51 protein-coding genes and 2 pseudogenes (2 of these 53 only partly in view) are annotated in these 57671 nt (G+C 69.3%); 26 read left to right on the top strand and 27 right to left on the bottom strand.

Features of this window, described 5'->3' with window-relative positions:
• The 4 genes from pdhA to OSC27_RS11780 all read left to right on the top strand — a co-directional run.
• A protein-coding gene (gene pdhA, locus OSC27_RS11795) for a pyruvate dehydrogenase (acetyl-transferring) E1 component subunit alpha (protein ID WP_267181639.1) crosses the window boundary here: on the top strand, positions 1–781 show its 3' portion. Its footprint begins 359 nt before the window's first position; the window shows 781 of its 1140 coding nt (coding positions 360–1140); its start codon lies off the left edge, out of view; it ends in the stop codon at positions 779–781.
• Entirely contained in the window at positions 778–1776 is a 999-nt protein-coding gene (locus tag OSC27_RS11790) for an alpha-ketoacid dehydrogenase subunit beta (RefSeq protein WP_267181638.1), read from the top strand. The genes pdhA and OSC27_RS11790 overlap by 4 nt, the downstream gene beginning before the upstream one ends.
• Positions 1777–1797: 21 nt before the next feature.
• Positions 1798–3261, top strand: a complete 1464-nt coding sequence (locus OSC27_RS11785; RefSeq protein ID WP_267181637.1) for a dihydrolipoamide acetyltransferase family protein — start codon at positions 1798–1800, stop codon at positions 3259–3261.
• Positions 3262–3341: 80 nt separating this feature from the next.
• Positions 3342–4337, top strand: a complete 996-nt coding sequence (locus OSC27_RS11780; protein ID WP_267181636.1) for a hypothetical protein — start codon at positions 3342–3344, stop codon at positions 4335–4337.
• A 104-nt stretch (positions 4338–4441) separates the two neighbouring features.
• Here the strand turns inward: OSC27_RS11780 and OSC27_RS11775 are convergent, their stop codons facing one another.
• On the bottom strand, positions 4442–5623 hold the full coding sequence (locus OSC27_RS11775) for a mechanosensitive ion channel family protein (RefSeq protein WP_267181635.1): 1182 nt from the start codon (positions 5621–5623) through the stop codon (positions 4442–4444).
• Between the two features lie 140 nt (positions 5624–5763).
• Here OSC27_RS11775 and OSC27_RS11770 point away from each other — a divergent pair, with 140 nt between their 5' ends.
• Complete coding sequence (locus OSC27_RS11770) at positions 5764–6270, top strand: DUF3817 domain-containing protein (protein WP_323374086.1); 507 nt, start codon at positions 5764–5766, stop codon at positions 6268–6270.
• Here OSC27_RS11770 and OSC27_RS11765 read toward each other — a convergent pair.
• The gene (locus tag OSC27_RS11765; protein WP_267181634.1) at positions 6239–7444 is read right to left on the bottom strand and encodes a mechanosensitive ion channel family protein; all 1206 of its coding nucleotides are present in this window, start codon (positions 7442–7444) and stop codon (positions 6239–6241) included. The genes OSC27_RS11770 and OSC27_RS11765 overlap by 32 nt on opposite strands.
• Positions 7445–7574: 130 nt before the next feature.
• On the opposite strand from OSC27_RS11765, the gene purL reads away from it, so the two are divergent.
• Complete coding sequence (purL, locus tag OSC27_RS11760) at positions 7575–9914, top strand: phosphoribosylformylglycinamidine synthase subunit PurL (protein ID WP_416348850.1); 2340 nt, start codon at positions 7575–7577, stop codon at positions 9912–9914.
• Positions 9915–9921: 7 nt separating this feature from the next.
• On the opposite strand, the gene OSC27_RS11755 is transcribed toward purL, so the two are convergent.
• From OSC27_RS11755 to OSC27_RS11735, 5 genes and pseudogenes are all read right to left on the bottom strand, one after another.
• A complete protein-coding gene (locus OSC27_RS11755) occupies positions 9922–10863 on the bottom strand; it encodes an SDR family NAD(P)-dependent oxidoreductase (RefSeq protein ID WP_267181633.1) in 942 nt (313 codons plus the stop codon).
• A 161-nt stretch (positions 10864–11024) separates the two neighbouring features.
• A pseudogene (locus OSC27_RS11750) lies at positions 11025–11318 on the bottom strand (chorismate mutase); the annotation flags it as partial.
• 296 nt (positions 11319–11614) lie between these two features.
• Positions 11615–12301: a hypothetical protein gene (locus OSC27_RS11745; protein WP_267181632.1), complete on the bottom strand. Its 687-nt coding sequence runs from the start codon at positions 12299–12301 to the stop codon at positions 11615–11617.
• Positions 12302–12699: 398 nt separating this feature from the next.
• Positions 12700–13986 carry an adenylosuccinate synthase gene (locus tag OSC27_RS11740; RefSeq protein ID WP_267181631.1) on the bottom strand — a complete coding sequence of 429 codons (1287 nt, stop codon included), beginning with the start codon at positions 13984–13986 and terminating at the stop codon, positions 12700–12702.
• A 136-nt stretch (positions 13987–14122) separates the two neighbouring features.
• A complete protein-coding gene (locus tag OSC27_RS11735) occupies positions 14123–14617 on the bottom strand; it encodes a DUF3151 domain-containing protein (protein WP_267181630.1) in 495 nt (164 codons plus the stop codon).
• 68 nt (positions 14618–14685) lie between these two features.
• Here OSC27_RS11735 and OSC27_RS11730 point away from each other — a divergent pair, with 68 nt between their 5' ends.
• The 4 genes from OSC27_RS11730 (at position 14686) to OSC27_RS11715 (ending at position 19206) form a co-directional block, all read left to right on the top strand.
• The gene (locus OSC27_RS11730; RefSeq protein ID WP_267181629.1) at positions 14686–15402 is read left to right on the top strand and encodes a TetR/AcrR family transcriptional regulator; all 717 of its coding nucleotides are present in this window, start codon (positions 14686–14688) and stop codon (positions 15400–15402) included.
• A complete protein-coding gene (locus OSC27_RS11725; RefSeq protein WP_267181628.1) occupies positions 15399–16022 on the top strand; it encodes a hypothetical protein in 624 nt (207 codons plus the stop codon). The genes OSC27_RS11730 and OSC27_RS11725 overlap by 4 nt, the downstream gene beginning before the upstream one ends.
• Positions 16019–17926 (top strand): YhgE/Pip domain-containing protein, encoded by a 1908-nt coding sequence (locus OSC27_RS11720; RefSeq protein WP_267181627.1) that lies wholly within the window; start codon positions 16019–16021, stop codon positions 17924–17926. The genes OSC27_RS11725 and OSC27_RS11720 overlap by 4 nt, the downstream gene beginning before the upstream one ends.
• A gap of 365 nt (positions 17927–18291) precedes the next feature.
• Complete coding sequence (locus OSC27_RS11715; protein WP_267181626.1) at positions 18292–19206, top strand: metallophosphoesterase; 915 nt, start codon at positions 18292–18294, stop codon at positions 19204–19206.
• A 23-nt stretch (positions 19207–19229) separates the two neighbouring features.
• Here OSC27_RS11715 and OSC27_RS11710 read toward each other — a convergent pair whose 3' ends face one another.
• Positions 19230–19970 (bottom strand): SDR family oxidoreductase, encoded by a 741-nt coding sequence (locus OSC27_RS11710; RefSeq protein ID WP_267181625.1) that lies wholly within the window; start codon positions 19968–19970, stop codon positions 19230–19232.
• Between the two features lie 135 nt (positions 19971–20105).
• On the opposite strand from OSC27_RS11710, the gene OSC27_RS11705 reads away from it, so the two are divergent.
• The gene (locus OSC27_RS11705) at positions 20106–20942 is read left to right on the top strand and encodes a helix-turn-helix domain-containing protein (protein ID WP_267181624.1); all 837 of its coding nucleotides are present in this window, start codon (positions 20106–20108) and stop codon (positions 20940–20942) included.
• Between the two features lie 47 nt (positions 20943–20989).
• Here OSC27_RS11705 and OSC27_RS11700 read toward each other — a convergent pair whose 3' ends face one another.
• Positions 20990–21628 (bottom strand): TrmH family RNA methyltransferase, encoded by a 639-nt coding sequence (locus tag OSC27_RS11700; protein WP_267181623.1) that lies wholly within the window; start codon positions 21626–21628, stop codon positions 20990–20992.
• A 71-nt stretch (positions 21629–21699) separates the two neighbouring features.
• On the opposite strand from OSC27_RS11700, the gene OSC27_RS11695 reads away from it, so the two are divergent.
• On the top strand, positions 21700–22500 hold the full coding sequence (locus OSC27_RS11695; protein WP_267181622.1) for an HAD-IIA family hydrolase: 801 nt from the start codon (positions 21700–21702) through the stop codon (positions 22498–22500).
• A gap of 127 nt (positions 22501–22627) precedes the next feature.
• Here the strand turns inward: OSC27_RS11695 and OSC27_RS11690 are convergent, their stop codons facing one another.
• Positions 22628–23350, bottom strand: coding sequence for a hypothetical protein (locus OSC27_RS11690; RefSeq protein WP_267181621.1), 723 nt, complete (start codon positions 23348–23350; stop codon positions 22628–22630).
• A 204-nt stretch (positions 23351–23554) separates the two neighbouring features.
• Here OSC27_RS11690 and OSC27_RS11685 point away from each other — a divergent pair, with 204 nt between their 5' ends.
• Together OSC27_RS11685 and OSC27_RS11680 are read left to right on the top strand one after the other, a co-directional pair.
• A complete protein-coding gene (locus OSC27_RS11685; protein ID WP_267181620.1) occupies positions 23555–24745 on the top strand; it encodes a sensor histidine kinase in 1191 nt (396 codons plus the stop codon).
• A gap of 11 nt (positions 24746–24756) precedes the next feature.
• Complete coding sequence (locus OSC27_RS11680; protein ID WP_323374085.1) at positions 24757–25464, top strand: response regulator transcription factor; 708 nt, start codon at positions 24757–24759, stop codon at positions 25462–25464.
• On the opposite strand, the gene OSC27_RS11675 is transcribed toward OSC27_RS11680, so the two are convergent.
• On the bottom strand, positions 25392–26531 hold the full coding sequence (locus OSC27_RS11675) for a septum formation family protein (RefSeq protein ID WP_267181618.1): 1140 nt from the start codon (positions 26529–26531) through the stop codon (positions 25392–25394). The two genes, OSC27_RS11680 and OSC27_RS11675, sit on opposite strands and share 73 nt — an antisense overlap.
• Entirely contained in the window at positions 26531–27085 is a 555-nt protein-coding gene (pyrE, locus tag OSC27_RS11670) for an orotate phosphoribosyltransferase (protein WP_267181617.1), read from the bottom strand. The genes OSC27_RS11675 and pyrE overlap by 1 nt, the downstream gene beginning before the upstream one ends.
• Before the next feature lie 177 nt (positions 27086–27262).
• On the opposite strand from pyrE, the gene OSC27_RS11665 reads away from it, so the two are divergent.
• Positions 27263–28099 carry an exodeoxyribonuclease III gene (locus OSC27_RS11665; protein WP_267181616.1) on the top strand — a complete coding sequence of 279 codons (837 nt, stop codon included), beginning with the start codon at positions 27263–27265 and terminating at the stop codon, positions 28097–28099.
• 48 nt (positions 28100–28147) lie between these two features.
• Here OSC27_RS11665 and OSC27_RS11660 read toward each other — a convergent pair whose 3' ends face one another.
• Positions 28148–29068: an AEC family transporter gene (locus OSC27_RS11660; protein ID WP_267181615.1), complete on the bottom strand. Its 921-nt coding sequence runs from the start codon at positions 29066–29068 to the stop codon at positions 28148–28150.
• A 65-nt stretch (positions 29069–29133) separates the two neighbouring features.
• On the opposite strand from OSC27_RS11660, the gene OSC27_RS11655 reads away from it, so the two are divergent.
• The 3 genes from OSC27_RS11655 (at position 29134) to OSC27_RS11645 (ending at position 32401) form a co-directional block, all read left to right on the top strand.
• Complete coding sequence (locus OSC27_RS11655) at positions 29134–29949, top strand: alpha/beta fold hydrolase (RefSeq protein ID WP_267181614.1); 816 nt, start codon at positions 29134–29136, stop codon at positions 29947–29949.
• A 92-nt stretch (positions 29950–30041) separates the two neighbouring features.
• Positions 30042–30758 carry a TetR/AcrR family transcriptional regulator gene (locus tag OSC27_RS11650; protein WP_267181613.1) on the top strand — a complete coding sequence of 239 codons (717 nt, stop codon included), beginning with the start codon at positions 30042–30044 and terminating at the stop codon, positions 30756–30758.
• Positions 30755–32401, top strand: a complete 1647-nt coding sequence (locus OSC27_RS11645) for an MDR family MFS transporter (RefSeq protein WP_267181612.1) — start codon at positions 30755–30757, stop codon at positions 32399–32401. Before OSC27_RS11650 ends, OSC27_RS11645 begins: the two co-directional genes overlap by 4 nt.
• Here the strand turns inward: OSC27_RS11645 and OSC27_RS11640 are convergent.
• Together OSC27_RS11640 and OSC27_RS11635 are read right to left on the bottom strand one after the other, a co-directional pair.
• A complete protein-coding gene (locus OSC27_RS11640) occupies positions 32364–33161 on the bottom strand; it encodes a GNAT family N-acetyltransferase (RefSeq protein WP_267181611.1) in 798 nt (265 codons plus the stop codon). The genes OSC27_RS11645 and OSC27_RS11640 overlap by 38 nt on opposite strands.
• 14 nt (positions 33162–33175) lie before the next feature.
• Positions 33176–34060, bottom strand: coding sequence for an SDR family NAD(P)-dependent oxidoreductase (locus tag OSC27_RS11635; protein WP_267181610.1), 885 nt, complete (start codon positions 34058–34060; stop codon positions 33176–33178).
• A 177-nt stretch (positions 34061–34237) separates the two neighbouring features.
• On the opposite strand from OSC27_RS11635, the gene acs reads away from it, so the two are divergent.
• The 6 genes from acs to OSC27_RS11605 all read left to right on the top strand — a co-directional run bounded on the left by acs (position 34238) and on the right by OSC27_RS11605 (position 42205).
• The gene (acs, locus tag OSC27_RS11630; RefSeq protein WP_267181609.1) at positions 34238–36298 is read left to right on the top strand and encodes an acetate--CoA ligase; all 2061 of its coding nucleotides are present in this window, start codon (positions 34238–34240) and stop codon (positions 36296–36298) included.
• A 149-nt stretch (positions 36299–36447) separates the two neighbouring features.
• Positions 36448–37743, top strand: coding sequence for a sensor histidine kinase (locus tag OSC27_RS11625; protein WP_267181608.1), 1296 nt, complete (start codon positions 36448–36450; stop codon positions 37741–37743).
• Positions 37740–38498, top strand: a complete 759-nt coding sequence (locus OSC27_RS11620) for a response regulator (RefSeq protein WP_267181607.1) — start codon at positions 37740–37742, stop codon at positions 38496–38498. Before OSC27_RS11625 ends, OSC27_RS11620 begins: the two co-directional genes overlap by 4 nt.
• Before the next feature lie 136 nt (positions 38499–38634).
• On the top strand, positions 38635–39516 hold the full coding sequence (locus tag OSC27_RS11615) for an ABC transporter ATP-binding protein (RefSeq protein WP_267181606.1): 882 nt from the start codon (positions 38635–38637) through the stop codon (positions 39514–39516).
• Complete coding sequence (locus tag OSC27_RS11610) at positions 39513–40646, top strand: ABC transporter permease (protein WP_267181605.1); 1134 nt, start codon at positions 39513–39515, stop codon at positions 40644–40646. Before OSC27_RS11615 ends, OSC27_RS11610 begins: the two co-directional genes overlap by 4 nt.
• A 395-nt stretch (positions 40647–41041) precedes the next feature.
• A complete protein-coding gene (locus OSC27_RS11605) occupies positions 41042–42205 on the top strand; it encodes a permease (protein WP_267181604.1) in 1164 nt (387 codons plus the stop codon).
• A 5-nt stretch (positions 42206–42210) separates the two neighbouring features.
• Here the strand turns inward: OSC27_RS11605 and OSC27_RS11600 are convergent.
• The 4 genes and pseudogenes from OSC27_RS11600 to OSC27_RS11585 all read right to left on the bottom strand — a co-directional run.
• Positions 42211–42405 (bottom strand): annotated as a pseudogene (locus OSC27_RS11600) (cobalt transporter); the annotation flags it as partial.
• A gap of 42 nt (positions 42406–42447) precedes the next feature.
• Positions 42448–42777 (bottom strand): ArsR/SmtB family transcription factor, encoded by a 330-nt coding sequence (locus OSC27_RS11595; protein WP_267181603.1) that lies wholly within the window; start codon positions 42775–42777, stop codon positions 42448–42450.
• A gap of 26 nt (positions 42778–42803) precedes the next feature.
• Entirely contained in the window at positions 42804–43547 is a 744-nt protein-coding gene (locus OSC27_RS11590; protein WP_267181602.1) for a polyprenol monophosphomannose synthase, read from the bottom strand.
• 88 nt (positions 43548–43635) lie between these two features.
• Positions 43636–44769: a hypothetical protein gene (locus tag OSC27_RS11585; protein WP_267181601.1), complete on the bottom strand. Its 1134-nt coding sequence runs from the start codon at positions 44767–44769 to the stop codon at positions 43636–43638.
• 43 nt (positions 44770–44812) lie between these two features.
• Here OSC27_RS11585 and OSC27_RS11580 point away from each other — a divergent pair, with 43 nt between their 5' ends.
• Together OSC27_RS11580 and OSC27_RS11575 are read left to right on the top strand one after the other, a co-directional pair.
• Complete coding sequence (locus OSC27_RS11580; RefSeq protein ID WP_267181600.1) at positions 44813–45880, top strand: threonine aldolase family protein; 1068 nt, start codon at positions 44813–44815, stop codon at positions 45878–45880.
• Between the two features lie 48 nt (positions 45881–45928).
• Entirely contained in the window at positions 45929–46516 is a 588-nt protein-coding gene (locus tag OSC27_RS11575; protein ID WP_267181599.1) for a signal peptidase I, read from the top strand.
• Here the strand turns inward: OSC27_RS11575 and OSC27_RS11570 are convergent.
• The 8 genes from OSC27_RS11570 to OSC27_RS11535 all read right to left on the bottom strand — a co-directional run.
• A complete protein-coding gene (locus OSC27_RS11570; RefSeq protein ID WP_267181598.1) occupies positions 46473–47555 on the bottom strand; it encodes an FUSC family protein in 1083 nt (360 codons plus the stop codon). The genes OSC27_RS11575 and OSC27_RS11570 overlap by 44 nt on opposite strands.
• Positions 47556–47571: 16 nt before the next feature.
• Positions 47572–49725, bottom strand: coding sequence for an ATP-dependent Clp protease ATP-binding subunit (locus tag OSC27_RS11565; protein ID WP_323374080.1), 2154 nt, complete (start codon positions 49723–49725; stop codon positions 47572–47574).
• Positions 49726–49834: 109 nt separating this feature from the next.
• On the bottom strand, positions 49835–50596 hold the full coding sequence (locus OSC27_RS11560) for a phosphatase PAP2 family protein (RefSeq protein ID WP_267181597.1): 762 nt from the start codon (positions 50594–50596) through the stop codon (positions 49835–49837).
• Positions 50597–50611: 15 nt separating this feature from the next.
• On the bottom strand, positions 50612–53077 hold the full coding sequence (locus tag OSC27_RS11555; protein WP_267181596.1) for a bifunctional lysylphosphatidylglycerol flippase/synthetase MprF: 2466 nt from the start codon (positions 53075–53077) through the stop codon (positions 50612–50614).
• 10 nt (positions 53078–53087) lie between these two features.
• A complete protein-coding gene (locus OSC27_RS11550) occupies positions 53088–54380 on the bottom strand; it encodes an alpha/beta hydrolase (RefSeq protein ID WP_267181595.1) in 1293 nt (430 codons plus the stop codon).
• 82 nt (positions 54381–54462) lie between these two features.
• Positions 54463–55518 (bottom strand): sensor histidine kinase, encoded by a 1056-nt coding sequence (locus tag OSC27_RS11545; protein ID WP_267181594.1) that lies wholly within the window; start codon positions 55516–55518, stop codon positions 54463–54465.
• Entirely contained in the window at positions 55515–56177 is a 663-nt protein-coding gene (locus OSC27_RS11540; RefSeq protein ID WP_267181593.1) for a response regulator transcription factor, read from the bottom strand. The genes OSC27_RS11545 and OSC27_RS11540 overlap by 4 nt, the downstream gene beginning before the upstream one ends.
• 71 nt (positions 56178–56248) lie before the next feature.
• Positions 56249–57671 carry the 3' portion of a glycoside hydrolase family 3 C-terminal domain-containing protein gene (locus OSC27_RS11535; protein ID WP_267181592.1) on the bottom strand. 914 nt of this gene lie beyond the right edge of the window, so only the last 1423 of its 2337 coding nucleotides appear in the window; its start codon lies beyond the right edge, outside the window; it ends in the stop codon at positions 56249–56251.

The following is a 57671-nucleotide window of genomic DNA, read 5'->3' as shown; positions in this document are numbered from 1 at the left end:
GCGCGTCGACGGCGTCTCGAAGGGCTGGGGCGGGTCGATGCACATGTTCGACATGACCAGCCGGCTGCTCGGCGGCTACGGCATCGTCGGCGGCCAGCTGCCGCTCGCGACCGGCGCGGCCCTCGCCATCGACTACCGCGGCAGCGACGAGGTCGTCATGTGCACCATGGGCGACGGCACCACGAACATCGGGGCGTTCCACGAGTCGCTGAACATCGCGGCGCTGTGGAACCTGCCCATCGTCTACGTCGTCATCAACAACAAGCTCGGCATGGGCACGACGGTCGACAAGTCGTCCGCCGAGCCCGAACTCTACAAGCGGGCCTCGTCGTACCGCATGGCCTCCGAGCGCGTCGACGGCCTCGACCCCGTGGCGGTGTACGAGGCGACGAAGCGCGCGACGGCGTCGGCCCGCGACGGTAAGCCGTTCCTGCTCGAGGTAATGACGGAGCGCCTCAAGGGGCACTCGGTGGTCGACCCGGCCAAATACCGCTCGGCTGACGAGATCGCCGAGCTCAAGCTCAACGACCCGGTCGTGAACTTCGGCAAGAAGCTCGTCGACGACGGCGTTCTCACCGAAGACGACCTGGCGAAGATCGACGAGGAGTCGACGAAGCTGGCGGCCGACGCGGCCGAGTTCGCTGCCAACAGCCCGCATCCTGATGTCGAGACGCTGTTCGACTACACCTACGCAACCCCGGTTCCCAACGACTCGCGCCGCCTGCCCGGCCAGCCGCTGTTCGAACCGGCACCGATTCCCCAGGCAGGAGCCGCCAAATGAGCATCATGACGTACCGGCAGGCGCTGCACGACACGCTGCGCGCCGAGATGCTGCGCGACGAGAACGTCTTCGCCATCGGCGAGGAGATCGGCATCTTCGAGGGCTCGTACAAGATCACGGCCGGGCTGCTGAAGGAGTTCGGCGAGAAGCGGGTGCGCGACACGCCCATTGCCGAGGAGGGCTTCACGGGCGCCGCGATCGGCGCCGCCATGCTGGGGCTTCGCCCGGTGGTCGAGATCATGACCATCAACTTCTCGCTCATCGCCATCGACCAGATCATCAACCACGCGGCGAAGATCTACGGCATGTTCGGCGGCCAGGCCAAGGTGCCCATGGTCATCCGCACGCCCGGCGGCGGCGGTCAGCAGCTTGGCGCGACGCACTCGCAGAACATCGAGCTGTTCTACGCGTTCGTGCCCGGCATGAAGGTGGTCGCGCCGTCGACGCCGGCCGACGCGAAGGCGCTGCTGCTCGCGGCGATCCGCGACGACGACCCGGTGCTGTTCCTCGAGAACCTCGCGCTCTACAACACCAAGGGCGAGGTACCTGACGACGACACCCCGGCCGAGATCGGCAAGGCCGCGGTCACCCGCGAGGGCAAGGACATCACCGTCATCGGCTACTCCCGCATGGCGCACGTGGCGCAGCAGGTCGCCGAGCAGCTCGCGGAATCAGACGGCCTCGACATCGAGGTCGTTGACCTGCGCAGCCTGCGCCCGCTCGACCGCGAGACGATCATCGAGTCGGTCAAGAAGACCCACTCAGCGGTCATCCTCGAAGACGACTGGCTCACCTACGGCATCGGCGCGGAGATCGCGGCCAGCATCTCGGATGGAGCGTTCGACTACCTCGACGCCCCGGTGCGCCGGGTCGCGATGGCCGAGGTGCCGCTGCCGTACTCCAAGCCTCTCGAGACGGCCGCGCTGCCGTCCGCGGACGACGCGATCGGCGCCATCCGCCAGACCCTCGATGCCGTCGGGCACCGCCGCAAGTAGACGAACAACGGGCGAACAATCATGATCGAAATCACCATGCCGCGCCTCTCCGACACCATGGAGGAGGGCGCAATCGCGACCTGGCACAAGAAGCCGGGCGACAAGGTCGAGGTCGGCGACGTGCTCGTCGAGATCGAGACCGACAAGGCCACCATGGAGTACGAGGCGTACGAGGCCGGCACCCTGTCGAAGATCCTCGTCGACGAGGGCGAGCTCGTCTCGATCGGCACGCCCATCGCCCAGATCGACGACGGCAAGGGTTCTGACACAAGCGAGCAGGCACCGGATGCCGCGGCGAACGCCACGCCGTCAGACGCGAGCGCGCCCGCCACCGAGGTCTCCGCCGGGTCGCAGGTCTCCGCGGAGAAGAGCGACGGCGCCGCCCCGGCACCTGACGAAGGCGCGGAGACCGTTGACGCCACCGAGCGCGAGGCTGCCACGTCGCAGGAGTCGGACGAGACTCCCGCAGAGCCCGCCGCCGCCCCCGGCGGCCGAGTGGCAGAAGACGGCGAGCGGATGTTCGCGTCGCCGCTCGTGCGCAAGCTCGCACGCGAGAACAACCTCGACCTGAGCAGCGTCAAGGGCACGGGCCCCGGCGGCCGCATCATCCGCAACGACATCGAGGCGCTGCTGGAGGGCGGCGCTGCGGCGGAGTCCGCCGCACCTCACGCGGGCGCGGCCCCGAAGGGTAGCGGCGCCACGGGCGGGGCGAACGCGAAGGGCGGCGCTGCTCCGGCATCCGCTGCTGAACCGAAGAACGCTGACGCGAAGCCCGACGAGAAGCGCGCCTCGGAGGCCGTGCCGATGAGCAGCGTGCGCCGCGTCATCGCCCGCCGCCTCGGCGAGAGCGCACGCAGCATTCCGCACTTCTACGTGACCGCGACGGCCGACGCCGAGGAGCTCGTGAAGCTGCGCGCCGACCTCAACACGCAGCTGGTGGCCGCCGGCCGGCCGAAGGTGAGCATCAACGATCTGCTGATCCGCGCGAACGCGCTCGCCCTGCGAGAGCACCCGCTCGTGAACGCGTCGTACATCGACGACCAGTCCACGTCCATGCTGGTGCACCACCGCGTGAACGTGGGCGTCGCCGTCGCCAGCGAGAACGGCCTCGTCGTGCCCGTGATCACGGATGCCGACACCAAGACCGTGACCCAGCTCGGCGCGGAGACGAAGAAGCTCGTGGGCCTCGCCAACGACAAGAAGCTCACGACCGATCAGATGTCGGGTGGCACGTTCACGATCTCGAACCTCGGCATGTTCGGGGTGGAGCAGTTCACGGCGATCATCAACCCGCCCGAGGGCGCCATTCTGGCGGTCGGCGGCACCAAGCGCGAGCCGGTCGTCGTGGGCGATGAGATCGTGGCGCACCACGTGATGCGGTACACGCTCTCGGCCGACCACCGCATCGTCGACGGGGCGCTCGCGGCGCAGTACCTGCAGACGCTGACGCGGCTGATCGAGAACCCCTGGACGATTATCGCGTAGGGTTTGCCGCGGCTCTTGCCGTGTTCGCGCGCCTGGTGTTGGATTCGAGGTGCCGTCCGCGCTGAGAAGAGGTCGCAATCGTGAAGGTGTTCTCCCTTATCCTGGCGGTGATCGTCGCTTCCGCCCTTGAGATCGGCGGACTGCTTCTCGTTGTCCTCTATGCTCCATCCGCAGCGTTCGGCGTAACGATTCTTGCCGTCCTCGCCGTAACGGCGCTGGTCTACGGGCCGCTGATGTTGGGCTCGATGACGGCCTACTGGAACATGACGAAAACCGTCAGCGACCGAGCGTACTTCAGGCGCTGGCTTTGGATCATCGTGGGAATCGAAGCGCTCGGAGCGATCGCAATGATCATCTTCGCCCTGCTCGCCCCGGCGCCGTGGTGGCTCCCTGTAACCTTCATCGCGGCCGGGCTAGTCCTGACCCCGCTTTCACTCGTCGTGGGAAGAGCCCTATACCGCCACGGAGAGGCTCACAGTAGACCGGCCTTGGTCTGGTCACCGGTCACGCGAAGCGAGATGCTTCGAAGGGTCGCCGTCGTCGCGATCACCTTCGTCACTGTGCTTGTGCTTGGCCTGGTCGTGTTCGGTCTGATTGAGTCGGGGTCCGGCCACGCTCTGACGCGCCCGGGGACGCTGATCTCGTTTGCGCTTCAGTTCGCGCTGCTTGCGGCCGCTTTCGCCTGCATTGTCATCACAGTGCCCCTTAATCGACGCCTGCGGGACGCAGTGGGCGGTGAACTGGGCACAATTCGCAAGGTTTCCAAGGTGGTGTTGCGGAAGAGGCCCGTGCACCTCGACGAGGACGAGCAAGCCGCTGCCGCACGATACGCAGCAATCATTCCCGCCACGCTCGCCTTCACCATCGGGTACGTCACTCTTCTCTACGTCGCCCTGGGAATACAGCAGATTCGGCTCATGACGCAAGGCTTCGACGCGACGTATTCGGTGGTTTACACGGGGGCACTGGTCGTTGTTCTCCTCGTGGCCGTGCCCTTCTTCACCCTTCGTGTGAGGCGCGCCCGACGATATGCGCGAGATCATATGGAATTCGCTGTTCCGAATGATGAGAGCTGAACCAGCCCGTTCAGCGGATGCGGGGCAGGGTTTCGAGACGCGGCCTCCGGCCGCTCCTCAACCCGCCTGGCGGCCTCGGCCGCTCCTCAACCTGCTTGACGGGCTCAGTGCGCGTCGCGGGAGCGGCGCTGGATCGGGATCGACTCCGTGAACTGGGTGGCGCGCTGCTCGGCGTCGGCGCTGCCCGTGAAGAGTCCCTCGGCGTCGGCGTCGCCGCGGCGCGGGCGGCTGCCCCACTCGGGGTTCTGCTCGGCCAGCTGCACGCGTGAGCGCGGGAACGATTCCTCGCTCGAGCGGTGCATCCACGCGATGAGGCCCTCGCGCACGTAGCAGCGGAGGTCGAAGAGGGTGGGCGCATCCTTCGCCGTCACCAAAACGCGCACGCGCACGAAGCCGCCAACGGCATCCGTGACCTGAAGAACGCCGACGCGGTGGTCCCACAGGTCGGTGTGACCGAGCAGGCGGGCGAGCTCCTTGCGCATCTCGGCGGGCGTGATGCGCCAGTCGAGGTCGAACTCGACCGAGCCGAGCAGCTCGCTGTGCTGGCGCGTCCAGTTCTCGAACGGGGTGGTCGTGAAGTAGCTCGACGGCAGCACGAGCCGGCGGTCGTCCCAGACGTGCACGACCACATACGTGAGCGTGATCTCCTCGATCTTGCCCCACTGCTGCTCGACCACCACCACATCGTCGATCCGGATCGCGCCGTTGAACGCGAGCTGCATGCCCGCGAAGACGTTCGCCAGCGTCGACTGCGCCGCCACGCCCGCGATCACGCTGATGATGCCGGCCGAGGCGAGCACGCTGGCCCCCGCCGCCCGCGCACCGGGGAACGTCAGCAGGATCGCCCCGAAGCCCACCACGACGGCGGCCACCACCGTGAGCCGCCTGATGATGAGAACCTGCGTGCGAATGCGCCTGGCCACGCGGTTGTCCGGCGTGTCGAGGCGGTAACGGCTGAGCCCGAGATCCTCGAAGAAGATGACGAGCGCGCACGCGAACCACGCGCCGGCGGCGATGGTGGCGATCAGGAGCAGATGGTGCAGGGAGCCCGCCCATCCGCTGTCGAAATGCGCGGGCATGCTGATGCTGAACGCTGCCCACAGGGCGATGACCATGAGCAGCACCCGGAACGGCGCCCTGGCGCGCGCCGAAAGCAGGCGGGCCCATGCCTCCCTGCGGGCGATCAGCCGCACGACGGCGCTCACGATGACCGTGGCGATCACGGCGGCGGCGATCGCAGCGAGGCACGCGACCAGCAGCCCGAGCCAGGATCTGAGTTCGAACACGATGCTCCCCTCGGTTGACGCACCCAGAGTAAGCGCGCGGGCTGAGGTACGCCGTTGCGTCGCGGCGACGGTTCCGTGCACACCGCATTCAAACTTTGGTTGGATGCGCGGCGCCCCGCCCCTCAGCGAGCATGGAGAGCGTGACCGAAACGATCTCCGCCCCCGCCCCCGCCTCCGCCTCCCGCGTGACCCCGCGCCTCTTCTACCGCGTGCTCGCGATCGCCGAGGCCGTCACGTGGACGCTGCTCATCGCCGGCATGCTGCTGAAGTACGTGGCAGGGCTCGGCTCGCTGCCGGTGCTGATCGGCGGCTCGATCCACGGGCTCGTGTTCATCACCTACGCACTCACGGCGGTGCTGGTGGGCGTCAACCAGCGCTGGCGTGTGCCGACGATCGTGCTCGCCGTCGCCTCGGCGATCGTGCCGTACGCGACGATCCCCTTCGACGTGGCCATGGACCGCCGCGGCGCCCTCGACGGCGAGTGGCACCGCGAGGCGAGCGACGACCCGCGCGATCAGACGTGGGTGCGGCGCCTGCTGCGCTGGTTCCTCACGCACCCGGCGACGCTGATCACCCTGTTCGTGGTGGCCGTCATCGCGATCATGACGGCGCTGCTCATCGTGGGTCCGCCGGGCGGGTGGAAGTAGCGGGCTCGGTTTCGGGCTCGGGTTCCGGCTCCCGCAGCTCGGGCGGGCGCGTCTCGTCGCCCTTCGACGGAAGCTGCCCGTCGTCGCCGGCCGCGAGATCAGCGTGCCCGCCACGGGTCGCCCGAGCGCGCGGGAACGACTCGCCGTCACGCTCGATGGCCTGGATGCGCATGCGCGGCAGCCCGGCCGGGTTCTGCTTCTGCAGCCACAACAGCATCTCCTCGCGCACGACGCGCGTGAGGTCGAACATGGCGAACGCGTCGGCGGCGCTGACCAGCGCACGCACCTGAACGAAGCCGCCGACGGTGTCGGTGACGCGCAGGGATGACGCCTCGCCGTCCCATAGGTCACTTTCGGCGAGAATGCGGTCGAGTTCGGCGCGCATCCGCTGGATGTCGACGCCCCAGTCGAGGTCGAAGAACACGGTGCCGAGCACGGCGGTGGAGTGCCGCGTCCAGTTCTCGTACGACTGCTGCGTGAAGTAGGTGGAGGGCAACACCAGCCGGCGCTCGTCCCAAATGCGCACGACCACATAGGTCAGCGTGATCTCCTCGATGTAGCCCCACTCGCCCTGCACCACCACCACGTCTTCGACGCGCACCGCACCGCTGAACGCCAGCTGCATGCCCGCGAACACGTTGCTCAGCGTGGACTGCGCGGCGAGGCCCGCGATGACCGAGACCAGGCCGGCAGAGGCAAGCACCGTGGCACCCACCGCCTGCACGCCGGGGAAGGTGAGCAGCGCCGCGCCCACCGCGATCACCACCGTCGCCACCACCGTGAGCCGCCGCAGAATGAGGAACTGCGTGCGGGCGCGCCGGGCCTGCCAGCCGTCGGAGCCGTCGGTCGCGTAGCGTGCGAGGCCGAGATCCATGAAGTAGATCGTGAGCGAGCCGAGGAACCAGGCCGCGGTCAGCACCACCAGCACGAGGAACACGTGGTGGATCACCTCCCGCAGCTCGCCAGACGGCCGCGGCACGAGCACGGCGGCCCACGCGAAGATCGCGGCGAGCAGCGCGACGAGCGGCAGCCGCAGCCGCCTGCGCAGCATGACGGCCCATTGCCGGTGATGCCCGAACGCGCGCACGATCAGCGAGAACGCGACCGCCGCCGCACTGACCACGATCGCGGCGACGAGAAGCGAGACGAGAAGGGTGATCCACTGGTCGACCATGGTGCCCCACCTTAGGTGCGCCCCGAGGCTCGGGGCGAATTGCAGAGCGGATGCGCGGCAGCAACCCTCGGTAGACTTGAGCCCGTTCGGCGTGCCCGATTCGCGCCCACGAGCCAAGGAGTCCTGCCGCGTGACTGAAGCTTCCACGCCCACCCAGCCCGCAGCATCCGCCCCCGTGCCCGACACCGTCGCGAACGCGATCGCGACGCCGGACCGCGAGCAGCCGTATGCCGCGCTCGGGTTGACGGCGGGCGAGTATGGGCGCATCCGCGAGATTCTGGGGCGCCGGCCGACGAGCGGCGAGCTGGCCATGTACTCGGTCATGTGGAGCGAGCACTGCTCGTACAAGTCGTCGAAGAAGTACCTGCGCCAGTTCGGGCAGAAGGTCACGCCGGCCATGACGAAGAACCTCATGGTGGGCATGGGCGAGAACGCGGGCGTCGTCGATGTGGGCGAGGGCTGGGCGGTCACGTTCAAGGTCGAGAGCCACAACCATCCGTCGTACATCGAGCCGTTCCAGGGTGCGGCGACCGGCGTGGGCGGCATCGTGCGCGACATCATCTCGATGGGCGCCAGGCCCGTGGCGGTCATGGACCAGCTGCGCTTCGGCAAGATCGACGACCCAGACACCGCACGCGTCGTGCACGGTGTCGTCTCGGGCATCTCGTTCTACGGCAACTGCCTGGGTCTGCCGAACATCGGCGGCGAGACCTACTTCGACCCGGTGTACCAGGGCAACCCGCTCGTCAACGCGCTCTCGGTGGGCGTGCTGCGGCACGAAGACCTGCACCTCGCGAACGCCCGCGGCGTCGGCAACAAGGTGGTGCTGTTCGGGGCACGCACCGGCGGCGACGGCATCGGCGGCGCCTCCATTCTGGCTTCGGACACGTTCTCTGCCGGAGGACCGACCAAGCGGCCCGCGGTGCAGGTGGGCGACCCGTTTGCCGAGAAGGTGCTGATCGAGTGCTGCCTCGAGCTGTTCGCGAGCGAACTCGTCGAGGGCATTCAAGACCTCGGCGCGGCCGGCATCTCGTGCGCGACCAGCGAGCTCGCCTCCAACGGCGACGGCGGCATGTTCATCGAGCTCGAGAACGTGCTGCTGCGTGACCCCTCGCTCACGGCTGAGGAGATCCTCATGTCCGAGAGCCAGGAGCGCATGATGGCGGTCGTCGAGCCGTCGAAGCTCGAGGGCTTCCTGGCCGTGACCGCCAAGTGGGACGTCGAGACGAGCGTGCTCGGCGAGGTCACCGACACCGGCAGGCTCGTCATCAACTGGCACGGCGAAGAGATCGTCAACGTCGAGCCGCGCACCGTCGCCGTCGACGGGCCGGTGTACGACCGGCCGCTCGCCCGGCCGGCGTGGCTCGACGCACTACAGGCGGATGCGGCATCCGCTCTGCCTCGCCCCACTGAGCCTGCCGTCTTGCGTGAGCAGTTCCTCGCGCTGCTCGGAAGCGCCAACCTGGCCGACAAGAGCTGGGTGACGAACCAGTACGACTACTTCGTCGGCGGCAACACGGCGCTGGCGTTCCCCGACGACGGCGGCATGATCCGCGTCGACGAGCAGAGCGGGCTCGGCTTCGCGATCGCGACCGACGCGAACGGCCGCTACTGCCAGCTCGACCCGCGGCAGGGCGCCAGGCTCGCGCTCGCCGAGGCGTACCGCAACGTGGCCGTGACGGGCGCTGTGCCGGCCGCCGTCACCGACTGCCTCAACTTCGGCAGCCCAGAGAACCCCGAGGTCATGTGGCAGTTCTCCGAGACGATCGAGGGGCTGTCAGACGGCTGCCTCGAGCTCGAGATCCCGGTGACGGGCGGCAACGTGTCGTTCTACAACCAGACGGGGTCGGCGCCGATCTTCCCGACCCCGGTCGTGGGCGTGCTCGGCGTGATCGATGACGTCGCGCGCCGGGTTCCGAGCGGCTGGCAGGATGCCGGCGACAACATCTATCTGCTCGGCATCACCCGCGAGGAGCTGGGCGGCTCGGCGTGGGCCGGCACGATCCACGGGCACCTCGGCGGCCTGCCCCCGGCGGTCGACCTGGCGCGCGAGAAGAGCCTCGGCGAGCTGCTGCACGCCGGCGCCATGGAGGGCCTCATCGCCTCGGCGCACGACCTCGCCGACGGCGGCCTCGCGCAGGCGCTGGCCGAGGCCGTGATGCGCTTCGGCGTCGGCGCGCGAGTCTGGCTCACCGAGATCATGGAGCGCGACGGCGTGGATGCTGCCACCGCACTGTTCTCCGAGTCGACGGGTCGCGTGCTGGTCTCGGTGCCGCGCGAGGACGACGTGAAATTCAAGGGCCTCTGCGAGGGCCGCGACTACCCGGTGCTGCGCATCGGCGTGACGGATGCGGAAATCGGCGTGCAACCGGTGCTCGAGGTGCAGGACGTCTTCACGGTCGGCCTCGAGGAGCTGCGCGCGACGCACACCGCGACGCTGCCAGAGCACTTCGGGGCGGTCGTCGGGTAGGTTCGCGTCAGAGCGCGAACGGCACCCCGGTGTACTGCTCGGCGAGCTGCCAGAGCCGCGCGCCCACGGCGGGGTCGACGCTCGTCGCTGTCGGCGTCGCCCTCGCGGGTGCACCCCGCGTGAGCAGGCGCGGCCCGACGTACTCGCCGCCGCCGAGGCCCACCTCGGTCGCCGCCCGCACGGGCGCCCACGCGCCGTGGTCCTTGCCCTGCGCGAACGCCGACTGCAGAACGCCGGCGAAGCGCCGCCCGCGCGTCGGCTCGTTCACGCCGGGAACCCGCGGCGTGAGCCCACTGATCGAGTACCCCGGATGCGCCACCACGATTCTCACCTCGCTGCCGCCCGCGCGCAGTCGCCGATCCAGCTCGAACCCGAACGCCTGCACTGCGATCTTCGACTGCGCGTACGCCTGCCACCCGCTGTAGGAGCGCTCGAGCTGCAGGTCATCCAGACGAAGCGAGGCGAGCCGGCTCGCGAGGCTGCCGAGCGTGACGACGCGCGCCTCGACCGCCTCGTGTGCCGTGCGCTCGAGCGCGGGCATCGTGAGCGCGACGAGCGCGAAGTGCCCGAGAAGGTTGGTCGCGAGCACGAGTTCGTTGCCGTCGACGCTCACCTGCCGATGGCGCGGCGGGTGCACGATGCCGGCGTTCGCGACAAGCACGTCCACCCGGTCAAGCGAGCGGATGCGCTCGGCGGCTTCGCGCACCGAGCCGAGATCGGCGGTATCGAGCGGTATGAGGTCGAGCCGCGCGCTGGGGGTACGCAGGCGGATGGCGTGGGCTGCGGCATCCGCTCTGCGTGCGTTTCTGCAGGCCAGCACGACGTGCGCGCCGGCGGCGGCGAGCTGGGCGCTCGTGAAGAAGCCGAGCCCGGCGTTCGCGCCCGTGACGACGACCGTGCGGCCGCTCTGGTCGGGCAGTCGGTTGGGGTCCCAGTGTGGGGCGGTCACCGGGATGCGCGGGCGGAGCTGTCGGCGGGTGCGGCCGAGTGGGGCGGTCACCGGGTTGCGCGGGCGGAGCTGTCGGCGGGTGCCGCCGACCCGAGCGCTCCTGAGTCGTTCGACGCCGACCGGCTGCTCGAAGCGCCCTGGCCCTGCTCGCCCGGCCCACCGCGCTGCCCGGCAGCCTCGATGTGGTGATGAATCACCTCGGCGACGACGAAATTGAACCACTTCTCGGCGAACTCGGGGTCGAGGTGGCTCTCCTCAGCGAGCGTGCGCAGCCGCTGAATCTGCTCGCGCTCGCGAGCTGGGTCGGCGGGCGGCAACCCGTGCTCGGCCTTGAGAGCGCCCACCTGCTGGGTGAACTTGAACCGCTCGGCCAGCAGGTGAACGAGCGCCGCGTCGATATTGTCGATACTCCGACGGATGCTGTGCAGCGTCGCAATCGCCTCGTCTTCTGTCATCGTGGCCCATCCTGCTTGCTCGGCGGCACCTGACGTGAGTCGGCACCCGGTCCGCGACGATTGTATCGAGTGCGGCCGTTCCGCCCCCGTTTCGGGCTGCCCGCCACTCGCCTCTGCCTCTGCCTCTGCCTGTGCCCTGCCCTGCCCTGCCCTGCCTGCCCTGCCCTGCCCCTGCCCCTGCCCCTGCCCCTGCCCCTGCCTCCACGCTCCACATTCACGCGAGAGGCCAAAAGCTGCCCTCATTTCGCATTTTGAGGGCGTCTTTTGGCCTCTCGAGGCGGGCCGAGACGCGCGACTCACGAACGCTGAGCTATTGCACGGCGCACTCTGCTGATGAAGTTCTCGCAATCCTGGTACAGATCCCGCGCCGTCACGCGGAACACCCGCCAGCACGCATCTTCAAAGCGTTCGTGGCGGGCGATGTCGCGGCGAAACTGCCTCGCATCCGTGCGGTGGCCGTCGCCCTCGTACTCAAAGGCGATCTTGAGTTCCGGGTATGAGAGGTCAGGTTTACCCAGGTACGTGCCGTCGTCCGCATACGCGCGGCGGTTGATTGCAGGTTCGGGCAGGTCTGCCCGTAGCAGGAGGAGGCGGAGGATCGTCTCCCTCCTCGAGTCGACCCCTGTGCGAATCTGTGTCAGGGCGCTCTCGACGCGCTTGACTCCCCGACGACCGGCTCGTCGCATCACAGCGCCATGAAGATCTGAGAGCGCAGCGAGAGCGGGTTCTCGGCCAGAAGACGTTGGTCGACCGGACACGATGTAGTCGCCAACAGCGATCAGGTCGTCCAACTCGAGAAGCTCCCCGAGCTGGCACCAGGTGGAGACCGGATCGACCACCGGCAGGCCCGCTCTCCTCGTGACGCGCACGTCGCTCGAGCGGACCCGATGGCCGATGACCCCGCGGGTGCGCGGGCGTTGGATGCCGTCGACGGCGGCAACGTGAAGCTGTGCGTCCGATTCGAATTCGAGCGGAAGCGGCATCCGATAAATCAGGGCGGCAGTGGTGTGAGAAAACACGTGGGACGGCGACATCCGCTCTCGATACGCAGCGCAGCGCGTCACAACCTCTGAGAGGTCAAGGCCGGCGGACCGGATTCCATGAAATGGCCGGTCGATGTCAGGCGCACGCAGCCGTTTCGGCGTTGAAGATTGCGCGTCGTGCGAGCGGATGTGGAATGCCTGCCCTGCGAGATCGGCGGGAAGCGGCTGGCGGGGTCGTGACACACGCACTAGCGTGCCGCAGACAGGTGAGCGGCGCGGAAGTTCTCCACAGTTCATTGGGCGGCCATCCGGCCTCCTCGATGAAAGGCCAAAAGATGCCCTCATTGTCGTGTTTGAGGGCACATTTTGGCCGCTCACCGCGCGGTGGCCCGGCGACCTCAGCCGACGAGGTCGTGGCGCACGACGATGGCGTCGCGGCCGGGGCCGACGCCGATCGCGGAGATGCGCGATCCGCTCATCTTCTCAAGCGCGAGCACGTAGTTCTGGGCGTTCTCGGGCAGGTCCGAGAACGAACGCACGCCGGTGATGTTCTCGCTCCAGCCGGGGAACTCCTGGTAGATGGGCACGGCGTGGTGGAAGTCCGTCTGCGACGACGGAACCTCGTCGTGGCGCACCCCGTCGACGTCGTACGCCACGCACACGGGAATGGTCTCGAGCCCGGTGAGCGTGTCGAGCTTGGTGAGCACGAAGTCGGTGACGCCGTTGATGCGGGCGGCGTAGCGGGCGATGGGCGCGTCGTACCAGCCGGTGCGGCGGGGGCGGCCCGTGACCGTGCCGAACTCGGCGCCCTGCTGGCGCAGCCACTCGCCCTGCTCGTCGAACAGCTCGGTCGGGAACGGCCCCGCGCCGACCCGCGTCGTGTACGCCTTGACGATGCCGATCACCCGGCTGATGCGCGCCGGCCCGATGCCCGCGCCGATCGCGGCTCCACCGGCGGTCGCGCTCGACGACGTGACGAACGGGTACGTGCCGTGGTCGACGTCGAGCATGGTGGCCTGGCCGGCCTCGAACAGCACGTTCTTGCCCGCGTCGAGCGCCTGGTTGATGAGCAGGCTCGTGTCAGCCACCATGGGCCGCAGCCGCTCGGCGTACGAGAGCAGGTCGTTCACGATCTCGTCAACCGTGAATGCGCGCCTGTTGTAGACCTTCACCAGCAAGTGGTTCTTCTGGTCGAGCGCCCCCTCGACCTTCTGCCGCAGGATGTTCTCGTCGAACAGGTCCTGAATGCGGATGCCGACCCGGTTAATCTTGTCGGCGTACGCCGGCCCGATTCCGCGCCCCGTCGTACCGATCTGCCGCTTGCCGAGGAACCGCTCGGTCACCTTGTCCATGGTGCGGTGGTACTGCGTGATGATGTGCGCGTTCGAGGAGACCCGCAGCCGAGAGACGTCGACCCCGCGCTCGATGAGCGCATCCAGCTCCTTGAAAAGAATTTCGATGTCGACGACGACGCCGTTCGCGATCACGGGGGTGACCCCGGGCGTCAGAATGCCGGACGGCAGCAGGTTCAGCGCGTACTTCTCGCTGCCGATCACGACCGTGTGGCCGGCGTTGTTGCCGCCGTTGAACTTGACGACGTAGTCGATGCGGCTGCCGAGCAGGTCGGTGGCCTTGCCCTTGCCTTCGTCGCCCCACTGCGCGCCGATGATCACCAATGCTGGCATGTCGTGCTCCTCACGGTCGGTCGGGTGCCTTCGTGCGGGCACGTGAGCGGCCCAGCGGGTCCACCCCATCGTATCGGCGGCCTGCGACACCACGCGAACGAGCGGATGCCGCCGCGCACGCGCGCCGGGTCGGCTCTTAGTCGGCCCCGCGGATCACGATCGCCTCGGTCGGCGGCGACACGATCGGGATCGCCTGCGTCGGCGCGCCCTCCGCCTCGAGCGCCTCGAGCGCATCCGGGTCGGCGTCGCGCAGGAACTCGGTCAGCCGCGTCACCTCATCGCTCTCGCCGATGGCGCCCGCTGCCCGGCGCAGCGCGAAGAGCGAACGCAGCACGCCCCGGTTCGGAACGTGCGACCACGGGACCGGCCCCCGCCCCTTCCAGCCGGCGCCGCGTAGCGCGTCGAGCCCGCGGTGGTAGCCGACCCGCGCGTACGCATACGACTCGAGCGGGTCGTCGGGTTTGAAGGTCGCGTCAGCGAGCCGTGACCAGCCCAGAGACGACGACGGATGCGCGGCGACCACCCGCCGCAACATGCTCACATCGCGGCCCGCCTCGTCGAGCGCGGCGCGCACCGGCGCGTCGTCGGCAAGCCTGGTCTCGGGAACATCGAGCAGATTCTCTCCGGCCATACTCGATGCTAACGCCGCAGACGGGGCGATAACTTGCACAGTAGTGTGCAGGTTCGTAGAATCGAGGGATGACTCAGGCCACTCTCGCCCGCACGCTCCGGCGCGACGCCGCCGAGAACCGGGAGGCGATCCTCGCCGCCGCGAAGGCGCTGCTGCGCCGCGACCCCGACGCGTCGCTCGAGGCCATCGCGCAGAGCGCCGGCCTCAGCCGCCGCGCCGTCTACGGCCACTTCGCAAACCGCGACGAGCTCGTGAGCGAGATCCTCACGGCCGGTGCCGAGCGCATCACCGCCGCCCTCGTCGCGACGGCGCACGACGACCCACGAATCTGGCTCGCCCTCATCGCCGCGCGCCTCTGGGACGAGGTCGAAGACGTACGGGTGATGGCACAGCTCGCGGTGAGGGGACCCTTCCGCGATCGGGTGGGTGCGGCGCTCGCCCCGCTCCGGAGCGCGCTTCGCGAGAACGTGGGCTGCGGCATCCGCGAGGGAATGCTTCGGCGCGACATGCCGGCCGACACGCTCGCCCGGCTGCTCGAAGACAGCGTCATCAGTGTTCTCGACGAGGCCACGCGACGCGAGCTCTCGAGCGCCGACGGCCACCGGCTCGTCATGCTCGCGGCGCTCAGCACCGCCGGCCTCTCGTGGCGGGAGTCCGCCGTGCTCATCGACGCGACCCCCGCGCTCGCACACGATGACGCTCACCAGCACCCTACGCACGCGGACTACCAGCAGCACCCCACGCACGGCGCCGCTCACCAGCACCCCACGCAGGCAGCGCGATGAAGATCGACGTCACCGGCGTGAGCAAGGGCCGCCGCGGCGAAGCGCTGCCCGCGACGACGCTGCACTTCGAGTCGGGCCGGGCCACGCTCGCCACCGCCGAGACGGCCCAGCGCCCCGCCGTGCTCGGCCTGATCGCCACGGGCCGGATGCGCCCGGACACCGGCGTGGTCACCATCGACGGGGCGGCCGACAGTGCCGCCATCCGCTCGCAGGTGGCGCTCGTCGATGCGCCCGACGTCAACGACCCGGCCCCCAACGTGACGGTCTACGGCGTCGTCGCCGAGGAGCTCATGTTCGCGGGGCGCCCCACCACGCCGAGCGGCATTCGGCGCGCGCTGGCCGACCTCGGGCTGGCGCAGTGGCGGTCGTGGTCCATCAGCACCGTTCCGCCAGCGGTGCGCATTCGGCTGCTGGCCGAGCTCGCGGTCATGCGGCAGGACGTGGAGGGCATCGTCATCACGGCCCCCGACCGGCACGGCGGCGACCCTGCCGAGTGGTGGGCGATCGCCCAGGATCTGGCCGGGCGGGGCTATGCGGTGCTCGTGGTCGCGGGAGCGGCATCCGCCACCGCCCTTGCCGCAGGCTCACTCGTCGACCGTCTCAACTCGGAGAGCGCATGAAGATTCCAGCCATGATCGTGGCCGAACTGCGCCGCCTCACCAGCAGCAGAATGGCGGTCATCGCGCTCATCGCGCTCATGACCGTACCGCTGCTCTACGGCGGCCTGTACCTGTGGGCCAACCAGGACCCGTACGCCAAGCTCGACCAGGTGCCCGTGGCTCTCGTCGTCGACGACGCCGGCACGACGACGAACGGGGAATACACGAACTTCGGCGACGAGGTGGCCGGCCAGCTGCAGCACGACGGCAGCTTTCAGTGGCACCGCGTCTCTGCCGCCAGCGCCGCGCACGGCATCGACAAGGCGACATACGACTTCAGCGTCACCCTGCCGGCCGACTTCTCGGCCGCGCTCACCTCGTCGAGCGGCGCGAACCCGCACCAGGCCCGCGTGCTGCTGACGACGAACGACGCCAACAGCTACCTCTCGACCACCATCGGCAAGCAGGCGATCGAGACCATTCGCAGCTCGATCGTGAAGAAGGTCAACGAGCAGGCGGCCGGGCAGTTCCTCGCATCGCTCGCGACCATTCGCACGAGTCTGACGGATGCGGCGAGCGGCGCCTCGCAGCTCGCCGACGGCGCAGCGACCGCGAGCGAGGGGGCGACCCGTCTGGCCGACGGCACCGCGCAACTCTCGTCGGGAGCGACGGACCTCAACGCCGGCCTCGCCACCCTGCAGGGTGCGACCGCGAGCCTGCCCGCGCAGACCCGGCAGCTCGCCGACGGCGCCAGGCAGGTCGCGAACGGCAACGCCACGGTCGCGTCGCTCGGGCAGCAGGTCGCGGGTGCGGCCGCAGATGCAGCCGCCGCGGTGCCTGCCGCGCGGGCGGATATCGCCGCGCAACTCGACGCGCTCGTCACCTCGGGCGGGCTCACGCGGGCACAAGCCGACGCGATCCTCGCCCGCCTCGACACCCTCGGCGGCGCGGTGGTCACGGGCAACCAGACGGCCCAGTCCGCGGCGGGGCAGCTCGACCGGCTCTCCTCTGGGAGCGCGCAGGTCGCCGCGGGCGCCGAAAAGCTGGCCGATGCGTCGCCGCAGCTGGCCTCGGGGATCGCGAGTGCCGCATCCGGCGCCCAGAGCCTCGCCTCGGGGGCCGCGACCGTGAACGATGGCGCACACACGCTCGCGGCCGGGCTGCCGGCGCTTCGCGACGGCGCCGACGAGCTGGCAAGCGGGCTGGCGTCGGGGGCCGATCGCATCCCGACGACCACGGCGGCGTCGCGGCACATGCAGGCCGCGAACATCGCCGACCCCGTCGCGATCAAGACGTCGGCGGTTACCAACGCCGGCACCTATGGTGCGGGCCTTGCCCCGTTCTTCGTCGCGCTCGCCGCATGGATCGGGATCTACGCGCTGTTCCTTATCGTCAAGCCGGTGTCGCGGCGGGCGATCACCGCGCTGCACTCGCCGCTTAAGGTCACGCTCGCCGGCTGGCTCACGCCCGGACTGCTCGGGGCCGTGCAGATGATCGGGCTGTTCGCGATCGTGGCAGGCTGGCTCGGGTTCGGGGTGCAGAACCCGCTCGGCACGTACGCGCTCATGGCGCTCGCGTCGGTGTCGTACGCGGCCATCATCCTTGCGCTGAACGTGTGGCTCGGAAGCGTCGGCCAGTTCCTCGGCCTCGTGCTCATGGTGCTGCAGCTCGTGACGGCGGGCGGCACGTTCCCGTGGCAGACGCTGCCGGCGCCGCTGGCCGCGCTGCATCACGTGCTGCCCATGAGCTTCGTGGTCGACGGCCTGCGGCAGCTGATGTACGGGGGCAACGTGTCGTTCGCGTGGACGGATGCCGGCGTGATCGCCGCGTGGGGGCTCGGCGCGCTCGTCGTCGCCGCCGTGGGCGTGCTGCGCATGACGCACTTCCGCACGCTGCGGGACCTTGAGCCGAGCCTGATCGGCTAGGGCTCACGCTCCGGGCACGGCTGCTTTGCCCGGCCTCACGCTCCGGGCGTCGGGGCATATCGCGGGTGCTGCTGGCGAGAACCCGCGATTTGACCCGAGGCCGATCCCGCCACACTTCGAGCGTCGGGGCACATCGCGGGTGCTGCTGGCGAGTACCCGCGATGTGCCCGGCCTCACGCTCCGGGCGTCGGGGCATATCGTGGGTGTCGCTGCGGGAGAACCCGCGATATGACCCGAGCTCGATCCCGCACACTTCGAGAGTCGGGGCACATCGTGGGTGCGGCTGGCGAGAACCCGCGATTCGGCCCGACACGGTGGGGTGCTGGAGGGCTGCGGGCGTCAGTGGCGGTCGGTAGGGTGAGCGCGTGAGCGAGACGACGACCGGTGAGCGCGTGAGCGAGACGACGACCAGCGAGCACGACGAGCGCCCCCTGCGCATCCTGCACCTGAGCGACACCCATCTGTTCGGCGACGACACTCTGCACTACGGCATGGTCGACACCGCGGCGGCCCTCGGGCGCGTGCTGGCGCGCGCATCCGAGATCGAGGGCGTCGACGTCGTCGTACTCTCGGGCGACCTGTCGGATGACGGCAGTGCGGCGTCCTACGAGAAGCTGCGTGAGCTCGTGGAGCCGTGGGCGGCGGCCCACGGCGCATCCGTGGTCTATGCGATGGGCAACCACGATCTGCGGGCGGGCTTCGAGGCGGTGCTCGGCGATCGTGTCGGCGTCACGACCGTGCGGGGCGTGCGCGTCGTGCGGCTCGACTCGTCGGTGCCGGCGTACGGCTACGGCGAGATCGAGGCGAGCCAGCTCGAGTGGCTGCGGCGAGAACTCGCGACGCCCGCCCAGCGCGGCACGGTCGTCGTCGTGCACCACCCGCCGACGGCAGCGTCGAGCCCACTGCTGAGGGCGCTCGAGCTGCAGCGCCCCGAGGAGCTGCTCGCCGCATGCTCAGCCGGCGACGTGCGGCTCGTTCTGAGCGGCCACTACCATCACCCACTCGTGGCGACCGAGGCGGGCCTGCCGGTCATCGTCGCACCCGGCATCACCAACACCACGGATGCGCTCGCGCCCTCCGGCCGCGAGCGGGCCACGATCGGGGCGGGGTTCGCGGTCGTCGACCTGCCCGTGCGTGGCCTGCCCGCCGCTGGCCTGCCCCGCGTGACGTTCGTGCCCGCGCCGGGGCCCGACGACGGCACAGAACTCTTTGATCTCACACCAGACGAGGTGGAGCACATCGCGCGAGCCGCGGGGCCGGGACCGCGGGCACGGCTGTAACCGGCGCAGGCCGCGGGTCTTGATCAGCGGCCGGGGAGGGTGCTCAGCGACTGGGAGCGCTGCTCCATGAGCTCGGCGTACGTGCCGTCGCGCTCGGCCCAGCGGAGCCGTTCCGCGGCCGTGACGACGATCTCGTTCGGTGTCGGGCTTTCTGTGACGAGGGTGATGACCTCGTCGAGGAAGTCTCCAAGGGGAAGCGCCGCGGGGTTCAGCTTCTCCTGGCCGGCGTTGGCGACGGCTGGCGGAATGAGTTCCGTGATGTGGACGCCGGTTGCGTCGAGGTGCGCCCGCAGCGACTCTGTGTAGGCATGCACCCCGGCCTTCGAGGCGCCATACGTGGGCATGAGCGGGAACGGGAGGAACCCGATTCCGGACGTGACGGTGACGATGTCGCCGCTGCCGCGACCGATCAGGTGCGGGGTGAACGCGTCGATGACGCGGATGGTGCCGAGGAGGTTGACCTGGATGGTGGTTTCGGCCTGAGTGAAGTGAGCGGGGTCACGGAGGTCCTCGATGAGCATGACGCCCGACATCGTCACCACGACGTCGAGATCGGGGTGCTTCGCGAGAACCTCGTCTCGTGCACGGAGCACCGAGGCGGGATCGGTGACGTCGATGTGAACCGTCTCGAGGTCCTGCACCGTGCCGGTGTTCCGGCCGCCGACGATGACGGTGCTGCCGGCGTCGGCGAAGCGGTGAGCGAGCCCGAGGCCGATGCCGGAGGTTCCGCCGACGATGAGGACGATGCGATTGGTGATGTCCATGATCAGTGCCTTCTTCTTACTGTGATTGGTACCTCTGAATGCTCCTGCGAGTCACAGGCCGCCGGAAGTACCCTGCTGGTCCGGGGAGCGAGAGGGCCCCCTCACAGGCTCCTCGGCGCAGCTATCGTGAACGGCATGGATGATGAAGGAGAGCGGAATCGGCTCGGCGAATACCTTCGCGCCCGCCGCAATCTGGTGACGCCGGAACAGGTCGGCATCCGGGCAGGCGCGAACCGTCGTGTGGCTGGTCTTCGCCGTGAAGAAGTTGCCCTCCTCGCCGGCATCAGCGCTGACTACTATCTGCGACTCGAACGCGGCCGCGATCACAACCCTTCGTCGCAGGTCCTGGAATCGCTGGCCCGCGTTCTGCACCTCGACGACGTCGAAATCGAGTACCTGCTCAGCCTGGGAAGCCCACGACCGCCAAGCCGCAGCCCACGGCGGCCTGAACGGGTCCCGGCACGGCTGCACCATCTGCTCGCTGCCCTCGACGTTCCCGCCTTCATCGAAGGACGGTACTTCGATGTGCTCGCCTCGAACCCCCTGGCTGCCGCGTTCTCGCCTCGCCTCACCCCGGGCCACAACCGGCTGCGGGACCTGCTCCTCGATCCCGAGGAACGCCAGTTCCACGACGATTGGGATGACGGCGCGGCCATCATGGTGGCCGCGTTCCGCAGTTCCATCGGTGACAACATCACTGATCCCCGGGCTGTCGAACTCGTGGGCGAACTCTCCCTCGCCAGCTCACGATTCCGACAGCTCTGGGCGCGTCACGACGTCCATCACCTCGAAGGCGGCACCGCCACCGTCAACCACCCCGCGATCGGAGCGGTGGGTCTGCACCGCGAGAAGCTCCCTGTCGCCGGCCTCCTTCTCGTGCTCTACTACCCCGAGGCAGGCAGCGATGCCGCTGACAAGCTCCGCCTCCTCGCATCGCTGACGCTCCCGTCTGCCGACGTCACGTTGCCGTAGCGCCAGCAGCGACCCGGCCGCCGACACGCCTGAGTGCGTCTCGCAGCTCAGAAGCGCGCGTGCTGCGCCACCCACACGTGCATCGCGATGGCGGCAGCGGCGGAGGCGTTGATCGACCGGGTCGAACCGAACTGCGAGATCTCGACGAGCGCATCCGCTGCCTCAATCGCCTCGTCGGAGAGGCCAGGGCCCTCCTGACCGAACAGCAGCAGGCATCGCTCAGGGAACGCGAACGTCTCGATGATGACGCTGCCTGGCAGGTTGTCGATCGCGATGATCGGCAACTGCTCGCCGCGCGCCCACTGCACGAGCGCGGCCACATCGGGGTGATGCACGACGTGCTGGTAGCGGTCGGTGACCATGGCGCCACGCTTGTTCCAGCGCTTGCGACCCACGATGTGCACGGTGTCGGCGGCGAAGGCGTTGGCGCTGCGCACGATCGAGCCGATGTTCATGTCGTGCTGCCAGTTCTCGATGGCCACATGAAACGGATGCCGCCGCCGATCAAGATCGGCGACGATCGCGGGCATGCTCCAGTAGCGGTAGCGATCGATCACGTTGCGGGTGTCGCCATGCTCGAGCAGCTCGGGGTCGTAGCGGGGATCGTCGGGCCACTCGCCCTGCCACGGGCCGACGCCGTGCGTGGTGAGCTCGGGCGTGGCGGGTGTGGCGGCATCCTCTGGCACCCCCTCAGGCTAGCGGTCGACATTCGCCGGTAACCTGCCGCCCATAGACTTTAGGCGACGGAAGGAGTCCCGTGACCGATCGAAGCGAGATCGAGTGCTGGCTGACTGACATGGACGGCGTTCTCGTGCACGAGAACGCGGCCCTGCCCGGCGCTGCCGCGCTGATTCAGCAGTGGCGCGACACCGGCACCCCCTTCCTGGTGCTTACGAACAACTCGATCTTCACGCCGCGCGACCTGAGCGCCAGACTGCGGCAGTCGGGCCTCGACGTTCCCGAGGACGCCATCTGGACCTCCGCACTCGCCACCGCCGCGTTCTGCAAGTCGCAGGCCCCCGGCGGCAGCGCCTTCGTGATCGGCGAGGCCGGCCTCACGACCGCGCTGCACGAGGCCGGCTTCATCATGACCGAGATCAACCCCGACTACGTGGTCGTCGGCGAGACCCGCAACTACTCGTTCGAGGCGATCACGAAGGCCATCAGGCTCATCGGCGCGGGCGCCCGATTCATCGCCACGAACCCGGATGCGACCGGCCCCAGCGCCGAAGGTCCCATGCCTGCTACCGGCGCGATCGCCGCGCTCATTTCCAAGGCCACCGGCAAGGAGCCGTATGTGGTGGGCAAGCCGAACCCCATGATGTTCCGCTCGGCGATGAACCGCATCGGGGCGCACTCAGAGAACACGGCGATGATCGGCGACCGCATGGACACCGACATCGTGGCGGGCATCGAGGCCGGTCTGCACACGATCCTGGTGCTCACCGGCATCAGCGACGACGCCGAGATCAGCCGCTACCCGTTCCGTCCCGACGAGATCCTGAAGGGCGTCTCTGAGCTCCTGAGCCACGAGCCGGTCGAGACCGACGCCATCTGAGCGCGACTGCGGGTTGAGGAGCTGCGAAGCGGGTTGAGGAGCCGCGAAGCGGCGTCTCGAAACCTGCTTCGGGGGCCGGGCTTCGAGACGCGCCTTCGGCGCTCCTCAACCCGCTTCGCCGGCGGACTCAACCCTCGTGGGGCGACCGCAATAGCCGTGCCGCCATCCAGCCGAACGCCGCCAGCAGTACGACGTGTGACGCGATCGCCCCGATGTGCCCGGGCACCAGCAGGTCGACGAACGGGAACAGCAGTAACAGGATCACGGCCGCGATGGGCACCGCCCGCGACCGCAGCAGGGCGATGGCGAGAAGGATGATGCCCACCACGTTTCCCGCCAGGAACATGACCGTCATGGTTGCGCCGATCGCGTTGCCCACTGCCGCATCGAAGTGCGCGGCACCGCCCGCGCCGCCGCTCGAGAGTTGAAGCTCGAAGGCCTGGGCCATCCGGATGCCGGCGAAGCCCACGATGGAGACGACGATCGCGGCACTCGCGAACAGCGCGAGGGTCGGTGAGCGGTGCGCAGAGACGCGAGAGAGACCGAGCAGCGCGGGCAGCAGCAGCACGGTGCCGACGAGCCCGATGAGCACCGACACGGTGAACCGCTCTGGCGCCGCCGCGATGGCCGCCATGTCGTCGGAGGTCTCGCCGCCCGTGAGCGGCGAGAGAACGGCCTCGACGACCTCGGCGAGCGGCGCAGCGACGAGACACAGTGCGAGCAGGCCGAATCGGGGGTGGAGAGCCTCGACAGCGACAGCTGCCGTCGACGGGGTCGGCGCAGTCGAGGCCGCCGATGCGGCCGGCTCCGAACGTCTCGCCGTCCTCGGCGTGAGCGATGCATCTGACATGGCAGGTTCCTTTCATCTCGGCGCTCATCTCGAGCGCGCTGCCGCCACGCTAGGAGCGGCAGGTCTGCCCTCGTATCGAGCCAGATGATGAAAGCGGATGCCGCCCGGCCGGTCTTCCGCGCATGCCCGGCCCCCGCATGGCCGATCCCGCCCTCGCCCGATCGGCCGATGCCGGGCCGCACTCGTCGGCCGTACCCTTATGTCATGCAGCGCTCACGGCGGAGCCTGGTCGGCGTTCCCTGGCCCGACGCAGTGATCGCGGCCGTGCTCGTTGTCGCCGCGGTCGTGACGACCGCGCTTGACGCGGGCGTCGCGCATCCGCTCACTGAAGTCATCTCGGCACTCACGGCGGTCTCGGTCGCGCTGCGCACCCGCGCGCCGCTCGCGATGGCGGTGTGGGCCGCAGCCGGCTGCATGCTGCTCGCGCAGCTGCCCGGCGCCTCGACTCCCCTCTGGTCGTTCGTGGCGGTGCTCGTGCTGGCGTTCTCGGCGGCGAACCGGCTGCGCGGGGTGCGGGCAGGCATCGCGCTGCTCGTGATTCTCGCCGGGACCGTCGTGATGCAGGTGCGCACGAGTTCTTCGACACTCGAGATGCTCGTGACGCCGGTCGTGATCGTAGGCGCGCCGGCGCTCGCGGGCGCTCTGCTCGCCCGGTCGCGAGCGCAGGCCGAGCGGCTGCGCCTGCTGAGCGCCGAGCTCGAGCGCGAGCGGGAACAGCACGCCGCACTCGCCGCCGCGGCCGAGCGGGCCCGCATCACGCGCGACCTGCACGACATTCTCGCCCACACGCTCAGCAGCATCGCGGTGCAGGCCGGTGCCGCGCAACAGCAACTCGACGAGACGAGCCCCGCCCGCGCCAGCGTGGAGCAGGTCATGGCGTCGGCCCAGGAGGGCCTCAGCGAGGTGCGCGCGCTCCTCGCTGCGACCCGCGACGGCAGGCCGGGCTCGACTCATCCGCACCCGGGAATCGACCAGCTGCCCGCACTCACCGCTGCCGACGGCGCCCGTCTCGTCGTCACCGGCAGCGTCATACCGCTGCCCGCCGGGTTGTCGCTCGCCGCGTTCCGTATCGTGCAGGAGGCACTCACGAACGCCCGCAAGCATGCGGCGGGCGCATCCGTCAGTGTGAGCGTCGACTACCGGGCGGATGCGCTGCAGCTCACCATAGAGAACCCGTTGGGCTCCGCGGCTGCGCTACCCAGCGCCACGGGTCTTGGCCTGCACGGCATGGCCGAGAGAGCCGCGGCTCATGGCGGGAGCGTCGTTGCCGGCCCGAGCGAGGGCCGCTGGCTCGTTCGAGCGGAGTTGCCGTATGCCACTGCGAGCGGCGAGCCCGGCGGGTTCGCGGCGAGCTCAGAACGCTCCGATGCCAGCACGATCGAGGCGGCACGATGATTCGGGTCGCGGTGGTTGACGATCAGCTGCTGGTGCGCAGCGGTTTCCGCATCATGCTCGAACAGCAGCCCGACATCGACGTGTGCGGGGAGGCCGCCGACGGGGAGCAGGCGGTGCGCCTTGTGCGTGAGACCCACCCTGACGTGGTTCTCATGGACGTGCGGATGCCCGGCATGAACGGGCTCGACGCCACGCACGCGATCGTTCGGGATGCGCCGCGCAGCCGCGTGCTCGTGCTCACCACGTACGACGTCGACGACTACGTCGTAGCGGCCCTGCGCGCGGGCGCAAGCGGGTACCTGCTCAAGGACGTCGACCCGCAGGAGCTCATTCGCTGCGTGCGTTCGGTCGCGGCAGGCGAGACGGTGCTCGCGCAGCCGGTGGTGCGTCGGCTGGTCGATGAGTTCCTGACGAGGCCGCAGCAGCCCGACGGGCCGTCACCGATCGTCGAGCGCCTCAGCGAGCGCGAGCGCACGGTGCTGACCGAGCTTGCTCGCGGGTCGACGAACAGCGAGATCGCGGCGGCGCTCGTCGTGAGCCCCGCGACCGTGAAGACGCATGTCGCCAGTATTCTCGCGAAGCTGGGCCTGCGCGACCGCGTTCAGGCCGTGATCATGGCGTACGAGACGGGATTCGTTGCAGCGAATCAGGCGGCGGGGCCGCCGCCGGCGACGCTCGCCGTCATCGGCTCGACCGACGAGCGGCTCGCGAAGCAGTAGTACGAGCGCTCGCCCGCGGCCCACTGCTCGGCCGTCGCCGGGTAGCTGCCCTGAATCTGCATGTCGGTGTAGGCGGCGGCCGCTCCCAGGTCGATCACGCCCTTCTTCGCACACAGGTCGGTCACGGACTTCCCCAACGCGTCGTCGCCGGGATACGCCGCAGCGGGATCGTCCGAGAGCAGCGCGGTGTACACGAGCTGCCCGGCGTGCGGCGTGGCGCAGTCGACCACCGTGAACTCCTCAGCCCACGGGGAGGTGTACGGCTGCAGGCACTCGCCGCCTCCCAGCGTGTTCCACGCGTGCACCCCCGCCGGCTGCGCGGCGGCCGGCTTGGGCCGCACGGTCGGCGTCGGCTCGGGCGAGGGCGGCGCCGAGCGCGCGGGAGCGGTGCTGTGCGAGGCCGACGGCGCGGGAGCCGATGCCAGCATCGCCGGCAGCCGCGTACCGAGCACGAACAGCCCGATCAGCGCGAGCACCACGACGAGCGCAACCGCCACGATGATGAGCGCGCGCGTGTTGCGTGCCGACAGCTGCGGTGCGGATGCGGCATCCGCCGCCAGCGCCTCGCGTCTCGCTCGCCGGCTGTCGGCAGTCGGCTCGGCGCGAGCCACGACGGTCGGCGCGCCGTCGCCGGCCGCGTCGCTGCCGGGCTCGTCGCTGCCGGCCGCGTCGCTGCTGGGCCCGTCGCCTCCCTCGCCCGTCTCGACCACGTTGACTGACGGGCCGAAGAGGTCGCTGAAGACGGCCTCGGCGCTGTCGCTCGTGCGCGGCACGGGGGCGCCGACGGGCTCGCCGGGCAGCACCGCACCCGAGTTCAGCGGCAGCAGGTCGAATGCGGTGAAGCCCGCCGGCGGCGTCTGGAGCGTGGGCGCGACGGGCCGCTCGATCAGCTGCGTTGCGTCATCGTCGGCGCTCGACGCAGGCTCACCCGGCCGCTCGATCAGCTGCGTTGCGTCGTCGTCAGCAGCCCCGGGCGGCACCTGCTCTGTGGGCTGGGTCGGCTCGTCGGCGCGGGCCCGCGCGGCTCGCCGCGCGGCATCCGCTTGCTTGTCGCGCTCGTCGGCCACTATGCCAAGCCCAGGTCCTCAAGCCCGATCGCGGCGATGTAGCGGTAGCCGGCAGCCTCGATGGCCTCGCGCGCGCCCGTGTTGCGGTCGACGACGACGGCGACCGCGGCGATCTCGGCGCCCACCTTCTTCAGCGCCTCGATGGCCTTCAGGGGCGAGCCACCGGTGGTCGAGGTGTCTTCGAGCACGATCACGCGCTTGCCCGCAAGCTCCGGGCCCTCGACCTGCTTGCCGCGGCCGTGGTCTTTGGGCTCCTTGCGCACGACGAATGCGTCGTACTCGAGCCCGCGCGCCGCGCCCTGGTGCAGGATGGCCGCCGCGACCGGGTCGGCCCCCATGGTCATGCCGCCGACCGCCGACACATCTGGCACGTCGGCGATGGCGTCGAGCATGACCTGCCCGATGAGCGGCGCCACCCGGTGATCGAGGCTCACCTTGCGCAGGTCGACGTAGTACGTGGCCTTCTTGCCGCTCGTGAGCGTGAAGTCACCGTGGAACACCGCTTCGGCGCTGATGTGGTCGATGAGCTGCTGGCGCGTATCCGTCACGCCCATAACTCTAAAGGGTTCGGTGGAGCGCATCATCGCGTCGGGCCACTTCGCGAGTTCCATGCGGCGACACCCGCAATTCGGCCCGAGCCGGCGTGAGTTGGGGTCGGGGTCGGGATGGGGTCGGGGTCGGGATGGGTGCGGGGCGCGGCCTCGGCATCCGCTATTCGATAGCGTGGGCACATGCGTGTTGCGACCTGGAATGTGAACTCGATACGCACCCGAGTGGGCCGCGTGGTCGACTGGCTGCTGCGTGAGAACGTCGACGTGCTCGCGATGCAGGAGATCAAGTGCACGCCCGAGCAGTTCCCGTTCGAGGCGTTCGAGCAGGCGGGCTACGAGGTCGAGGCGCACGGCCTGAACCAGTGGAACGGCGTGGCGTTCGCGAGCCGCGTGCCTATGAGCGATGTGGCGACGAGCTTCGAGGGGCAGCCCGGGTTCCTGAAGGGCGCTGAGGGGCCGGAACTTCCGATCGAGGCGCGTGCCATGGGCGTCACCGTCGAGGGCGTGCGGCTGTGGAGCCTGTACGTGCCCAACGGCCGCAGCCTCGACGACCCGCACTACGTGTACAAGCTCGACTGGCTGACCAACCTCGCGGCCGATACCGCGCAGTGGCTCGCGGCCGACCCCGACCTGCCACTCGCGCTGATGGGCGACTGGAACATCGCGCCGCGCGACTCCGACGTGGGTGACCCGGGGTTCGTACACGGGGTCTCGACGCACATTTCGGCGCCAGAGCGGGCGGCGTTCGCGGCGTTCGAGACGGCGGGTCTCGCCGACGTGGTGCGCCCGCGCGTGCCCGAGGGCTACACGTTCTGGGACTACAAGCGCCTGCGGTTCCCGCGCAACGAGGGCCTGCGCATCGACTTCATCATGGGCTCGCCGGCGTTCGCCGCCCTGGTGACGGATGCCGCGATCCACCGCGACGAGCGCAAGGGTGACGCCCCGAGCGACCACGTGCCCGTGGTGGTCGACCTCGACGTCGAGCTGGAGGACGACGACCGCCCCATGATCTTCTGAGGCGCGAGCGGGTTTCGAGACACGCTCGTCGAGCGCTCCAGGGCCGCGTCAGGCGAGGAGGGCCGCGATCACGATCAGCACGGGGACCGCGAGCAGGGTGGTCAGCAGCACCGAGTCCCGCGCGAGAACCAGCCCGCGCTCGTAGCGGCTCGCGAAGTTGTACACGTTCTGCGCCGCGGGCAGCGCCGCCATCGTCACCGCGGCCATCAGGTGCGCGCCGGTGAGCCCGAACAGGAAGTGCGCGGCGAGGAAGGCGACCACCGGCATCCCTACCGACTTCAGGCCGGCCGCTACAAGAATCTGCACGCGGCCCGACCCAGCCCGCAGCGGCCGCGAGCCGTTCAGCGACATGCCGAACGCCATGAGCACGAGCGGCACCGCCGCGCCGCCCAGCAGCTCGAACGGCTGGAACACCACCGCCGGCAGCCGCACGCCCGTCACCGCCACGAGAACGCCCAGCACCGACGCGATGATCATGGGGTTGCGCACCGGCTGGCTGATGATGCCCCACACGGATGCGCGCCCCTTCGACGACACGTCGAGCACCGTCAGCGCCACCGGCGCGAAGACCAGCAGTTGCAGCAGCAGCACCGGCGCGACGTAGGACGCACTGCCCAGCACGTAGACCGCGACCGGCAGGCCGATGTTGTTCGCGTTCACGTAGCCGGAGGCGAGCGTGCCGATGGTCGCCTCGGCGGTCTTCAGCTTGAAGAAGAGCGCGTTCAGCACGATGAAGATCACCGCGACGACGAGCGCGCTGATGAGCGCGACGGCCACGAACGACGAGAAGATGACGTGCAGGTCTGCCTTCGCGAGCACCGTGAAGAGCAGGGCCGGGTTCGTGACGAAGAACGCGATGCGGTTGAGGGTGCCCTGCGCCGCCGGGCCGCCGATGCTCGTGCGGCCCACGAGGTAGCCCACAAGTATGACGAAGGCGATGATCGCGAATCCGGTCAGCACACCGCCCATCGCACCAGCCTATTGGCGCTCGCCCGCTCTGGTGCACGCGCGGCGAGGCGGCCTAGGCTCTCCCCATGCCACACCTCGACGTGCCAGGTGCCTCGCTCTACTTCGAGACCGATGGCCACATCTCCCGCCCCGCCATCCTGCTGATCGCGGCAGGCATCGCGTCGCTGCGCATGTGGGACGAGCTCGTGCCGGCGCTCGCAGACGACCACTTCATCATTCGCTACGACATGCGCGGCACCGGCCAGACGCAGACCGAGAACGTGCCGTTCAGCGACCGAGAAGACGCCCTCTCGCTGCTCGACCACCTCGGCGTGGAGCGGGCCGTCGTGGTCGGCAGCTCGCGCGGCGGCCGCCTCGCCATCGATCTCGCGCTCGACGCCCCGGCCCGCGTGAGCGGCCTCGTCACGATCGGTTCCGGCCCCGGCGGCTTCGTTGAGACCGAGCTGACCGACGCCGAAGACGCGGCGTTTGACCGCATCGACGACGCGTACGAGGCGAAGGACTGGCACCGCCTTGTCGCCCTCGAGACCGAGCTGTGGTGCGTCGGCCCGGTGCGGCAGCGCGACGGCCTCGACCCCGCCTTCGTCGAGCGCGCCTACGAGCTCAATCGGCCGAACGCCGTACACCAGGCCGAGGCACCGGTGGTGGTCGCCCTCGATCCGCCCGCATTCGAGCGGCTCGGCGACATCCGCGTGCCGGCGCTCGTCACGGTCGGCGAGTACGACCTGTCGGTCGCGCTGGCTCAGCAGGCGTTCCTGGCAGACATGATTCCGGATGCCGCCGGGTACATCTTCAGCGACACGGCCCACCTGCCGAGCGTGGAGCACCCGGACGAGTTTGCTCAGGTGCTGACGGACTGGCTGGCCGACAACGGCCTCTGAGAGGAGCGAGGCACGCGCGCTGCACGAACGCAACTTTGCGCGAATGCAGACTTGCAGTTGCGCAGACTTGCAGCGGGTGCAATAATTCTTGAGTGACCGATGTTCCCACCCTCGCCGAGGCGACACCCAGCCTGCGCGATCGCAAGCGCCAGCAGACGCGCAGCCGCCTCGAGCAGGCCGCCCTCGACATCGTGCTCGAAGACGGCCTCGAGAACCTCACGATCGAGCGCATCAGCGAACGCGCAGAGGTCTCGCCCCGCACCTTCTTCAACTACTTCGACAGTAAAGAAGACGCCATTCTCGGCCTGCACGACCCCGAGAACTCTGAGCTTCTCATCGCCGAAGCCGAGCTGCGCACCGCCGATGAGGCGGCCACGGGCAACACCGACACCAACACCAACACCGCCACCGGTGCCCGCTGCACCGACGCCATCATGCGTCTGCTCCTCACGCTGCACGGCGATGCCATACGCAATGTAGAACGGCAGCGAGCGCGCATGTCGATCGTTCACCAGCATCCGCAGCTCTTGAGCAGGCAGTTCGCGCAGATGAACCGCATGCACGATCTGCTGACGGATGCTGCGCAGCGCCTCATCGCGCAGGACCCCGCGTTCGCGGCCGACGCCGACCGCCGCCGCATCCATGCGGACGTGCTGCTCATGCTCTGCGCGAGCGCCATCAAAGCCACCGTGGGCGAACTCGCCCGCGACGCGGCGGAGCACGGCTCCGCCGCATTCGAGACATCAAGCGACGAACTGAGACAACGAGCATCCGCGCTCGTCAGAGAGGTAATCCAGAAACTCCAATGACAGAATCAACAACTGTGCCGCAGCGGCAGATCCCGACGGCACACGAGCGGCGCAACATCCTGCTCGTGTTCGCGGGCCTCATGGTCACGATGCTTCTCGCGTCGCTCGACCAGACCATCTTCTCCACGGCCCTGCCCACCATCGTGGGCGAGCTACACGGCGTCGACGAGATGAGCTGGGTCATCACCGTCTACATCCTCGCCTCCACCATCATGCTGCCGGTCTACGGCAAGCTGGGTGACCTCATCGGGCGCAAGGGCATCTTCATCGGCGCCATCTCGGTGTTCATCCTCGGCTCGATCATCGGCGGCTGGGCCGGAGACATGACGTGGCTCATCATCGGCCGTGCCGTGCAGGGCATCGGCGGCGGCGGGCTCATGATCCTGTCGCAGGCGATCATCGCCGACGTGGTCCCGGCCCGCGAGCGCGGCCGCTACATGGGCATCATGGGCGGCGTGTTCGCCCTCTCCTCGGTGGCCGGCCCGCTGCTCGGCGGCTGGTTCACCGACGGCATCGGCTGGCGCTGGGGCCTGTGGATGAACATTCCGCTCGGCATCCTCGCGATCGCCGCGGCCGTGTTCTTCCTGCGCCTGCCGAAGACCAACCGCCGCCGCGCCCGGTTCGACGCGTTTGGCATGGCCCTGCTCGCCCTCGCATCCACCGGCCTCGTGCTCGTCAGCACCTGGGGCGGCACGACCTACGACTGGGATTCGCCCACCATCGTCTCGCTCATCGTGGGCACCGTTCTCGCCGCCGTGAGCTTCGTCTTCGTGGAGCGCCGGGTCTCCGAGCCGATCATGCCTCTGCACCTGTTCAAGAAGCTCAACTTCAACCTGACGACCGTGGCCGGCCTCATCATCGGCGTCGCCATGTTCGGCACGCTCGGCTACCTGCCCACCTACCTGCAGATGGTCACGGGCGCCAACGCCACGCAGGCCGGCTTCCTGATGATCCCGATGATGGCGGCCCTGCTGGTCTCCTCGATCACCTCGGGCCAGCTCGTGAGCAAAACCGGCCGCTACAAGTGGGCGCCCATCTCGGGCACCGCCATCGTCGCGATCGCCCTGTTCCTGCTGTCGACCATGACGGCGACCATGCCGGTGTGGGTCATCTGCGCGTACCTGGCGATCATGGGTCTCGGCCTCGGTCTCTGCATGCAGATCCTCGTGCTCGTCGTGCAGAACACGTTCCCGATCTCGCAGGTGGGCACCGCCACCGCCTCGAACAACTACTTCCGCCAGATCGGTGCATCGCTTGGCGCCGCCATCGTCGGCAGCCTGTTCACCGCGCGTCTCACCGACCTGCTCGGTCAGCGGATGCCGGCGGCCGCCTCCAGCGCCGCCGGGTCGAGCAACTCCTTCACGCCAGACGCCGTCAAGCACCTGCCTGACGCCGTGCGGGAGATCATCATCGGCTCGTACAACGACGCGCTGACGCCCGTGTTCCTCTACATGGTTCCGCTGATCATCGTGGCGCTGATCCTGCTGTGCTTCCTGAAGGAGGTGCCGCTCGCCACCACGATCGACCGTGACGCGACCCCGGAGAGCCTCGAGATCGACGGAGCCAACACGGTGGCCCTGGTGGGCACCGGCGGCATCGAGATCGTCAGTGAGACGGTCGAAGCGGGCTCGCGAGACGCCTGAGCCCTCTCCTCACCCTCCGACGCAGACCCGGCGCGGGCATCTCCCAGGTGATGCCCGCGCCGATCTGTTCGAAGCCGCAGCGATCGTAGAGCAGCTTCCCCTCGGGGGTGGCGTTGAGCACGGCATCCGTCGCCCCTGACGCTGCTGCGGTGGCGCAGATGACCTGCAGCAGGTCGGTGGCGTAGCCCTGGCGTCGGAACGGATCCCACACGGCCATGTCGAAGATGCCGGTGACGCCGGCGAGAGCCGGGTCGGTGTGGGCCCAGACGCGGCCGGTGAACGCGTGGGTTCCCGGCTCGTACGAGGCGGCGTACCAGGTGCGCTTCGGGCGGGACCGCGTGAGCGCGAGGTCCTTCGCGTAGCCGGCGTGGCGGCCGCGGTAGTCGCCCGATTCCTCCTGCAGCTCGACCCGGCCCGAGCGGTCGGGGTTCGGCGCGCCGACGTCGGAGAGCCTCGCCGTCATCCAGCATGGCGCCCAATTGCGCCTGAAGCCGGCCGCCGCCAGCGGCGCCTCGTCGACGTCGTCGCTCAGCCAGACGCCGATGCGCGTGCCGAGCGATCGGGCCCACGCCACCCCCCGGGCGAGCCCGTCTGCCGGCAGCTCGCGCGGGAACATGAGGTGCAGGCCCGTGGAGTCGAGGATCCAGGTGAGCGGGCCATCCTCACGCACCTCGCCGCCCACGAACTCGGCGTGCGCACGGAACCAGCTGGTCTGCATCCGCTCGCAGTCGGCGACGGTGATGGAAGCATTCGCACTCACGTCTAGTGACGCTATCAGCGGCCCGTGAAGTCGTCCATGGAATGGTAGACACCGAAGACACGATCGGCCAGAGCATCCCAGGCACGTGTGGGCAGGATGCCGCGCAGCGCCTTGGCCAGGTTCACGCTCCACGGCAGCGCGAGAGTGGGCCGACCCGCGAGCATGGCCCGCCATACCCGGCCCACCACGTACTCGGGCGTGAGGATCGGGGTCAGCAGCGGCCCTCGCGCGCCGGCGAACATGCCCGTCGAGATGTAGCTCGGCATCACCGTTGTGACCTTCACGTGGTCGTGCCCCTGCTGCTCGAGCTCGAGGCGCAGCGACTCGCTCCAGCCGATGAGCGACCACTTCGAGGCGGCGTAGACGCTCATGCGCGGGTTCGCGAGCGTGCCGGCGGCCGAGGCGATGTTCACGATGCGGGCGGCCCGCGGCGCCCGGTTGGAGGTGCTGTTCGGGCCGCTGCGGGTTCCGTTGATCATGCCGGGCAGGAACTCGCGCGTGATGTACATGGGCGCGAGCGCATTGACCTGCATGATGCGGCGGATGTGCTCGCCGCTGTCGTGCTGCCAGAAGAACCCGCTGCGCACGATGCCCGCGTTGTTGATGAGAACGTCGGGGCTGCCGAACTCCTGCCGCACCTTCTGCGCGGTCTGCGCGATGGCGCCGGGCTCGGCGAGGTCGACGCGGTACGAGGCGATGCGGGTGGGGTTGCCGGCCGGGTGGGCCGCTGCGGCCGCGTCGCCCAGGCGCTCGACGGCGGCGGCGAGGCCGCGGCCGTCGACATCCCACAGAATGACCGCTCTGGCACCCTCGGCAACCGCGCGCTCGGCGTAGAGCAGCCCCATGCCGCTCGCGGCACCCGTGACGAGAACCGTCGCCCCCGAAACCGTTCTGCTCATACCCCCATCTTGGATCCCCTGCGCCCGGGCGCACTAATTCAGGAAGAACCGGGCGACACGCCGCTTCCGAGCGTGCGATGACCGGGGTGTTGGCAAAGACCTCCTGTTGAATGCCCGTGTTACGCCACGTTGCCGGGCGAGACACGAGCGGATGCGCTGGCTCGGTACCGTGAATCAGTGCCCGCCCAGCCCACTCGCCCCACGATCCAGAATCTGCTGACGGAGACGCGCCGCTACCCGGCGCCGGCCGAGTTCGCGGCGCAGGCGAACGCGGGCGCCGAGCTCTACGAGCGCGCCGCTGCCGACCCCGTCGCGTTCTGGGAGGAGCAGGCCCGGCGCCTCGACTGGGAGACGCCGTGGCACACAGCGCATAGCTGGGTCGATGCCAGCGGGGGTCGAGTAGAGCGAAGCACGTATCGAGGCCAGGATGAGGGTCTCGATACGCCGGCAAACGCGGGCTACTCGACCAGCGGGGCGTCGATCCCCCGCGCCGAGTGGTTCGCCGGCGGCCGCCTCAACGTCGCGGTGAACTGCGTCGACCGGCACGTCGCCGCCGGGCTCGGCGACCGCGTCGCGTTCCACTTCGAGGGCGAGCCCGGCGACCACCGCACCCTCACCTACGCCGAGCTGCAGGCCGAGGTGTGCCGCGCCGCCAACGCCCTCACCGCCCTCGGCATCGGCCGGGGCGACCGCGTTGTGGTCTACCTTCCGGTGATCCCCGAGACCGTGATCGTCACGCTCGCCATCGCCCGCATCGGCGCCGTGCACTCCCTCGTGTTCGGCGGCTTCTCGGCCGAGGCGCTGCGCTTCCGGCTCGAAGACACCGGCGCGAAGCTGCTCGTCACGAGCGACGGTCAGTGGCGGCGCGGCCGGGCGATCCCGGTGAAAGAGGCAGCGGATGCCGCGGCGTCCGGCCTCGACGCCCTCGAGCACGTGCTCGTGGTGCGCCGTACGGGCGACGCCACGAGCGCCGTTCCGTTCACGCCCGGGCGGGATGTCTGGTGGCACGAGGCGCTCGCCGCGGCATCCGCTTCTCATGAGCCCAAGTTCTTCGATGCCGAGACGCCGCTGTTCATCATGTACACCTCGGGTACCACCGGCAAGCCGAAGGGGCTGGTGCATACGAGCGGCGGGTATCTGACGCACGCCTCGTGGAGCCACTGGGCGGTTTTCGACGCGAAGCCCGAGACCGACGTGTACTGGTGCACGGCCGACCTCGCCTGGGTCACCGCCCACACGTACGTGCTGTACGGCCCGCTGTCGAACGGGGTGACGAGCGTACTGTACGAGGGCACGCCCGATACGCCGCACGCGGGGCGGCACTTCGAGATCATCGAGCGGTACGGCGTGACCACCTACTACACGGCGCCCACGCTGGTGCGCACGCTCATGAGCCGGTTTCCGGATGGCGCGCCCGCCGCGTACGACCTCTCGAGCCTGCGCCTGCTCGGCTCGGTGGGCGAGGCCATCAACCCCGAGGCGTGGGTGTGGTTCCACGAGAAGGTGGGCGGCGGACGAGCACCGATCGTCGACACGTGGTGGCAGTCGGAGACCGGGGCGGCGGTGATGGCGCCACTGCCAGGGGTGTCGACGCTCAAACCGGGTTCGGCCCTGCGCGCGCTGCCCGGGATGCGCACGCTCGTCGTCGACGACGAGGGCCGCCGCGTGCCGAACGGCGAGGGCGGCTACCTCGTGATCGACGGTACATACCCCGGTATGGCGCGCACCGTGTGGGGCGACCCCCAGCGCTACCGCGACTCGTACTGGGCTCGCTTCGGCCGGCAGGGCTACTACTTCTCCGGCGACGGGGCCAAGTACGACGACGATGGCGACATCTGGCTGCTCGGTCGGGTGGACGACGTGATCAACGTGTCGGGCCACCGGCTGTCGACGATCGAGATCGAGTCGGCGCTGGTCGCGCACCCGGCGGTGGCCGAGGCGGGCGTCGTCGGCGTTCCCGATGCGACGACGGGCGAGGCGGTCGCCGCCTTCGTGGTCGCGTCTGCCGCCGTCGACGCGGCCACGCTGCGTGCGCATGTCGCCCGCGTGATTGGGCCGATCGCTAAGCCGCGCGACATCCTGCCGGTGCCAGAGCTGCCGAAGACCCGCAGCGGCAAGATCATGCGTCGACTGCTCGGCGACATCGCCTCCGGCCGTCCGCTCGGCGACACGACCTCGCTGCAGGACAGCGAGGTGCCGGCGCGGATCGCGGCCCTGTTTGCGGCGACTCGACGGTGAAATTGCATCCGAGCCTTCCGACACCTCGCTTCCCAATTGGGCGATAGAAGTCACACCATCGTCTCAATTCGCCTGATGTCGTGGGGCCGTCACCCCCTCCGCCGCGTGACGGATGCGCGAGGGCTCGCGCCCTCGCTACCGTTGGGTGCATGCATGCGCCGTTCGAGATCGACACCGAGTGGGTGCGCCCGCGCGTCGGTCGCCAGGCGATCCGCCGCGACGCACTCGTGGCGCTCGCTCTGCTAGTCGGTACCCTGCTGAGCGCCTGGCTGTATTCGCACGTCGGCATCTACACGCACCCGGCGCCCGCGTGGCAGACGCTCGTCTGGTCACTCGGCATGAGCCTGCCGCTCGCCGCGCGTCGCGTCGCGCCCATCACAGTCACCGCGGTCATGACCGTCGTGTTCTTCGCCGGCCAGATGCTCTCGGTGCCCGAGCTGCTGTTCAGCAACATCACGCTCTTCCTCGCGTTCTACTCGATCGGCGCCTGGAGCCGCCGCCGCACGGTCGCCATGATCGCCCGAGCATCCATCATCACCGTCGTGTTCGTGTGGCTGTTCGCCAGCCTCATTCTCGGCGGCGACAGCGACGACGCGCGATTCTCCACGGCCGGCGCGTTCTCCCCCTACCTCGCGTTCGGCCTCATCAGCATCCTCACCAACATGCTCTACTTCGGAGCCGCCTACGTCTTCGGTGAGGCCGCCTTCCGCTCGGCACGGCAGCGCGCCTCGCTCGAGGCGCGCTCCGCCGAGCTCCTCGCCGAGCGCGAGAAATCCGCCTCGCAGGCCGTCGCGCTCGAGCGGGTGCGCATCGCCCGCGAGTTGCACGACGTCGTCGCACACCACGTCTCGGTGATGGGGGTGCAGGCGGGCGCGGCGCGGTTGGTACTCGGACGCGACGCGGCACGCGCATCCGACTCTCTGGCGGCGATCGAGAGCAACGCACGCGCGGCCGTCGACGAGCTGCATCTCATGCTGCGCACCCTGCGCGACGACGAGGCCATCGACGCCCCGCACGAGAGCACGAGCACGCGCGGTCTCGCGCAGCTCGATGCCCTGGCGACGGATGCCGGTGGCGCCGGCCTGCCCGTCGACATCGTGCGCGTCGGGCAGCAACGCCCGCTGCCGCCCACCATCGATCTGAGCGCGTACCGCATCGCGCAGGAGTCCCTCACGAACACCCGCAAGCATGCCGGCGGGGCGGCACGCGCCGAGATTCGCGTGCGCTACCTCGATGACGCGCTCGAGCTCGAGATCACCGACGACGGAATCGGCACGCCCACGGCGGTGGCCCGGGCATCCACGGCGGGTGGCGGCCTCGGCCAGCGCGGCATGCGCGAGCGCGTCACCGCGGTGGGCGGCAGCATCGAGTTCGGCCCGAGGCCGCGCGGCGGCTACCGCGTGCGCGCGCGCTTTCCGCTCGAGACGATTCAGGTGAGCGGATGAGCGGCGTCGCGGCCGCCCCCGTGCGCGTGGTTCTCGTCGACGACCAGGAGCTCGTGCGCGCCGGGTTCCGCACCATTCTCGAGACGCAGGCCGATATCGAGGTAGTGGGCGAGGCGTCCGACGGGGCGGCGGGTGTGACCGAGGTGCGACGGCTGGCGCCCGACGTGGTTTGCATGGACGTGCAGATGCCCGGCGTCGACGGACTCGAGGCCACACGCCGGCTCACGGCGGACCCCGCGGTCGCGAGCGCCGTGCTCATGCTCACGACCTTCGATCGGGAGGATTACCTGTTCGAGGCGCTGGCGGCCGGGGCGAGCGGGTTCCTGCTGAAGAACGCGTCGCCTGAGCGGCTGATCGAGGCGGTGCGCATCCTGGCGCGGGGCGACGGGCTGCTCTCGCCGGAGGTGACGAGGCGGGTCATCGAGCGGGCGGCCGCGGAGCGCGGGCCGGGGCGGGGCGTCGAGGTGCGGGGCGACGAGGTGCGGGGCGTCGGGGCGCACGCAGCGGACGGCGGCGGCCACGGGGTCGGCGGCGCGGCCGCCGCATCCCCTCTGACGGAACGTGAGCGCGAGGTTCTCGACCTGCTTGCGCGCGGGCTGTCGAACGCCGAGATCGCGGCGCGGCTGTTTCTCGGGGAGGCGACCGTGAAGACCCATGTGTCGAAGATCCTGATGAAGCTGCAGCTGCGCGACCGGGTGCACGCGGTGGTCTTCGCCTACGAGAACGGGCTCGCGCGACCGGGCACCGAGCGCTGAGCGGCACCGGCGCTGAGCTGCACCCGCGCTGACCTGCGCCCTCCCCCGCGAGGCGGAGGCGCACGAACCGTCGCAAGGAGGATTCCCCACGGCCCCCTCCGCCCCTACGGTTGAACCATCGACCAAGGAGGCCTGTGTGCTCGAAGTGAACGAGATCAGCCGATCGTTTTCCGGCACCCGTGTGCTCGATGACGTGAGCTTCGCGGTGCGACCCGGCCGCATGACCGGCTTCGTCGGCGCGAACGGCGCGGGCAAGACGACCACCATGCGCATCATCCTCGGCGTGCTCTCTGCCGACAGCGGTGCGGTGACGCTCGACGGCGCCCGGCTCGGGGAGTCCGACCGTCGCCGCTTCGGCTACATGCCGGAAGAACGCGGCCTGTACCCCAAGATGAAGGTGGCCGAGCAGATCACCTACCTCGCCAGGCTGCACGGCCTCGCCCCCAACGCCGCCCGGCGCAACACGGCCGAGCTGCTCGAGCGGCTCGGCCTCACCGAACGGGCGGGCGACCCTGTGGAGCGCCTCTCCCTCGGCAACCAGCAGCGCGCCCAGATCGCCGCCGCCCTCGTGCACGACCCGGAGGTGCTCATTCTCGACGAGCCGTTCTCTGGCCTCGACCCGCTCGCCGTCGAGACCGTGCAGGCCGTACTCAAGGAGTACGCGGGCCGCGGCGTTCCCGTGCTGTTCTCCTCGCACCAGCTCGACATCGTCGAGCGCATCTGCGACGACCTCGTCATCATCTCCGCGGGCAGCATCCGCGCCGCCGGCGAGCGCGAGGCGCTGCGCGAGGCGCATTCCGAGCCGCGGTTCGAGATTCTGCTCGACGGCGATGCCGGCTGGATCCGCGACGAGCCGGGCGTCACCGTTCTCGATTTCGACGGCGGCTACGCGCTCTTCGACACCGACACGGATGGCGCGCAGCGCGTGCTGCAGCACGCCCTCGCGCGCGGCCCCGTCGCCAGCTTCGCCCCGCATCGCCCCACCCTCGCCCAGATCTTCAAGGAGGTCATCCGATGACGACGACCGGCACCACCGTTTCGGCCACGGCACCGAACGCCGACCCGGCCGGCCCGGCCGCCCCGCGCGGCGTCGTCTGGCTTGTCGCCGAGCGCGAGATCATCTCGCGCCTGCGCAGCAAGGCGTTCCTCGTCTCCACGGGCATTCTGCTACTCGCCGTGCTCGCCTCGGTGCTCGTCGGCGGCATTGTGAGCGGCATCGATCACAGCACCAAGGTGGCCGTGGTCGGCAGCGCGGCATCCGTCGTCGACAAGGCCGAAGGCCTCAAGGGCGTCGAGGCGGCCGACACCTCCGCCGCCGAGAAGCTGGTGCGCGAGAAGAAGGTCGACGCGGCCGTCGTGCCGGATGAATCCGCGGCGACCAAGGTGAAGGTCATTGCGCTCGACAGCACGCCGAGTGACGTGATGCAGGCCCTCAGCGTGTACCCCGAGGTGCAGTTGTTGAAGCCTGCGGGGCAGAATCCCCTGCTCATCTACTTCGTGGCGCTCGGATTCGGCATCGTGTTCTTCATGTCGGCCATGACGTTCGGTCAGACGATCGCGCAGAGCGTGGTCGAGGAGAAGCAGACGCGCGTGGTCGAGATCCTGCTCTCAACCATCAGCGCCCGCGCTCTCATGACGGGCAAGGTGCTGGGAAACAGCATCATGGCGTTCGCACAGATCGCGGTCATGGCGCTGCTGACGACCGGTGGACTGCTAGCCACCGGCCAGAAGCTCCTGCTCGCCAATCTCGGCTCGAGCGTGGTGTGGTTCGTGGTGTTCTTCGCCATCGGCTTCATCATGATCGCGGCGCTCTACGCCGCCACGGCCGCGCTCGTCTCCCGCCAGGAGGACGTCGGCTCCGCCACCGCTCCCGTCATGATGCTCGTTCTGCTGCCGTACATTCTCGTGATCATCTTCAACAACAACCCGGCCGTGCTCGCCGTCATGTCGTACGTGCCGTTCTCGGCGCCCGTCGGCATGCCGATGCGCCTGTTCCTCGGTTCGGCCGCGTGGTGGGAGCCGCTGCTCTCGCTCGTGGTGCTGCTCGCGACCACGGCCGTCGTCATCGCGCTCGGCTCGCGCATCTACTCCAACTCGCTGCTGCGCACGGGCGCGAAGGTGAAGCTGAGCGACGCGCTCAAGGGGTAGGCAGCGGCCCGGGAGGGTCAGCGCAGTAGCGACCGAATGGATGCGCGCATCCGCGCGAAAACGCCGGGCCGGCGGGCCGGCGTCATCCGCTTGGGGGCGGGGGCGTCGCTCGCGACAACGCGGTTGCAGCCGCTGCATGTCATGACGTAACGGCTCACCGAGAGACCCGTTCCCCGGAACGGGTTCTTCTCCAGCTCAGCCGGCGCCCCACAGTACGGGCACACGATGCGCACAACACACCCCCACGGCTCGCCGCCGTATGTACCAGCCTAGACACACGGATGCCGCGAGCCAAGCGCCCGCACTCCGGTAGCCCTATACCCCCTTGCCGTATTCGGCGACCGGCCGTACTGTCACACACGGCCCCCATGGCGGGTTTGGCGGAAGGGATGGTCGTGAACGTTCTCAGTGCGATCGGCGACGCGTTGGCAATGGCGGGCTTCATGGGGTGGCAGATGCTATGGCCTCTGGTGCTGGGCTTCACCCTCTCCGGAGTGATTCAAGCGATCGTGCGGAAGGAACGCATCACCCGGCTGATGAGCGATGACTCGCCGAGGTCGATCGCCATCGCCTCCCTCTTCGGTGCCGCCTCGTCGTCATGCTCGTACGCAGCCGTGGCGTTGGCTCGCGCGCTGTTCCGAAAGGGAGCTCACTTCACAGCGGCAATGGCGTTCGAGATCGCCTCGACGAACCTCGTGCTCGAACTCGGCCTCGTTCTGGCCTTCGTGATGGGATGGCGGTTCACCGTGGCCGAGTTCGTCGGCGGTCCCATCATGATCGTGCTTGTCGCCCTCGGCTTTCGACTCTGGATGCGCGGCCGCATCGTCGAGGCGGCGCGTACGCAGGCAGAGCACGGCCTCGCCGGCTCGATGGAGGGCCATGCCGCCATGGACATGACCGTGAACAGCGACGTCGGATTCTGGAGTCGACTGCTCTCGAAAGACGGCATAACAGCCGTGTCCCGGTACTTCGTCATGGACTGGGCGGCGGTGCTGCGCGACATCGTCCTCGGGCTTCTCATCGCCGGGGCTTTCGCGGCGTGGGTACCGCATGAGTGGCTGCAAGCCGTGTTCTTCACGCGCGACCCGGCGATCGCGTTCCTCATCGGCCCCGTGCTCGGCCCGCTGCTCGCCCTCGTGAGTTTCGTCTGCTCCGTGGGCAACGTTCCCCTCGCGGCGGTGCTGTTCAACGGGGGAATCAGCTTCGGCGGCGTCGTCAGCTTCCTCTTCGCTGACCTGATCATCATCCCGATCATTCTCATCTACAGGAAGTACTACGGCTGGAAGGCCGCCATCCGCATCACAGCTATCTTCTACGCCGCAATGGTGATTGCCGGATACCTCGTCGAGCTGATCTTCACCCCGATCGGTCTCGTGCCTGAGAACCGCGCGCTCTCGATCGGCGAAGCCGGCATCAGCTGGAACTACACCACGTGGCTCAACATCGTCTTCCTGGCCCTCGCCACGGGCTTGGTCATCGTGTTCTTCCGTAGCGGCAGCGGCAGCATGTTGCGCATGATGGGTGGAGCGCCGGAGTCGAGCAGCCACCATCGCTCTTAAGCAGACAGCACCGCGGCGGAGAGGTAGGTACAGATGAGCGTCTGTTTGGAATCGGTCACGGCCGTGCTCGAGCCGAGCTCGCGGCCAGCCCTGTGCTCGGCGAGCGAGAAGAACGCGACCGCGATCACTCTCAAGGTTGCTCTCTTCCAGCGCTCGGGGTCACGACGCGTGAATTGCCACGCCACGGCGCACCCGGCGACGCAGAACTGTCGTGCGATCGGCAGAGAGCGCAGGAGGCACCCTCAACACGTGCACCCCTCGCGACCGCAGCAGTCCGGCTCGACGTAGAGAACCACCCGCAGCAGTTCGTCGAGTGCCGGAGCGAGATGGGCATCCGCGAGCCGATACCAGGTGCGCCGCCCCTCCGGCACCGCCTCCACCAGCCCGCAGCCACGTAGGCAGGTGAGGTGGTTCGACATTACCTGGCGCGAGACGCCGAGCGCGCTGGCGAGATCCGAGGGATACCCCGGTGCTTCACGCAGCGCCAGGAGCACACCGGTCCGGGTCGAATCCGACAGCGCGTGGCCGAGACGCGCCAGCGCTGCCGTGTGGGTGAGGGTCGCCGTCGCCATATCGCGATAGTACACGTTTGGCTGAACTATACGCGATCCGCTCGCCCGCTACGGCGCGGCTGCAGCCCCCAGGCGGTGACGCGCAGCAGGGCCTCCGCCACGATGCGCAGCGTCATCTTCGAGCGGCCGTGCTCGCGCTCGACGAACGTGATGGGTACCTCGCGGATATCGGCGCCCGCGCTCTCGAGCCGCCACGCCAGCTCGATCTGGAACGCGTAGCCCTCGGCGCTCAGCGCGTCGAGGTCGAGCGAGGCGAGCGCCTCACGCCGGTAGGCACGGTATCCCGCCGTGATGTCGTGCAGCCGCGAGCGCAGAAGCAGCCGGGCGTACCGGGTGGCCAGGCGGGAGATCGCGATGCGGTACCACGGCCAGTTCTCGATGCGGCCGCCGGCAACCCAGCGCGCGCCGATCGCCAGGTCGGCGCCATCCGTCACCGCCGTGAGCAGACGCGGTAGCTGTTCGGGCTGGTGCGAACCGTCGGCGTCCATCTCGACGATGACCGCATAGTCGCGACCGAGCGCCCAGCGGAAGCCGGCAATGTAGGCGGGGCCCAGGCCCTGCTTGCCCGGTCGGTGCAGCACGTGTACGCGGGACTCGTCGCCCGCGATACGGTCGGCGAGCGCGCCGGTGCCATCGGGGCTGTTGTCGTCGACGACGAGCACGTCGACCGCCGGCTGCACAGCCAGCACACGGCGGAGCAGCGCCTCGAGGCTCTCCGCCTCGCAGTACGTGGGAATGATGACCACCGTGCGGCCGGTGTCACTGGTCACCGGTTCTCCTGTTCCGTCGGCGCGAGCGGGCGCGCACGCCCGTTACATTCTGCACGTTCTGCATGGCACGTGACGGATCGCGCGCGGCTCACGGGTACCCCAGGAACCACAGCAGCACGATGGCGACGGGCTGCAGGGCGATGCCGGCGCCGAGCAGGATGCGGCGGCGACCACGTGTGGCTGAAAGCCACGGGTCGCCGAGGAGCGGCGCGAGGGGCATCAGCACGCGGAACAGGCTCTGCTGCGGCAGGAACACCGCGAACAGGTAGAGCCCGTAGCTGCCCGAGTACGCCACGATATCGCGGCCGAGTCGCTGCACGCCGCGCTGGCGCAGCCACCACGCGAACGCGGAGACCACCACGAGAACGAGCGCGATGCCGGCGACGCCGGCGTAGCGAGACGTGAACACGAACCAGGGCGTCAGCGGAACGAACGGTGGCCGGCCCACGAAGCCCGTCCACCACGACATCTCGGTCTCGAGGTACGCGCCCGGATGGCCGGTGGCGGCCGACGCGATGATCGGCCACGCGAGGCCGGCGGCGGCGATCACCACTCCCGAGACGACCATGGCGAGGCGGCGGGCCACCGGCATCCGCTCGTGTCTGACGAGGCCGATGACGAGAACGATCGCCAGCGCGAGAGCGAGCGCGAGGGCGCCGGGGCGCGTGAAGGCGGCGAGCACGCCGAACGGGATCATGGTGAGGTAGCGCTTGGCGGTCATCGCCCACAGCGCGCAGAAGACGAGGAAAAGGAACAGGCTCTCGGCGTAGGCGACCTGCAGCACGAACGAGAGCGGGCCGAAGCTGAAGAATGCCGCCGCCCACAGTGCGGGCCGCTCCCCCACCCGGCTCGCGACCAGGCGGTAGAGCACGAGCGTGGCCGCCGCGCCGAAGATCGCCGCGACGACGACGCCCACGAGGTAGAAGTCGAGACCCGTGACCGACATGACGCCGCGCAGGATGAGCGGGAAGAGCGGCAGAAACGCCCACGCGTTCGGCTGCACGTGCCCGCTGTCGTCGACCGGGAGTTGCCGCGGGTAGCCGTCGAGCGCGATGTGGCGATAGAAGGAGCTGTCCCATGAGCCGGAGAACGTGAAGAAGTTCGGGTCGTGCCGCACGCTCGCGAACGGCCAGTCGAGACCCGTCGCCGTGAGGAACATGGCGGCGAGGAACACGGTGGTCACGACACGCGAGGCGAGGTAGATCGTCAGTACGCGGGCCACTTTCCCGATATTGCCATACGCGGGCAGTGAGACACTGTTACCCGTGACTGAGAAGCTGCATGACGCATCCTGGCGGGCATTCGCCAGCGACAACTACGCCGGAGCCCACCCGGAGGTGCTGGCCGCGATCGCGGCCGCGAACGGTGGCCACCAGATCTCCTACGGCGAGGATGCGTACACAGCCCGGCTGCAGCACGTGTTCGCGGAGCACTTCGGCGAGGGTGTCGCCGTGCATCCGGTGTTCAACGGCACCGGGGCAAACGTTCTGGCGCTGCAGTCGATGGTGCCGCGCTGGGGCGCCGTGATCTGCGCGGCGAGCGCGCACATCAACACCGACGAGAACGGGGCGCCCGAGCGGGTGGGCGGCCTCAAGCTGCTGCCGGTTCCGACGCCAGACGGCAAGCTCACGCCCGAACTCGTCGACCGCGAGGCGTGGGGCTGGGGCGAGGAGCACCGGGCGCAGCCGCTCGCCGTCTCGATCACCCAGACCACCGAGCTCGGCACCTGCTACACGCCCGAGGAGGTGCGCGCTCTCGCCGACCACGTGCACAGCAAGGGCATGCGCCTGCACATGGACGGCGCCCGGCTCGCCAACGCCGGCGCGTGGCTCGAGGCGCCGCTGCGTGCCTTCACGCGCGACGCCGGCGTCGACCTGCTCAGCTTCGGCGGCACGAAGAACGGGCTGCTCTTCGGCGAGGCCGTCGTGGTCCTCGACCACGACGCATCCGATGGTCTGGGTTACCTGCGCAAGATCGACATGCAGCTCGCGTCGAAGATGCGCTTTCTCTCGGCCCAGCTCATCGCCATCATGACGGATGACCTGTGGCTGCGTTCCGCGCGCCGGGCCAACCACATGGCGGCCCGGCTGCGAGGCCAGCTCGAGCAGCTGGTCGCGGAAGGCAGCATCCGCGGTCTGGAATTCACACAGCCCACCGAGTCGAACGCCGTGTTCGCGACGCTGCCAGAGGGGGCGGCGGATCGGCTGCGCGAGCGGTTCCGCTTCTACGACTGGGACGCCTCTTTGGGGGAGGTTCGGTGGATGTGTTCATGGGACACCATGGAGGGTGACGTCGACGCCTTCGTGGCCGCGATCCGTGAGGTGCTCGCCTAAGCCCGAGCACCCGCCCAAGCCCGAGACGTGCTCACCGAAGGAGGAAGCATGACGACCGAGGTGCGACCACGCAGACGATCCCGCCGGGCACGGCAGACGCGCGAGGTCTGGCGCGCCATCGCGACGGGGCTGAGCGCGGGCTTCCTCGGCCTCATCGTGCTGCTCGCGGCCATCGTGATCGTGATACCGAAGGTCGCGGGCGCCACCCCCATGACCGTGCTGACGAGCTCGATGGAGCCAACGCTGCCCCCCGGCACGCTCATCGTCTCGAAGCCGGTGGCGCCGTCGAAGATTCACGTGGGCGACGTCATGACCTACCAGATCAAGTCGGGGGAGCCCGCTGTCATCTCGCACCGGGTCATCGAGGTGCGCTCGCGAAGCGACGGCACATTCACCTTCATCACCAAGGGCGACAACAACGACGCGGCCGACCCCGAGGTGGTGCAGCAGCAGGTGCGCGGTGTGCTCTGGTACAGCGTGCCGCTGCTCGGCTACGTGAACAGCGCGCTCACCGGCGAACAGCGCATCATCGTGGTGCCCATCGTGGCGGGGCTGCTGTTCTGCTACGCCCTCTACATGGTGATCACGGGCATCATCGCGGCGGTTCGGAAACGAAGGGCCGCGACGCCTCGATGATGCGCCGCAGGCACACCGTCACCGTGAGCTTCACCGCGGCAGCGGATGGCGGGCCCTCGCTGTGGTCATCGAACGAGTGCATGGCGGCCTCGAGGGCGGCGTCCGCGTCGGCAAGCCGCACGCGGGCCGCGACCGATTCGTTGGGCGCCGCAACCAGATCGCCGACGTTGCGCAGTGCCCGCACGAGGTCGTGCCTGGCGTTCTCGGTCATGCTCTCGCCCGTCTCGTCGTCGCGCAGCGTGGCCAGCACGTCGGCGAGGTCACGCACGTAGAAGACGGTGCGCTGCAGGGCGCGTAGCCGGCGATAGTTCTCGTCGTCGAGGCCGCCTCGGCTCCTGCCTCGCGGGTTCACCTTGCGGCTCTCGGTGGCCTGCCGCACCTCCTCTCGCACGTTCGCAGCCGTCTTCTCGAGGTGCTCGAGAACGTCTCTGGGGTCGTCGTCGCGGTGCGCTTCAACGGCGTCGGCCATGCCGCGCAGGTCTGTTGCCACGAGGTCGCGCAGGTCATTGAGCCGATCGGAGGCCTTCTTGAGGTAGAGCGGCGGGAAGACGATCAGGTTGACGGCGACCCCGACGATGACGCCGAAGCCCATGTCGACCAGATAACTCATCGAGTACGTCTCGGCGCCGTGACCGCCGCCGATCAGCAGAACAAAGAGCGCCGTGATGGGAACCCAGCTTCGGCCGATCCCAAGCACGCGCAGCCCCGAAAGCATGGTGCCCACGCCCAGAACCAGCGCGATCGTGAGCCAGCGAGGGCCGTCGACGGCCAGTCCGCCGAAGCCGAGAGCGATGCCGCACGCGAGGCCGACCACCGCCTGCAGCCCGGAACGCAGCGACCTGATCAGCGTCGGGTACATGCTGATCACCACGCCGAGCGGCGCGTAGTACGAATACTCGTCGGCCGCGAAGGGCACGAGCGGCGCCAGAACCCAGGCGATGCTGGCAGCGACAGCGGTCTTCGCCGCCATCAGCAGCTGCGCCCGGTTCGCGATATCGCCCGCCCACCCTGCGAGCGTGCGGCGCACTGCCACGGCCATGCGCCCGAGGCTACGCTCAGCCGGCGGCGACCGTCAGGCTCTCGCCGTCGGCGGCCAGGTCGACGCGCGCGGTGTCGCCGTCGCGAATCTCGCCGGCGAGCAGCGCGGTCGCGAGCCGGTCGTCGATCTCGTGCTGCATGAGCCTGCGCAGCGGGCGTGCACCGTAGATCGGGTCGTAGCCGCGTTCCGCGAGCCATGCTCGCGCATCCGGTGTGACGGCGAGTTCGAGCCTGCGGTTCTCGAGCCGGCGCTGCAGCCGGTCGACGTAGAGTTCGACGATCTCACCGAGTTCCTGCCGGGTGAGGGCCTGGAACACGACGATGTCGTCGAGCCGGTTCACGAACTCGGGCTTGAACGACTGGCGCACGAGCTGCATGACGGCGTCGCGCTTCTGGTCGCCGCTGAGCGACGGGTCGACGAGGAACTGCGAGCCCAGGTTCGAGGTGAGAATGAGGATGGTGTTGCGGAAGTCGACCGTGCGGCCCTGCCCGTCGGTGAGTCGGCCGTCGTCGAGCACCTGCAGCAGAATGTCAAACACCTCGGGGTGCGCCTTCTCGACCTCGTCGAAGAGCACGACCGAATACGGCCGCCGGCGCACGGCCTCGGTCAGCTGGCCGCCCTGGTCGTAGCCCACGTAGCCGGGGGGAGCGCCGACGAGCCGCGACACGGAGAACTTCTCGCCGTACTCGCTCATATCGATGCGGATCATGGCCTTCTCGTCGTCGAACAGGAACTCGGCGAGCGCCCTGGCCAGCTCGGTCTTGCCCACGCCGGTGGGCCCGAGGAACAGGAACGAGCCGGTCGGCCGGTCGGGGTCAGCGATGCCGGCGCGCGTGCGCCGAACGGCCTCGGCCACGGCACGCACCGCATCCTTCTGGCCGATGAGACGCTTGCCGAGCTCGCTCTCGAGGTGCAGCAGCTTCTCCGTCTCGCCCTGCAGCAGACGGCCGACGGGGATGCCGGTCCACGACGCGATGACCTCGGCGATGTCCTCTGCCGTCACCTGGTCGTTGACCATGCGGTCGGCACTCGGGTCGTCTTCGGCGCGCTGCGCGGCCTCGAGCTCCTTCTGCAGGCGCGCGATCACCTCGTACTCGAGCCGCGACACCTCCTGGTAGTTCGCGTCGCGCATGGCCCGGTCTCGTTGCATGCGCGCGTCGTCGAGCTGGGTCTTCAGCTCGCCGACGCGGTTCAGCGACGATCGCTCGGCCTCCCAGCGCTGCTGCAGCTCGGCCAGGCGCTCCTCGCGCTCGAGCAGGTCTTCGCGCAGCTTCTCGAGGCGCTCCATCGACGCGTCGTCCTTCTCCTTCTTCAGCGCGATCTCTTCGATCTTCAGCCGGTCGACGCTGCGGCGCAGCTCATCGATCTCAACCGGCGCGGAGTCGATCTCCATGCGCAGCCGGCTCGCCGCCTCGTCGATGAGGTCGATGGCCTTGTCTGGCAGCTGCCGAGCGGGAATGTAGCGATGGCTCAGGGATGCCGCGGCGACGAGCGCGGCGTCGGCGATCGCCACCTTGTGGTGCGCCTCGTACCGTTCCTTGAGCCCGCGCAGAATGGCGATCGTGTCTTCCACAGAGGGCTCGCCGACGTAGACCTGCTGGAAGCGGCGTTCCAGCGCGGCATCCTTCTCAATGTATTCGCGGTACTCGTTGAGGGTGGTCGCGCCGATGAGACGCAGCTCGCCGCGCGCGAGCATGGGCTTGAGCATGTTGGATGCCGCCACCGAGCCTTCGCCGCCGCCTGCACCCATGAGCGTGTGCAGCTCGTCGATGAACGTGATGATCTCGCCGTTGGAGTCGTTGATCTCCTTCAGAACGCTCTTCAGCCGCTCCTCGAACTGGCCGCGGTACATGGCGCCCGCCACGAGCGCCGAGAGGTCGAGGCTGACGAGTTGCTTGCCCTTCAGCGAGTCGGCGACATCGCCCGCGACGATGCGCTGGGCGAGGCCCTCGACCACGGCGGTCTTGCCCACGCCAGGCTCGCCGATGAGCACCGGGTTGTTCTTGGTGCGCCGGGTCAGCACCTGGCTGACGCGGCGGATCTCGGCGTCGCGACCGATCACGGGGTCGAGCTTGCCCTGCTTCGCGATCTCGGTGAGGTTGATGCCGAACTGTTCGAGCGCGCTCTTCTGCTTCTCGTCGGTAGCGGGAGCGCCCTGCATGTTGGCCATGCGTGTCCCTTCCTGCGTGTCTACAAACTTGAGTCTACAAGGCTCAACTTTACCCGAATCCATCCTATTCCACTACGCGCACCGTGGCTTAGGTTTCGCGGGCTCCCCGTCAGTCGCCGCTCGCCACGGGTACCGCGCGAGCCGCCCGGAACGCCCGATAGCGCGGCACGAACAGGTTCAGCCACAGCACGAGCAGTACAGCCGCCGCCGACACCGCATACACGAGGGAGGCGCTGACATCGGTGGGAAAGTGCACGCCGATGTAGAGCCGGGAGACGGCGGTCGCGACGACGACCACGCAGCCGAGCACCACGGCGAGGGTGCGCCAGCGGCTGTCGCGCAGCGTGAACACGACCGCAATGGCGAGCGCCGCAGCGAAGCACGTATGCCCGCTCGGGTAGCTCAGCGAGTGCTCGACGGCGAGCGGATGCGCGAGCAGGCTGCCGTCCGGACGCGGTCGCTGCGCGATCCACTTCACCACTTCACTGCCGCCCCATGAGGCGGCGACGATCAGCATGAACGTGACCGTTCGCCACAGGTTTCTGGTGACGATGACGACCACGCCGCCGCCGAGCACCGTGATTGTCGCGGCCAACGGCGGCGAGAAGAGCCAGGCGATGCCCAGCGCGATGCCGTCGAGGGCGGGCGCGTGGTGCCCGCTCAGCCATTGCAGCACGACGAGCTCTCTCGAGCTCCACCCCGGCGCGTGGGCGAGCACGAGGCCGGCGATGACGACGAGAAGCAGGCCGGCAACCCCGAGGCCGCCGGTGAGAAGCGGGCGGGAGAGCGGGCGGATCGGGTCGATGCGGCGCGGGCGCTGCAGCAGCACGGCCGCGGGGTCGTCGTCGGTGGGGTGGGATCCGGTCGTCATCTCGTGCTCTTTCGCTTAAGTCAGGATCAGCTGCGCCACGCGGCGCATCGTCAGGTCGGGCAGGTAGGCCCGGGTCAGGGCGAGGCCGATCTCGGGCAACGTCGTGGGGTCAGGGTAGGCCATGATCAGCTCGTGCAGCTCAGGCTGGAACTTGCGCTTGAAGGCGAGGAGCGAGCGGAACCCGTAGACGGGCTCAAGCGAGGTGCTGATGAACCCGAGCAGGCGGTCGATTCGCGAGCGCGCGGCCTGGTCGACCACGGTGTGCGCGAGAGGCGCGGCCGAGAGCGACATGACGTCGATGTCGTCGTCGCGCATCCGCGTCGCGGCCTCGGCGATGAGGAACTCCATGACGCCGTTGGCGCCGCCCGGCCGCCGGCGCATGAAGTCGAGGGTCCAGCCGACGACCTCGCCGCGCTGATAGCTGGGCAGCCAGCTCGTGACCGCCTCGACGCGCTCGGATTCGTCGATCGCGAGCATGAGGCGCACGGCCGGGTCGCGCAGTTCGTCGACGCTGCCGAGCGTGAACCCCATCTCGGGCAGTCCCCTCTCGGCGACCCACTGCTCTGATATCTCGGTCACCTGCGCGGCGATCGTCACGGGCAGTGAATCCCAATCCGTCCAGACGGCCGTGATGCCCGCGCGCTGCGCCCGATTGATGGCGGTGCGAACGTCTTGCCACTTCTTGCCGGTGGTGCGCCAGTCCTGCGGGTGGATCACCGTCTCCTCGGCGACCGTCATCGTGCTCCAGCCCATCGCCGAGAAGACGGGGGTGAGGCCGCCGTCGACGCTGTAGAACACCGGCAGCCAGCCCTGGTCGTCGCAGTATCGCGCGAACCGGCGGATGGCTCCGCCCTTGGCCTCACGACAACCGAACGGCCCGCCGGTGGTGATCGCCACGCGGCCAACGACCCGGTACGCGATCGCGAAGCGCTGCACGGGATCGAACCAGTACGAGTTGCCCGGCCACGTCGCCATGAACGAGAACGAGTCTCCCCCGCCCTCCTCGAGCAGGTCGCGCACGTGCGCCTCATTGCCCGTCTGCTCCCGACGCAGGTTGCCGAGGGTGGGCCGCACCGCGGCCAGCAGAACGATCAGCCAGAACGCCGGGCCGACGCCGTGATACACGAGCATCGTTGCCGGCTGCGTCGGCAGAAACGCGATCGCCTTATGGTGCAGGAACGAGACAGGGATGAACCGCTCCGCGACATCGTTCACGAGCTCGCCGAACCCGACCGGCCTGCTGAACCCGGTGTGCGCCATGAGCGCGCCGACTCCGAGGTAGAGCAATGCCAGCACGATCGCGGACACCGCCACGACCCAGATGTAACGGGTCACGCTGGCGCGGGAGGCACGAATGGGGAAGTTGCGGCGCAGCACCAGCAGCGCGATCGCGATGGCGGCGGGCAGCAGCACCGAGACGAGCAGCGCGAAGGCCGCCTCCCACGAGACGTGGCCGCGGAACCGCGGCACGTAGCGGGTTCCGGCGATGGGCAGCAGGCCGAAGTAGTACGCGCCGATCACGGCGAAGAACGCGTTGATCGCCACCGCGAGGCCCAGCGCGAACCGCCGGCCCCTCAGAAGCCCGTATGCGACGAGGAGCAGCACCAGCAGAGGCAGGATCGACACGATCACCGGCCCCGGGCTGCTGATGCGTTCGAGCGTCAGCTCGCGCAGGCAGTGTCGCGTCACGTCGAGCACCTGGCAGCGGGCGAGAGTCTGACCCGGGTCGGGCACATCGTTGCCCAGCAGCATGGCGATGGGGGCGAGCGGCCCGAAGCGCGTGCCGGTGTAGAGCACGATGGCCGGGCCGATCGCGGTGATCGCGAGCATCGACGCCATGAGCACGCGCACCTCGTGGTGCGAACTGCGCCGCCACACCTCGATGTGCTTGCCGACGCTCAGCAACGCTCCGAGGGCGAGCCCGAGAACGGCGGCCATGAGCCGGTATAGGTCAGACGGCTGGCCGGAATACAGCAGCAGCACAAGCGTGGCGAGCATCGTCAGCCAGCGGATGCGTCGCCGCCAGAGGGCGCTGGCCGACCCGCTGGCGGCCATGATCACGCCCGCGATGCCCGTGAACGGGTCGAGCGTCACCAGCTCGACCACGTCCCTCGACCACAGCTCGCCCACCCCCAGGGCGATCGCCTGCACGGCGATGCCGACCAGCGTGCCGCCCACCGTCGTCAACGCGAATGCCAGGGCGGTGCGCCACGTGCCCATCAGATTCTCGGCGACCCCGACAAGAACCACCACCAGCACGAGTGCCACGACCAGCTCGAGCAGGTTCTGCGAGAAGAACGAGGAGACGAGCAGGGTCCACCAGTGCCCCTGCTCGACGACAGGCTCGTAGCCGGTTCCTACCATGAAGCGGATGCCGGGCCGCGGCCCGTGCAGAGGCCCGGTCACCAGCGCCAGCACCGCGATCACGGCGGCGAGCGCGAACGTGAACGGCCGGGCGCGAAGAGTCTTGATCACGATCATGATTCCCGCCTCATCCGCCGAGGCCCATGGAGTCTGCCACCTGTGGCAGCGCCCGCTTCAGCACGTAGCGCACCGTGTTCCAGTCGTGCGCGGTGTTCGGCGACTCGATGAAGCGGGTGGTCATGCCCGCGGCGTGGGCGGCCGTCACCATGGTGTGCTCGATTCTGTTGTATTTGGCGTCGTTCGCACCCACACCGAAGATGGCGAGCGTGTCGGGGTACGGCCGGTGCGCGGCGAGCAGGGCGAGCGGCGTGATCTTCTTGTACGCGGCGGCAGAACCGCCGAACGCCTCGCGCACGGTCGACGGGCCGATCGTCGGCGCCTCTTCACCCGAGATGTCGATGATCGAGCGGAACAGGTCGGGGTGGCCCGCGCCGAACTGGATCGAGCAGGTTCCGCCCTGCGAGTAGCCGCCGACGGCCCAGTAGCGGGGGTCGGCGGCGACGTTCAGGTGGCTCCTGATCCAGTTCGGCACGTCGACGAGCAGGTACGTCGCCGATTTTCCCAGCGGGGAGTCGACGCACATGGGGTTCTTGTCTGGCCGGCCGAGCTGGTCGGGCGCCACGACGATCGGGGCCAACCCCTTGTGCGCGTGGGCGTACGCGTTCAGCATCTGGGCGACGCGCCCCGCGGTGAAGACGTCGGAGGGGGCGCCCGGCTGGCCGGAGAACAGCACCGCGACCGGCAGCGCGGGCGGCGAGGCGACGAGGGCCGCCGGCGGCAGATACACCGAGGCGATCCTCGCGCCGAACCCCGATTTCGTGGCCGGAATGCGCACCGTGCCGACCCTGCCCTTCGACGGCATGCCGCTCGGCGGCTGCCACGTGGCGCCCAGCGCCGGCGCCATCGCAGACTCGTGACCGTGCAGGTACGCGGCGCTCATGGCCGGGTACGGGGTGAGGCCAAGCGCATCCTTAAGGTTCCGATACGCACCGAAGTCCACGTTGATCCCCGCCGCTGCCGTGAGGGCGAAGACGGCGATCGAGACGATGGCGACCACCTTGCGCCACGGCCGACTACCCCTGAGATTCGCCAGCGCCAGAGCGATACCGGCGAACGCGAGGGTCGCCCACATCCACGTGATCTGCGTCAACGGCAGTCCGAACACGTTCCATACGTCGGTGACGAGCCAGCACACGAGCAGGCCGATGGCCGCCCCGAGCGCACAGGCAATGAGAGAGCGGATGAGGCGGCCGCCCGGCCGCCGCACGAGCAGCACCACACACAGGACGGCGGCGAGCACGTCCAGCGGCACGAGGAAGCTGCTCTTGTCGATGCGCAGCGTCAGCAGGTCGAGCAACACGGTGACCTCCCGGCTTTCGGATCGGAACAGCGGGGCGAATGGCCCGCTGATTCGATCCTGACGGCCGGTCTCTAAGACGGCTCTAAGACGGCTCGCCGGCCGAGTTGTCGCCGGGAACGCCTGCGCGAACCCGGGGCAGCACGAGGGCGATGCTGGTGCCGAACGACGAGGTCTGTCGAATCTCGACCCGGCCGGAATGCCGCACGGCGATGTCGCGCACGAGCGAGAGGCCGATGCCGAAGCCGGAGCGCCGTTCGGTGGTGGAACCGGTCGGGTCCGAGTGCGCGAACCGGTCGAAGATGCGGGCGGGCTCGATCCCGTGGATGCCCGGGCCGCGGTCGGTGACGACCAGCTCGAGGGTGCGGCCGCGGTTCGTGACCTCCACCGTGACGGCCTCGTGCTCGGGCGAGTGCGCGATCGCGTTGTCGAGGAGCGCGACCAGACACCGGCGCAGGCTCGTCTCGGGAACGGGAGTGAGCGCATCCCCGGTCATGCTCACCGTGATCGTGACGTGACGCGGCGAGGCGATGAGCTGCATGGATTCGGCGGTCTGGGCAACGAGCGGGCCCAGCCGGGTCGGCGGCGCATCGGCCGGCGCCTGCTCGCCCGCGGCGATGAGCAGCAGATCGGCGACCACGTCGATGAGTGCCCCCGTGTCCTGCCTGATCGCGACGAGGTCGCCGCTGATGTCGAGGCCGATCGACGTGTCGAGGTCGCGCGGCAGTCTGCGCTGCAGCATCTGGATGCGCGCATCGAGCACCGCCAGCGGCGTGCGGAGTTCATGCCCAGCGTCGGCCACGAAGGAGCGTTGGATGCGCAGGGCCTCCCCCAACGGTCGAACCGCCCGCCGGGCGATTACCCAGCTGATGAGCCCGGCCAGCACGATCGCGATCGCGCCGATGATCGCGAGCACGACGAGCACCTTGTCGGCCGCGACGTAGATGCGCGTCTCGCCCGGCGGCGGAGTCTCGAGCAGCTCCTGCGGCCGCGACTGGTACACGACGTAGCCGACGGCCGCGACCACCACGACCACCACGATTGCGGCGGCGGCCAGCGCAATCTGCCAGCCGACGGCGAGGGAGGCGCGGCGAACGGATGCCGCATCGCTGTCGATCGGTCGGCCCGACTCTCGCTTCACAGCTGCCCCAATCGATAGCCGCGCCCGCGCACGGTGAGCACCACGTCCTTGTCCGTCTTACGCCTCAGGTAGTGCACGTAGGTGTCGACGGTGCCCGGCGTGTCGTCAGGGCTGAACACGCCGTGCAGAATCTGATGCCTGCTGAAGGTGCGCTCCGGGTTCTCGGCGAAAAGGCGAAGCAGCTGCGATTCGCGCGGCGTGAGCAGAATGCGACCGATATGCGGCGAACGGATGCAGTTCTCCTCGGGGAAGAACGCCCACTCGCCCACGCTGAGTTGCGGGCACTCAGGGTTGAAGACGCGCGTCAGGGCGCGCAGCCTGGCGAGCAGCTCGTCGAAGTCGAACGGCTTGACGAGGTAGTCGTTTGCGCCGGCATCCAGCCCCTCGACCTTGTCGCCGGTCGTTCCGAGCGCGGTCAGCATGAGGATCGGCGCGCTGAACCGCTCGACGCGCAGCGTGCGCACGAGCTCGGTGCCATCGAGAGAGGGCAGCCGTCGGTCGACGACGAGCACGTCGAAGTCCTCCAGCCGCGCGGCATTCAGGCCGTCCATGCCGTCGGTGCACAGCGTCGTCTCGTAGGTCTCCGAGAGCACGTCGGCGATGATCGGGCCGAGCTGAGGGTCGTCCTCGACAAGGAGAAGGCGTTTCTGCTCGCCCATCGCCACCCCCATCACTGGCCGAATCGCCTCGCGCTCACTGTAATGCGCTCGGCCTGCATCGTGCCGAGCGACTACCGCGGCGCGTTTGCGGCGGCGAGCAGCTGCTCCACCTGCTCCGGCCCGAACGGCATACCCGGGAACGACGCGAGCCGGCCGATCGGGAACGACGCCAGCATCCTGAACATCGCCGGGTCGGCAAGCAGCCCACTCGCGGCGCCGTCGCCACCCGCGGCAAGCGCCTGCTGAACCATCGGCCCTGCCACGGGGTGCGCGAGCACTTCACCGATTGACGAATCGGCCGTGAGCGGCACGAGCACGTCGTCGCCGCTGACGTCCACAGAGAGCGTGTGACGGATGTCGCGGCTCGACGCCGCAACCTCGACCCTGTATTCACCCGCTTCAACCGCCCAGCCGTCGATGCGGGTATCCCAGATCGCGAGGTCCTCGCGACGCACGCGGATCTCGACCTCGCGCGAGGAGCCTGCGGCGAGCGCGACCTTCGCGAAACCCTTCAGCTCGCGCGGCGCCCGCGCCACGGCCGAGACAGGCAGGCTCGTGTAGACCTGCACCACCTCGGCGCCATCGCGGCCGCCTGTGTTCGCGACGGTGACGCGCACGACGAGACCGGAGGCATCCGCTTCGACACGCGCGTTCGAGTACTCGAACGTCGTGTACGACAGGCCGTGCCCGAACGGGTACGAGACCCGGGCCTCGCGCGCGTCGTACCAGCGGTACCCCACGAACAGCCCCTCGCCGTACCGCACGTGGCCGTGCTCGCCCGGGAAGTCGAGGTAGGCGGGGCTGTCGGCGAGGCGCACCGGGATCGTCTCGGCGAGGCGGCCCGACGGGTTCACGTCGCCGTAGAGCACGTCGGCGATGGCGCCTCCGCCGGCCTGGCCGAGCAGCCAGCCCTCGATGATGGCGGGCACCCGCTCGGCGAACGGCGCGACACGCACGACACCGCCGTTCGAGAGCACCACCACGGTGCGGTGGTTCGCGGCGATGACGGCGTCGGCGAGCGCCAGCTGGTCGGCGGGCAGCTCGATGTCGTCGCGATCGAAGCCCTCCGACTCGAGCTCGGCCGGCACGCCCAGGAACAGCAGCACGGTCTCGGCTCCGCGCGCGGCCGCGACGGCCTCGGCGACCAGCTCGTCAGCGCCTTCGCCAGGCGCGCCGCCGTCGCTGTGCGCGCCGCCCTCGCCAGGCGCGCCGCCCTCGCCATACCCCGCCGCGAACACGACCTCGGCATCGCCCGCGGCCCGCGCGCGGATCTCCTCGAGCGCGTTGTCGAGCCTCGTCGGGTTGATGAGCGACGAGCCGGCCCCCTGGTACCGCGGCGTGCGCGCCAGCTCGCCGATGACGGCGAGCGACGACGTGGGTGCCAGCGGCAGCACACCGCCCTCGTTCTTCAGCACAACCACGGATGCCGCGGCGGCCTCCCGCGCGAGCGCATGATGCGCGTCGGGGTTGTACGAGGCCCCCGCGCGCGCGGCG

The sequence above is a fragment of the Microbacterium sp. STN6 genome, from assembly GCF_026410545.1.
Taxonomy (GTDB): Bacteria; Actinomycetota; Actinomycetes; order Actinomycetales; family Microbacteriaceae; genus Root112D2.
Note: the sequence above shows the minus strand (reverse complement) of the source record. Positions and strands in the feature narration are given on the sequence as shown.

Excerpts from the sequence above, each read along its gene's own strand:
- OSC27_RS11555 (WP_267181596.1), bottom strand. The coding sequence starts at position 53,077 with ATGATCGTGATCAAGACTCTTCGCGCCCGGCCGTTCACGTTCGCGCTC.
- OSC27_RS11660 (WP_267181615.1), bottom strand. The coding sequence starts at position 29,068 with ATGGGCGGTGTGCTGACCGGATTCGCGATCATCGCCTTCGTCATACTT.
- OSC27_RS11735 (WP_267181630.1), bottom strand. The coding sequence starts at position 14,617 with ATGGCCGGAGAGAATCTGCTCGATGTTCCCGAGACCAGGCTTGCCGAC.
- OSC27_RS11745 (WP_267181632.1), bottom strand. The coding sequence starts at position 12,301 with ATGCCGCTTCCGCTCGAATTCGAATCGGACGCACAGCTTCACGTTGCC.
- OSC27_RS11665 (WP_267181616.1), top strand. The coding sequence starts at position 27,263 with ATGCGTGTTGCGACCTGGAATGTGAACTCGATACGCACCCGAGTGGGC.
- OSC27_RS11765 (WP_267181634.1), bottom strand. The coding sequence starts at position 7,444 with ATGGTCGACCAGTGGATCACCCTTCTCGTCTCGCTTCTCGTCGCCGCG.
- OSC27_RS11740 (WP_267181631.1), bottom strand. The coding sequence starts at position 13,986 with ATGCCAGCATTGGTGATCATCGGCGCGCAGTGGGGCGACGAAGGCAAG.
- OSC27_RS11575 (WP_267181599.1), top strand. The coding sequence starts at position 45,929 with ATGACGACCGAGGTGCGACCACGCAGACGATCCCGCCGGGCACGGCAG.
- OSC27_RS11690 (WP_267181621.1), bottom strand. The coding sequence starts at position 23,350 with ATGTCAGATGCATCGCTCACGCCGAGGACGGCGAGACGTTCGGAGCCG.
- OSC27_RS11540 (WP_267181593.1), bottom strand. The coding sequence starts at position 56,177 with ATGGGCGAGCAGAAACGCCTTCTCCTTGTCGAGGACGACCCTCAGCTC.
- OSC27_RS11570 (WP_267181598.1), bottom strand. The coding sequence starts at position 47,555 with ATGGCCGTGGCAGTGCGCCGCACGCTCGCAGGGTGGGCGGGCGATATC.
- OSC27_RS11710 (WP_267181625.1), bottom strand. The coding sequence starts at position 19,970 with ATGGACATCACCAATCGCATCGTCCTCATCGTCGGCGGAACCTCCGGC.
- pyrE (WP_267181617.1), bottom strand. The coding sequence starts at position 27,085 with ATGGGCGTGACGGATACGCGCCAGCAGCTCATCGACCACATCAGCGCC.
- OSC27_RS11785 (WP_267181637.1), top strand. The coding sequence starts at position 1,798 with ATGATCGAAATCACCATGCCGCGCCTCTCCGACACCATGGAGGAGGGC.
- OSC27_RS11685 (WP_267181620.1), top strand. The coding sequence starts at position 23,555 with ATGCAGCGCTCACGGCGGAGCCTGGTCGGCGTTCCCTGGCCCGACGCA.
- OSC27_RS11595 (WP_267181603.1), bottom strand. The coding sequence starts at position 42,777 with ATGGCGACGGCGACCCTCACCCACACGGCAGCGCTGGCGCGTCTCGGC.
- OSC27_RS11565 (WP_323374080.1), bottom strand. The coding sequence starts at position 49,725 with ATGGCCAACATGCAGGGCGCTCCCGCTACCGACGAGAAGCAGAAGAGC.
- OSC27_RS11635 (WP_267181610.1), bottom strand. The coding sequence starts at position 34,060 with ATGAGCAGAACGGTTTCGGGGGCGACGGTTCTCGTCACGGGTGCCGCG.
- OSC27_RS11560 (WP_267181597.1), bottom strand. The coding sequence starts at position 50,596 with ATGACGACCGGATCCCACCCCACCGACGACGACCCCGCGGCCGTGCTG.
- OSC27_RS11725 (WP_267181628.1), top strand. The coding sequence starts at position 15,399 with ATGAAGATCGACGTCACCGGCGTGAGCAAGGGCCGCCGCGGCGAAGCG.
- OSC27_RS11720 (WP_267181627.1), top strand. The coding sequence starts at position 16,019 with ATGAAGATTCCAGCCATGATCGTGGCCGAACTGCGCCGCCTCACCAGC.
- OSC27_RS11730 (WP_267181629.1), top strand. The coding sequence starts at position 14,686 with ATGACTCAGGCCACTCTCGCCCGCACGCTCCGGCGCGACGCCGCCGAG.
- OSC27_RS11610 (WP_267181605.1), top strand. The coding sequence starts at position 39,513 with ATGACGACGACCGGCACCACCGTTTCGGCCACGGCACCGAACGCCGAC.
- OSC27_RS11645 (WP_267181612.1), top strand. The coding sequence starts at position 30,755 with ATGACAGAATCAACAACTGTGCCGCAGCGGCAGATCCCGACGGCACAC.
- OSC27_RS11620 (WP_267181607.1), top strand. The coding sequence starts at position 37,740 with ATGAGCGGCGTCGCGGCCGCCCCCGTGCGCGTGGTTCTCGTCGACGAC.
- OSC27_RS11790 (WP_267181638.1), top strand. The coding sequence starts at position 778 with ATGAGCATCATGACGTACCGGCAGGCGCTGCACGACACGCTGCGCGCC.
- OSC27_RS11705 (WP_267181624.1), top strand. The coding sequence starts at position 20,106 with ATGGATGATGAAGGAGAGCGGAATCGGCTCGGCGAATACCTTCGCGCC.
- OSC27_RS11655 (WP_267181614.1), top strand. The coding sequence starts at position 29,134 with ATGCCACACCTCGACGTGCCAGGTGCCTCGCTCTACTTCGAGACCGAT.
- OSC27_RS11625 (WP_267181608.1), top strand. The coding sequence starts at position 36,448 with ATGCATGCGCCGTTCGAGATCGACACCGAGTGGGTGCGCCCGCGCGTC.